The sequence below is a fragment of the Caballeronia sp. LjRoot29 genome (assembly GCF_964252755.1).
In the GTDB taxonomy this organism is placed as follows: domain Bacteria; phylum Pseudomonadota; class Gammaproteobacteria; order Burkholderiales; family Burkholderiaceae; genus Caballeronia.
The window spans coordinates 1-57,671 of sequence record NZ_CAXUPU020000025.1; the positions used below are offsets into that span (position 1 = coordinate 1).

44 protein-coding genes and 1 riboswitch (1 of these 45 running past the window's edge) are annotated in these 57,671 nt (G+C 58.5%); of the genes, 28 read left to right on the forward strand and 16 right to left on the reverse strand.

Annotated features, from left to right (window positions below):
* Nucleotides 1-41: 41 nt before the first annotated feature.
* The 3 genes from ACSQ83_RS23890 to imuA are packed head-to-tail and all read right to left on the reverse strand — an operon-like array spanning nt 42 to nt 5,340.
* On the reverse strand, nt 42-3,203 hold the full coding sequence (locus ACSQ83_RS23890) for an error-prone DNA polymerase (RefSeq protein ID WP_436229840.1): 3,162 nt from the start codon (nt 3,201-3,203) through the stop codon (nt 42-44).
* Nucleotides 3,204-3,209: 6 nt separating this feature from the next.
* Nucleotides 3,210-4,703: a DNA polymerase Y family protein gene (locus tag ACSQ83_RS23895; RefSeq protein WP_414954677.1), complete on the reverse strand. Its 1,494-nt coding sequence runs from the start codon at nt 4,701-4,703 to the stop codon at nt 3,210-3,212.
* Nucleotides 4,633-5,340: a translesion DNA synthesis-associated protein ImuA gene (imuA, locus tag ACSQ83_RS23900; RefSeq protein ID WP_414954676.1), complete on the reverse strand. Its 708-nt coding sequence runs from the start codon at nt 5,338-5,340 to the stop codon at nt 4,633-4,635. The genes ACSQ83_RS23895 and imuA overlap by 71 nt, the downstream gene beginning before the upstream one ends.
* 152 nt (nt 5,341-5,492) lie before the next feature.
* On the opposite strand from imuA, the gene ACSQ83_RS23905 reads away from it, so the two are divergent.
* The 10 genes from ACSQ83_RS23905 to ACSQ83_RS23950 all read left to right on the forward strand — a co-directional run bounded on the left by ACSQ83_RS23905 (nt 5,493) and on the right by ACSQ83_RS23950 (nt 15,080).
* Entirely contained in the window at nt 5,493-6,410 is a 918-nt protein-coding gene (locus tag ACSQ83_RS23905) for a DUF72 domain-containing protein (RefSeq protein ID WP_436229841.1), read from the forward strand.
* Between the two features lie 899 nt (nt 6,411-7,309).
* Nucleotides 7,310-7,681, forward strand: coding sequence for a translation initiation factor Sui1 (locus ACSQ83_RS23910; RefSeq protein WP_414954674.1), 372 nt, complete (start codon nt 7,310-7,312; stop codon nt 7,679-7,681).
* Between the two features lie 156 nt (nt 7,682-7,837).
* Complete coding sequence (locus ACSQ83_RS23915) at nt 7,838-8,782, forward strand: alpha/beta fold hydrolase (protein WP_436229842.1); 945 nt, start codon at nt 7,838-7,840, stop codon at nt 8,780-8,782.
* Between the two features lie 18 nt (nt 8,783-8,800).
* Nucleotides 8,801-9,811 (forward strand): alpha/beta fold hydrolase, encoded by a 1,011-nt coding sequence (locus ACSQ83_RS23920; RefSeq protein WP_436229843.1) that lies wholly within the window; start codon nt 8,801-8,803, stop codon nt 9,809-9,811.
* A gap of 151 nt (nt 9,812-9,962) precedes the next feature.
* A complete protein-coding gene (locus ACSQ83_RS23925; RefSeq protein WP_414954671.1) occupies nt 9,963-10,172 on the forward strand; it encodes a DUF2945 domain-containing protein in 210 nt (69 codons plus the stop codon).
* A 72-nt stretch (nt 10,173-10,244) separates the two neighbouring features.
* Nucleotides 10,245-11,009, forward strand: a complete 765-nt coding sequence (locus ACSQ83_RS23930; RefSeq protein WP_436229844.1) for an SDR family NAD(P)-dependent oxidoreductase — start codon at nt 10,245-10,247, stop codon at nt 11,007-11,009.
* A gap of 596 nt (nt 11,010-11,605) precedes the next feature.
* Nucleotides 11,606-11,956, forward strand: coding sequence for a DUF4148 domain-containing protein (locus ACSQ83_RS23935; protein WP_436229845.1), 351 nt, complete (start codon nt 11,606-11,608; stop codon nt 11,954-11,956).
* Between the two features lie 200 nt (nt 11,957-12,156).
* Nucleotides 12,157-12,882: an alpha/beta hydrolase gene (locus tag ACSQ83_RS23940; protein ID WP_436229898.1), complete on the forward strand. Its 726-nt coding sequence runs from the start codon at nt 12,157-12,159 to the stop codon at nt 12,880-12,882.
* Nucleotides 12,883-12,993: 111 nt separating this feature from the next.
* The gene (locus tag ACSQ83_RS23945; RefSeq protein WP_414954668.1) at nt 12,994-13,671 is read left to right on the forward strand and encodes a heavy metal response regulator transcription factor; all 678 of its coding nucleotides are present in this window, start codon (nt 12,994-12,996) and stop codon (nt 13,669-13,671) included.
* Entirely contained in the window at nt 13,671-15,080 is a 1,410-nt protein-coding gene (locus ACSQ83_RS23950; RefSeq protein ID WP_436229846.1) for a heavy metal sensor histidine kinase, read from the forward strand. Before ACSQ83_RS23945 ends, ACSQ83_RS23950 begins: the two co-directional genes overlap by 1 nt.
* A gap of 154 nt (nt 15,081-15,234) precedes the next feature.
* On the opposite strand, the gene ACSQ83_RS23955 is transcribed toward ACSQ83_RS23950, so the two are convergent.
* A complete protein-coding gene (locus tag ACSQ83_RS23955; protein WP_414954666.1) occupies nt 15,235-16,149 on the reverse strand; it encodes a LysR family transcriptional regulator in 915 nt (304 codons plus the stop codon).
* A 104-nt stretch (nt 16,150-16,253) separates the two neighbouring features.
* Here ACSQ83_RS23955 and metE (ACSQ83_RS23960) point away from each other — a divergent pair, with 104 nt between their 5' ends.
* The 3 genes from metE (ACSQ83_RS23960) to ACSQ83_RS23970 all read left to right on the forward strand — a co-directional run bounded on the left by metE (ACSQ83_RS23960) (nt 16,254) and on the right by ACSQ83_RS23970 (nt 22,066).
* Nucleotides 16,254-18,533: a 5-methyltetrahydropteroyltriglutamate--homocysteine S-methyltransferase gene (gene metE, locus ACSQ83_RS23960; RefSeq protein WP_436229847.1), complete on the forward strand. Its 2,280-nt coding sequence runs from the start codon at nt 16,254-16,256 to the stop codon at nt 18,531-18,533.
* A gap of 191 nt (nt 18,534-18,724) precedes the next feature.
* The gene (locus tag ACSQ83_RS23965; protein ID WP_436229848.1) at nt 18,725-20,008 is read left to right on the forward strand and encodes a cystathionine gamma-synthase family protein; all 1,284 of its coding nucleotides are present in this window, start codon (nt 18,725-18,727) and stop codon (nt 20,006-20,008) included.
* Between the two features lie 1,086 nt (nt 20,009-21,094).
* Entirely contained in the window at nt 21,095-22,066 is a 972-nt protein-coding gene (locus ACSQ83_RS23970; protein WP_414954663.1) for a LysR family transcriptional regulator, read from the forward strand.
* A 2-nt stretch (nt 22,067-22,068) separates the two neighbouring features.
* On the opposite strand, the gene ACSQ83_RS23975 is transcribed toward ACSQ83_RS23970, so the two are convergent.
* From ACSQ83_RS23975 to ACSQ83_RS23990, 4 genes are read right to left on the reverse strand one after another with little or no spacing between them, the layout of a single operon-like run.
* Complete coding sequence (locus tag ACSQ83_RS23975) at nt 22,069-23,547, reverse strand: M81 family metallopeptidase (protein WP_436229849.1); 1,479 nt, start codon at nt 23,545-23,547, stop codon at nt 22,069-22,071.
* Nucleotides 23,548-23,573: 26 nt separating this feature from the next.
* Complete coding sequence (locus ACSQ83_RS23980) at nt 23,574-24,746, reverse strand: iron-containing alcohol dehydrogenase (RefSeq protein WP_414954661.1); 1,173 nt, start codon at nt 24,744-24,746, stop codon at nt 23,574-23,576.
* 23 nt (nt 24,747-24,769) lie between these two features.
* Nucleotides 24,770-26,161 carry an aldehyde dehydrogenase family protein gene (locus ACSQ83_RS23985; RefSeq protein WP_436229850.1) on the reverse strand — a complete coding sequence of 464 codons (1,392 nt, stop codon included), beginning with the start codon at nt 26,159-26,161 and terminating at the stop codon, nt 24,770-24,772.
* A gap of 21 nt (nt 26,162-26,182) precedes the next feature.
* Nucleotides 26,183-27,580, reverse strand: a complete 1,398-nt coding sequence (locus ACSQ83_RS23990; RefSeq protein WP_436229851.1) for a glutamine synthetase family protein — start codon at nt 27,578-27,580, stop codon at nt 26,183-26,185.
* A gap of 344 nt (nt 27,581-27,924) precedes the next feature.
* On the opposite strand from ACSQ83_RS23990, the gene ACSQ83_RS23995 reads away from it, so the two are divergent.
* The 5 genes from ACSQ83_RS23995 to ACSQ83_RS24015 all read left to right on the forward strand — a co-directional run bounded on the left by ACSQ83_RS23995 (nt 27,925) and on the right by ACSQ83_RS24015 (nt 36,633).
* Nucleotides 27,925-28,980, forward strand: coding sequence for a HoxN/HupN/NixA family nickel/cobalt transporter (locus tag ACSQ83_RS23995; protein ID WP_436229852.1), 1,056 nt, complete (start codon nt 27,925-27,927; stop codon nt 28,978-28,980).
* Nucleotides 28,981-29,120: 140 nt separating this feature from the next.
* Nucleotides 29,121-31,415, forward strand: coding sequence for a 5-methyltetrahydropteroyltriglutamate--homocysteine S-methyltransferase (gene metE, locus ACSQ83_RS24000; protein WP_436229853.1), 2,295 nt, complete (start codon nt 29,121-29,123; stop codon nt 31,413-31,415).
* A gap of 174 nt (nt 31,416-31,589) precedes the next feature.
* Nucleotides 31,590-31,994 (forward strand): FKBP-type peptidyl-prolyl cis-trans isomerase, encoded by a 405-nt coding sequence (locus ACSQ83_RS24005; protein ID WP_414954656.1) that lies wholly within the window; start codon nt 31,590-31,592, stop codon nt 31,992-31,994.
* A 731-nt stretch (nt 31,995-32,725) separates the two neighbouring features.
* Complete coding sequence (locus ACSQ83_RS24010) at nt 32,726-33,520, forward strand: substrate-binding periplasmic protein (protein WP_414954655.1); 795 nt, start codon at nt 32,726-32,728, stop codon at nt 33,518-33,520.
* Nucleotides 33,517-36,633, forward strand: coding sequence for a bifunctional diguanylate cyclase/phosphodiesterase (locus ACSQ83_RS24015; protein ID WP_436229854.1), 3,117 nt, complete (start codon nt 33,517-33,519; stop codon nt 36,631-36,633). Before ACSQ83_RS24010 ends, ACSQ83_RS24015 begins: the two co-directional genes overlap by 4 nt.
* Before the next feature lie 25 nt (nt 36,634-36,658).
* Here ACSQ83_RS24015 and ACSQ83_RS24020 read toward each other — a convergent pair whose 3' ends face one another.
* Nucleotides 36,659-37,510 (reverse strand): LysR substrate-binding domain-containing protein, encoded by an 852-nt coding sequence (locus ACSQ83_RS24020; RefSeq protein ID WP_436229855.1) that lies wholly within the window; start codon nt 37,508-37,510, stop codon nt 36,659-36,661.
* Between the two features lie 127 nt (nt 37,511-37,637).
* On the opposite strand from ACSQ83_RS24020, the gene ACSQ83_RS24025 reads away from it, so the two are divergent.
* The gene (locus ACSQ83_RS24025) at nt 37,638-38,855 is read left to right on the forward strand and encodes an aminotransferase class I/II-fold pyridoxal phosphate-dependent enzyme (protein ID WP_414954652.1); all 1,218 of its coding nucleotides are present in this window, start codon (nt 37,638-37,640) and stop codon (nt 38,853-38,855) included.
* Between the two features lie 13 nt (nt 38,856-38,868).
* On the opposite strand, the gene ACSQ83_RS24030 is transcribed toward ACSQ83_RS24025, so the two are convergent.
* Entirely contained in the window at nt 38,869-40,155 is a 1,287-nt protein-coding gene (locus ACSQ83_RS24030; protein ID WP_436229856.1) for an MFS transporter, read from the reverse strand.
* A gap of 110 nt (nt 40,156-40,265) precedes the next feature.
* On the opposite strand from ACSQ83_RS24030, the gene ACSQ83_RS24035 reads away from it, so the two are divergent.
* The gene (locus tag ACSQ83_RS24035; RefSeq protein WP_436229857.1) at nt 40,266-41,159 is read left to right on the forward strand and encodes a LysR substrate-binding domain-containing protein; all 894 of its coding nucleotides are present in this window, start codon (nt 40,266-40,268) and stop codon (nt 41,157-41,159) included.
* Nucleotides 41,160-42,157: 998 nt separating this feature from the next.
* On the opposite strand, the gene ACSQ83_RS24040 is transcribed toward ACSQ83_RS24035, so the two are convergent.
* The 6 genes from ACSQ83_RS24040 to ACSQ83_RS24065 form a co-directional block, all read right to left on the reverse strand.
* The gene (locus ACSQ83_RS24040; RefSeq protein ID WP_436229858.1) at nt 42,158-43,375 is read right to left on the reverse strand and encodes a D-amino acid dehydrogenase; all 1,218 of its coding nucleotides are present in this window, start codon (nt 43,373-43,375) and stop codon (nt 42,158-42,160) included.
* 144 nt (nt 43,376-43,519) lie between these two features.
* A riboswitch (glycine riboswitch) is annotated at nt 43,520-43,616 on the reverse strand.
* 101 nt (nt 43,617-43,717) lie between these two features.
* The gene (locus ACSQ83_RS24045; RefSeq protein WP_436229859.1) at nt 43,718-44,023 is read right to left on the reverse strand and encodes a hypothetical protein; all 306 of its coding nucleotides are present in this window, start codon (nt 44,021-44,023) and stop codon (nt 43,718-43,720) included.
* A gap of 48 nt (nt 44,024-44,071) precedes the next feature.
* A complete protein-coding gene (locus ACSQ83_RS24050) occupies nt 44,072-44,383 on the reverse strand; it encodes a hypothetical protein (protein ID WP_436229860.1) in 312 nt (103 codons plus the stop codon).
* A gap of 549 nt (nt 44,384-44,932) precedes the next feature.
* Nucleotides 44,933-46,126 (reverse strand): mechanosensitive ion channel family protein, encoded by a 1,194-nt coding sequence (locus ACSQ83_RS24055; RefSeq protein ID WP_436229861.1) that lies wholly within the window; start codon nt 46,124-46,126, stop codon nt 44,933-44,935.
* Between the two features lie 257 nt (nt 46,127-46,383).
* Entirely contained in the window at nt 46,384-47,724 is a 1,341-nt protein-coding gene (locus ACSQ83_RS24060) for an APC family permease (RefSeq protein WP_414968321.1), read from the reverse strand.
* Nucleotides 47,725-47,819: 95 nt separating this feature from the next.
* The gene (locus ACSQ83_RS24065) at nt 47,820-48,665 is read right to left on the reverse strand and encodes a carbon-nitrogen hydrolase family protein (RefSeq protein ID WP_436229862.1); all 846 of its coding nucleotides are present in this window, start codon (nt 48,663-48,665) and stop codon (nt 47,820-47,822) included.
* A gap of 130 nt (nt 48,666-48,795) precedes the next feature.
* Between ACSQ83_RS24065 and ACSQ83_RS24070 the strand changes: the two genes are divergently transcribed.
* From ACSQ83_RS24070 to ACSQ83_RS24105, 8 genes are all read left to right on the forward strand, one after another.
* On the forward strand, nt 48,796-49,659 hold the full coding sequence (locus ACSQ83_RS24070) for a response regulator transcription factor (RefSeq protein WP_436229863.1): 864 nt from the start codon (nt 48,796-48,798) through the stop codon (nt 49,657-49,659).
* A gap of 153 nt (nt 49,660-49,812) precedes the next feature.
* On the forward strand, nt 49,813-50,082 hold the full coding sequence (locus tag ACSQ83_RS24075) for a hypothetical protein (protein WP_414954886.1): 270 nt from the start codon (nt 49,813-49,815) through the stop codon (nt 50,080-50,082).
* A gap of 106 nt (nt 50,083-50,188) precedes the next feature.
* Entirely contained in the window at nt 50,189-52,321 is a 2,133-nt protein-coding gene (locus ACSQ83_RS24080; RefSeq protein WP_436229864.1) for a phosphocholine-specific phospholipase C, read from the forward strand.
* A gap of 322 nt (nt 52,322-52,643) precedes the next feature.
* Nucleotides 52,644-53,879 carry a threonine--tRNA ligase gene (gene thrS / locus ACSQ83_RS24085; protein ID WP_436229865.1) on the forward strand — a complete coding sequence of 412 codons (1,236 nt, stop codon included), beginning with the start codon at nt 52,644-52,646 and terminating at the stop codon, nt 53,877-53,879.
* A 298-nt stretch (nt 53,880-54,177) separates the two neighbouring features.
* Nucleotides 54,178-54,909 carry a GntR family transcriptional regulator gene (locus ACSQ83_RS24090; protein WP_414954883.1) on the forward strand — a complete coding sequence of 244 codons (732 nt, stop codon included), beginning with the start codon at nt 54,178-54,180 and terminating at the stop codon, nt 54,907-54,909.
* On the forward strand, nt 54,909-55,946 hold the full coding sequence (locus ACSQ83_RS24095; RefSeq protein ID WP_414954882.1) for an ADP-ribosylglycohydrolase family protein: 1,038 nt from the start codon (nt 54,909-54,911) through the stop codon (nt 55,944-55,946). Before ACSQ83_RS24090 ends, ACSQ83_RS24095 begins: the two co-directional genes overlap by 1 nt.
* A 74-nt stretch (nt 55,947-56,020) precedes the next feature.
* A complete protein-coding gene (locus tag ACSQ83_RS24100; protein WP_414954881.1) occupies nt 56,021-57,460 on the forward strand; it encodes a purine-cytosine permease family protein in 1,440 nt (479 codons plus the stop codon).
* Nucleotides 57,457-57,671, forward strand: partial view of a PfkB family carbohydrate kinase gene (locus ACSQ83_RS24105; protein ID WP_436229866.1) — the 5' end (the start) only. 733 nt of this gene lie beyond the right edge of the window; 215 of the gene's 948 nt are visible here — the first part of the coding sequence; it begins with the start codon at nt 57,457-57,459; the stop codon falls past the right edge of the window. The genes ACSQ83_RS24100 and ACSQ83_RS24105 overlap by 4 nt, the downstream gene beginning before the upstream one ends.

A 57,671-nucleotide genomic window follows, 5' to 3' on the forward strand; every position in this document is an offset into this window, starting at 1 on the left:
CAATTTAAATGGAGTGCTGATAATAAAAAATGACAAAAATATCAGTGAAAGTCGCGGCTAACACTCGTCAATCCACCCAGCAGATGCGACATATCCACCAACCGTTGTGCAACAAGATGTCGAACCTCGCCCTCGCATTGCCACGTACCATACACGGCCAGCAACGTCGAACCGAGCGCCTCGCGCCGCTGCTTCTCGAGCAGACTAGGCCACACAATAACGTTCACATTACCGGTCTCATCTTCAATCGTAACGAACATCACGCCCTTCGCGGTTCCAGGCCGTTGACGCACCGTCACGAGTCCGCACCCGCGTGCTAATTGCCCATTCCTGTAATCACGCAACGTAGCCGCCGACATCAACCGAAGCTCAAGCAACGCCGGCCGCAATAGTTCAAGCGGATGACGCCCGAGAGACAGACCCGTAGCCTTGTAGTCGCTGACAATATCGTCGGCTTCCGAAGGCGCGCCGAGCAGCGGCGTGACATCTTCCACGCGTGCATCGTTGAGCAGGTCCTTGTCGGGCACCGCGGCCACGGACTGCCATAACGCTTCCCTCCGATTCCCGGCGAGCGAAGTCAACGCGTTGGCCGCAGCCAGCGCCTGCAAGTCATGCCGGTCAAGTTGCGCCCGTTGCGCGAGGTCCCCCACGCTCTCGAACTGACGCACACAACGCGCCGTTTCAATCCGCTCAGCCGCACCATCACGCATCCCGCGAAGCAGCGATAACCCCAGCCGCACTGCAGGCCTGCTGTCATCGCCACGGCATTCATCTGGATACTCAAGCACCGAATCCCAACCGCTCACTGTCACGTCGGCGGGAAACACAACTACGCCATGCCGCTTGGCGTCCTGCACGAGTTGCGAAGGGGAGTAGAAACCCATCGGTTGCGAGTTCAGCATGGCGGCGAGAAATGCTGCTGGTTCGTGTCGCTTCAACCAACTGCTGACATACACAAGCAACGCAAAACTCGCCGCATGGCTTTCAGGAAAACCATATTCACCAAAGCCCTTGATCTGCTCAAAAATAGCTTCTGCGAATTCCTTTTTATAACCGCGCTCGACCATGCCGTTCACAATCCGGTCATAATATTTTTCCAGACCTCCTTTGCGTTTCCATGCTGCCATTGCCCGCCGCAATGCATCGGCTTCACCAGCCGTGAACCCCGCTGCGATCATCGCGATCTGCATGACCTGTTCCTGAAATATCGGCACACCCAAGGTTCTTTCGAGCGCGACCTTTAACCCCTCGCTAGGATAATTAACTTCCTCCAACCCCTGACGCCGCCGCAAATACGGATGCACGGCACCACCCTGAATTGGACCGGGCCGTACGATCGCCACCTCGATCACCAGATCGTAAAACTCCTGCGGCCGCAGTCGCGGCAACATCGACATTTGCGCACGCGACTCAATCTGAAACACGCCAATAGTGTCCGCCTGCGAGATCATGTCGTAAGTCGGTTTATCGTCGGGCGGAATGTCCTGCATCTCGAAGCGCTCGCCGCGTTTCTCCGAGACAATATCGAGCGTGCGTCGAATGGCCGAGAGCATGCCGAGCGCGAGTACATCGACTTTTAAAAGCCCCAGCGCTTCCAGATCGTCCTTGTCCCACTGAATCACGCTGCGATCCACCATAGCCGCGTTTTCGATGGGAACCAGTCGCGTCAGTTTCTCCCGGCTGATCACAAAACCACCTGAATGCTGCGATAAATGCCGTGGGAAATTCAGTAACTGCGCGGCCAGCGAAGCCCACGATTGAATCAACGTATTCTCCGGATCAAGCCCGGATTCTGTGAAGCGTTGCAGCAGGTCATGACTGGTATCGAACCACTGATGCGACTTCGCGACGCGATCCACAATCTGCGGATCAACGCCTAGCGCCTTACCCGTTTCACGCAATGCGCCGCGCGGCCGATACGTGGACACCGCCGCCGCAATCGCCGTCCGATCACGCCCATATTTACGATAGATGTACTGGATGACTTCCTCACGCCGCTGATGCTCGAAGTCGACATCAATATCCGGCGGTTCACCGCGTTCTTTACTGATAAACCGCTCGAACAACATATTGCTGCGGGCCGGGTCCACTTCAGTCACACCGAGGCAATAACACACAGCGGAATTCGCTGCGGAACCACGCCCTTGGCAAAGGATATTTTCAGCGCGCGCAAAGCGGACGAGGTCATAGACGGTGAGAAAATACGCCTCGTATTTCATATGCTCGATCAACTCGAGTTCATGTTCTATCTGCGCTTGAACCTTGTGTGGAACGCCGAGCGGAAAACGCCGATTCGCGCCAATATAGGTTTCCTGCCGCAAATACGCGGCGTGGGTATAACCGGCCGGCACAATCTCGTCGGGATAGTCGTAACGCAAATCATCGAGTGAAAACGTGCAGTGCTTGAGCACGTTGAGCGTTTCGCCAAGCGTGTATTCCGGATAGAGATTCGCGAGCCGCAACCTGGAGCGCAAATGCTGTTCGGCGTTCGGCGCGAGATCGTAACCACATTCGGACACCGGCTTGCCAATGCGAATGGCCGTCATGGTGTCCTGCAACGGTTTGCGCGAACGCACGTGCATGACCACGTTGCCGGTTGCCACCACGGGCACCTTATGAAACGCAGCCACGTGCTCGACAATCCCCCGGTGGATGTCATCGAGTGCGCGCTGATGCAGCGTCAATCCAACCCACGCGCGTTGAGGAAACGTCGTGTCGAGCCATTCTATCTGGGCATCGAGCGCGGCCTGCTTCGCGGGGAAATCGGGCACCAGGATCGCGAGGCAATCGGGCATGCCGCGCAGATGCGCGAAGTCTTTATCGGGCCGTGCCAGATCGTTAGGCGTGAGCAAGTACGCGCCTTTTTTCGAGCGCATGCGGGCAATGGTGATGAGCTCGGACAAATTGCCGTACCCATTGCGGTTCGTTGCCAGCAAAATGAGCCCGAAGGCGGGCGAAAGATCCGCGTTGACGAGCTTGAAATACGAGCCAATCATCAGCGGAAAATTCAGGGTCTTCGCCTCCACATGTGCGCGCACGACACCGGCGAGCGAGCATTCATCGGTGATTGCCAGACCGGCATAACCGAGTTGCGCCGCGCGCGCGACCAGCTCCTCTCCACGCGATGCCCCGTGCAGGAACGTGAAATTGGAAAACGCGAAAAGCTCCGCATACGCGGGCAGCATGGAGAAGGTGGTATCCACGGCGCATCATCCAAACAGGCCGTGGAGAAACCAGCGCGGATCTTCGGCGTCAGCACTGCCAGGCCGCTCGCGATAAATCCAGTAGCAACTTTGATCGCTGGCTTGCGCGACGAAATAATCGCGGCTCATCAAATTACTGTCGAACCATCCCGCTTCGATGCGTTCCGCCGGCGACACCAGTTTCAGCGACGACCCATAAAACGGCCGATGATTTTTCATCATCAATTGCAGGGGCTTTTCAAGCAGCCAAGCTGGACGCGGCAGATCGGACGGCACGGCTTCCAGCTTTTGAGGACGGGTGGTATCGGCGACGGAGATCCATCGATTAGCCTGTTCAGGCCGGTAATCCGATGAAGGCGCCGCACGCAGTACGTTGTCGGCGCCCAGCCGCGCAACCAGCAATTCCAGCAAACGGTTGTGGTCTTCAGGCGAGCCGCCGGGTTCGGGAAAAAGCGTCTCGGTAGGCGGCTCGGCGGGCTGTATTTTTGCGGCGCTCAGACGCAGCGCGATCACCGGCGCCACGAGTTCCGTGCGGCCAAGCCGCTCCTTGAACAAGCGCACCAGATGTTCTTCGTGCCAGGTGGGTTCGGCGAGCGCGATCTGGATAACGGTGGGGTCGATAGCATCGCGGCCGCGCTCGTGTTCCAGCGTGAGCGTGGCGTGCGTGAGCGCCAGTTGCTGCGCGCTAAGCCAGCCGCACAATTGCACGATCAACCGGCGCGCGGAAAACAGCATGGCTTCGGCGTGCTCAATGCGATCGGGCAACTCGATGCGCGCGCTGAAAGCCGGCGGCACAGCCAGCCATTCGTATAGCTCGGGCGCGAGTCCATAAGCGCGATCGAGCGAATCCAGCAGCGCGACGCCGCAACGCTTTTTAAGCCCTGCACGCGGCAGGCGGCGGATGTCATTCAGTGTCTTGCAACCCAGCCCGTTGAACCAGTCCGCGAACGCACGCACTTCCGGCGCGGCCTGGAACGGCAGCGTTCCGAGCTTGCGTTCAAGCGACGCCATTTTCAGCACGCGCCGCTTGCCGAGATTCGCGTTCCGGGTGCTTTTGGCCAGCAGCCACGCGCCCTGGCCGGTCGGCGCCGTGCTAAGGCGTGCCGTCACGCCGATGGCATCGACAATGTCTCGTATCTGATGACATAGCCGCACGATGCCGCCGAAGAGCCGCAGGCTCGCCGTGACGTCGATAACAATGGTTTCCTCATCGCAAAGCGCGACCATGGGTGAGAATTTCATCGACGAAAAAGCTACCTCGCGCATCAAGTCATTTTCTTTACTCAGCTCGCGCTCGAACATGAGGGTGTCGGGCGAGAGCGTGAGGACGCCGCCGCGTTTCATGCCTACGCACACGCCGGCCTCGCGAGCGCCTTGGTCTCCGATAAAGACCGTGTCTCGGTCGAGGACGACGCAACCATGTTCGGGCCTACGCGACCAGCGTGGACGGAACACTTCCAGCGACAACCGGGGTAGATGTATGCCGACGTACACGGGCATGGGGACTCATTAGAACGGGAGAGGGTTGCAGGGTGACGGACAGCCTTTCGGCGCGGATCGGGCCTTTGCGCTTGATGATGTCGACAGCAATACCGTCGCCGGCCGGCCGCACGCACAGCCTCAGCGTGGCCGGTGACGAGTCCGCCGCGCTCGCGAGCGGCCGCACCATCAGGAATAGCGTTTCAGAGGATTGCGCGGCCATGTGGAGGCGCCGCAGCGACTCCGTGCGCGCGTATTGCTGCCAGAAGATGAGCGCGCCGCAGCTGCCGGTCTTGAGGATTTGCTCGGCTGACCACAATGCGTCAGCCAGTTTCGATGCACGCACCTGGAGCAGCTTTTCGAGCGGCACACCCAGGTATGCAAAAGCGAGAGAATTTGGACTATGAGGCGGTTGCACCAAGGCGATAGGGCGGCGGCTCACTGCGGCGAGCGCCGGGCGTAACAGCCTGACTTCGCCCACGCCCGGCTGCTGCACCAGCAACTCGATCAGGGTGCCCAGCGGCCAGCCGCCGCCCGGCAGCTCGGCCGACAGCATGGCGTAGCCCGTGTCGACCGTTTGCCCATGCGAGCGCGCGAGCTGCGACCCGCGCCACAAGGCGGGGTGGATGTCTTCGACGTTCTGGAGCAAGGCTGACATGGCAAATTTACCTGTATGGATGTACAGTACTTTACCTTGAATTCGGTCGAGCCTGAACTGCCCCTTTTAAAAGGCAGGGAGAAAAACGGGGAGGGAAATATGACCTGTGAATGTGGCAAAAGATGCGGCAAAAATGGTAGGGAGAATGCACGGTGACCATCATGGTTGGCACGGCTTCGTGGACGGACCCCACGCTGATCAAGTGCAAGCGTTTTTATCCGCCCGGCTGTTCGAGCGCGGAGGCGCGGTTGCGTTATTACGCGTCCGTTTTCCCTTTGGTGGAGGTCGATTCCAGCTATTACGCCATGCCGAACGCCGCGAATTCGGTGTTGTGGGCTGAGCGGACACCGCCGGAGTTCGTGTTCAACATCAAGGCGTTCCGCTTGTTCACGGGGCATCAGACCGCACGCGACATGTTTCCGCCGGACATGCAGCCGCACCTGCCGCAGAACGGCAAGACGAGCCTGTATTACAAGGATTTGCCGGGCGAGTTGCAGCAGGAATTATGGTGCCGGTACTTTGAAGCCGTTGAGCCGCTTCGTGCGGCCGGTAAGCTCGGCGCCGTGCATTTTCAGTTCGCGCCGTGGGTGATCTGCAATCCCCATGGCATCAGGCATGTCGAGCACTGCTCGGACGTCATGAGCGCAATGGACGGCTACACCATGGCAGTTGAGTTTCGCAACCAGACTTGGTTCGACGCAAAACGCCGCGATTCCACATTGGCTATGGAACGTGAGCGCGGGCTGGTGAATGTGGTGGTGGATGAACCGCAAGGGTCGAGTAACAGCATCCCTGCTATTTGGGAAACAACGCATCCGCGGCTGGCGTTGATTCGCATGCACGGACGCAATCAGGATACGTGGAATATCAAGGGCGCGGTTGCATCATCGTCGAGATTTAACTATGAGTACAACGACGATGAACTTGATTCGCTCGCTAGTCACATTATCGAAATTTCGAAGGCGGTTGAATTGACGCATGTGGTTTTTAATACAAACTATGAAGACCAGGGGCAGAAGAATGCGCTGAAGTTGATGGGCATTTTAGGGGCGAACGCAATATCGGTCTGATCGTTTCGTTCGCACTTTGGGGTTGAAGGGGGGAGGGTTAGCGGTCGGGGTCTATGCCGGGTTGCTGCTCTCCAGGTCTTCGCGCGTTTTATGTTGGCTGATTTCTTTATCACTATTAGCCACTGCGCGTGGCAGCGCGTCATTTCTTTGTCCAAAGCGACAAAGAAACGAAGCAAAGAAAGCGCTTTCACCTCTCTACTCTAAGTGTCCACAGCGTGCAGTTCCATTTCATGGGTGCCCCAAAAGCACGGTGCTCGCAAGAGCTTAGGATGTGTGAACCCCTCCTTCTCGCGAATCCTGACAGTAAAACGCTTCGCCCCGTACGCTCTCGGGCAAGCACCAATGACTGAACCCGCCTAAGGAGCACCCCGCGCTATCCGCTGAAAACCTTCCACCGAATTTGTACGCATGCAGAACCATTTTTTAAACCACCCAGAAATGGATCTGCAGAATGCATAAAGCCTGACCCGGCAAATAACAATGCAAACTCATAGCTAACCCGCGAAGCGCCACGGCGGCAAATACGCGTGAGGCCGTGTGGGTCCGTGGAACACGGGTGCTAGCCCGAGAGCGTACGGGGCGAAGCGTGTTAATGTCAGGATTCGCGAGAAGGAGGGTTTCACACATCGGTGGCTCTGGCGAGCACCGTGCTTTTCGGGTACCAATGAAATAAAACTGCACGCTGTGGACACTTAATTTTTAGAGAGTTGAAAGCGTTTTCTTTGCTTCGTTTCTTTGTCGCTTTGGACAAAGAAATGACGTGCCGCCACGCACAGTGGCTAATAGTGATAAAGAGAAAACTCGACTCACGCAGACCACTAACACCGAAAGCACCAACCCGGCATTGACCCCGACCGCTAACCCCAGAACCCGTGCAACCCACCACTAACCAACCCACGATGAAGACCAGTGAAAAAAGCAGAGCAAATGGTGGTCTTGTCTATTCCACCGATGCCGGACGAATGTGCCCTGAATGCAGACAGCCACTCGCGGAATGTGCCTGCAAGAAGGCCAAGACACAACCGGCCGGTGATGGCGTGGTGCGAGTGTCTCGCGAGACCAAAGGCCGGGGCGGGAAAAGCGTGACAATCGTTAAAGGCCTGACCCTCGATCCAATCGCGTTGGCGTCGCTAGGCAAACAGTTACGCACAGCCTGCGGTTCCGGCGGAACGGTGAAAGACGGCGTAATCGAAGTGCAGGGCGACCATTGCGAGCGGGTTATCGAAGCGCTCAAGAAAAATGGCCACAACGCGAAGCGAGCCGGGGGATAAACGCTTCAATCATCGTAAGCTTAGCGGAAGAGCACATTAAGCCAGTGAGCAGAGAAACAGCTACATCAACCGTTCGCATGGTCACTCGAATTGCGACGAATCGCCTGAGGCGGTTGACCGAAGGCGCAAATTTCTAAAAGCGGTGGGAGCTTCGCTATGAAAGAATACGACATCAGCACCAATGGCATCTCCATGCACGTGACTGAGCAAGGAGACGGACCAGCGGTCCTTTTTTGCCACGGGTTTCCGGATACGTCCTATACGTGGCGTCGACAAATGGAAGCGGTGTCGTCGGCCGGATACCGCGCCATTGCTCCGGACATGCGCGGCTATGGCCGCAGCTCGGCGCCAGCAGACGCCGCCTTATACACGCCGCTGCACACGGCGGGCGACCTGATTGGACTGCTCGATACGCTAAAGATATCCAGCGCTATTTTAGTGGGCCATGACTGGGGCGCGACTCATGCATGGAATGCCGCGATGATGCGTCCCGACCGTTTCAAGGCGGTGTTCTGCCTGAGCGTACCCTACGTTCCACGCGGGGACGTGAGTGTCTTTGAACGCATGCGGAAGGCTGGTCATCAAAACGATTTCTACATGTTCGAACAGATCCGGCCAGACGCCGATAAAATTTGGGCCGACGCCTCAGTGACCATTCCAGGCATTCTGTATTGGGCATCAGGTTCCGCTCCGGAAAACACGCGATGGAGTCCTATGGATCCCGGACGAAGCCTTCATCGCGCGGCTCCCGGACCCTCGCCCTCCTGGGCGAAACCCGATTACATGGCTCATAACATCGCGGAATTCCAGCGCACCGGTTTTCACGGCGCCCTGAACTACTATCGTGCCGCCGAACCGTATTTCTATTTGTCTGCGCCATGGAAGGGCGCGAAGATCACCCAGCCTTCTTTTTTCATTTGGGGAAAAGCGGATGGATTGAAAGAGCTTTATCCTCTTTCGATCGACCAGATGCGCGCGGGTCTTCCCGGTCTCGCAGGGGGCCTTGAACTCGATAATGTGGGCCACTGGGTACAACACGAAGCCCCTGACGTGGTCAACGACCAACTCGTGCAGTTCTTACGCACTGTAACCACGGCCTGACACGGCCCGATTCCCACCATGACCAAGCTGACCTCGCGCATCTTTAGCTCACCCCGTCACACGACACGTTACTGGGAGTGCGGGCCAGACAACGCCCCGCTGATGATCTTCGTCCATGGCTGGCCCGAAATTGGCCTCATGTGGCGCGCGCAGATCGAAGCATTCGCAGCCGAAGGATGGCGTTGCGTCGCGCCAGACATGCGCGGCTACGGCGGTTCATCGGTGCCGGCTTCGTCCGGCGACTATGTCTTGAGCGAGATCGTTCACGACATGGTGGAGCTTCACGATCATCTGGGAGCGCGCCCTGCAATCTGGGTTGGACACGACTGGGGAAGTCCGGTAGCCGCTGCGCTGGCCGCGCACCACGGGCACCGGAGTCGCGGCGTGGTGCTGGTCTCGTTGCCTTACTTCCCCGAAGGCTTTGCGCTGCCAAATCTCGTGCGCCTGATCGACCGTCAGTTGTATCCATCCGATGAATATCCGGATGGGCAGTGGGACTACTACCGCTTCTATCTAACGCACTTTGAACAGACGGTTAGCGACTTCGAGGCAGATATCCCGGCCGCGCTCGCGTCACTCTATCGCCCGGGAAACCCCGCATCGGGTGGCCTGGTTTCTCCGTCCGCCTTGATCACAAGAAACGGCGGCCGTTATGGCGCGGCACATCGCGCCCCGCCGACGCAGCCTGACCCGGCACTATGGCCGCTCGCGGACTTCGATGCCTTGACCGAGGCGTTCCACGTCACGGGTTTTCGCCCGGCCAATACCTGGTACCTGAACGATGCCGCCAACATCGCCTACGCTCACGCCGCACCGGATGGCGGCCGGTTGCACCAGCCTGTGCTGCTCGTGAACGGCGATTGGGACATCATCTGCGACATCAACCGCGGCCGCCTCGGAGAACCCATGCGCGGCGCTTGCCAGGACCTCTCCATAGCGAACCTGCCTGCGGGCCATTGGCTTCCACTCGAGCGCAAGAGCGAACTTGTTCAAGCAATCCGGTCGTGGCTGGAGGCAAAAGGGCTGTAGAGCGTCGGCCTGTTGTTGCCTTGGTTAATATCGTTGAGAGGTGAATCCGTGCGGAGGTCGAACGCTGACCTTCGGACGGAGAAAAGCGGGAACTGAAATTGCAGCACGCTGACCATGTTCTTGAAACCGCCGCATTTTTCAGGAGTTCGACATGGCTACGGTATCTAAAGGCGACAAAGTGAAGTGGGAAACATCGCAAGGCCCTACCGAAGGTACGGTCACGCGAAAAGTGACCGGTACCGCAAAGGTGGGCGGCCACGTTGCGAAGGCGTCTCCTCGCGATCCGCAATACGAAGTCAAAAGCGCAAAGAGCGGCAAAGCGGCGATTCACAAAGCCAGCGCGCTGAAAAAAGTACGCTGAGCATGTCAGCGTCCCTTAGCGCTGCAGCAGGGCAAGATGAAGGACTCGACACCAGGAGATATTTTGAATCAGATGCTCAAGATGTTTGATCTGTCAGGCAAGCGCGCGCTCGTGACCGGATCGAGTAGCGGGATTGGCTTTGCGCTCGCGCGCGGACTCGCGGGCGCCGGCGCGAAGGTTATTCTGAACGGCCGCAATGAGGCGCGACTCGCAGAAGCGGTGGCAAGTTTGCGTGGTGAAGGAATGACCGTTGACGCACTCAGTTTCGACGTGACGTCCCCATCGGCCGTGTCAGCGGCGATCGAAAAAATTGAACGTGAGGACGGCCCAATCGACATTCTCGTCAATAACGCCGGCATGCAGCGTCGTGCGCCTCTCGAGCAGTTTTCTCACGAGCAGTGGCAAGAGTTGATGAGGACAAACGTGGACAGCGTGTTCCTGGTGGGGCAGGCGGTCGCGCGTTTCATGATCACGCGGGGCGCCGGCAAGATCGTCAATATTTGCTCGGTTCAAAGTGAACTCGGACGACCCGACATCGCGGCATACACTGCGACGAAGGGCGCCGTGAAAATGTTGACCAAGGGTATGGCGATCGATTGGGGCAAGCACGGCATCCAGGTGAACGGGCTCGGACCGGGCTACTTCAAGACAGAATTGACTGAAGCGCTCGTGAATAACGAAACCTTTAGCGCATGGCTCATCGGGCGTACGCCGTCGCGGCGTTGGGGCGATATCGAAGATCTCGTGGGCGCGGCAATATTCCTCACGAGTTCGGCCTCGAACTTTGTCAATGGACACATTCTTTATGTCGATGGCGGCGTGACGGCAACGCTTTAAGCCAGTTCATTTACTAAAGAAAACAAAAAGCGCGCTGTGGTCACAGCGCGCTTTTTTTGGGTCCCGTGCGAACAGGAACGCTTGTGGAACGGTTCAATCATCCGCCGCTTGCGACCGGCTGAAAGTCCGCTCACGCGCCGGGCGGGAGCCCTCAAGCTACGGATCCCAATCTGCCTGCTTCTGCCCAAGATAACAATTTGGTAATGCTGACGTCAGTATTGGGCAAAGCTTGAAAGCCCATACTGTTTGCAAGTCACCGCGATATCAAGTGCTCACGGATAGAAGTTGATGGCAAAGCTTACTCTTATGTAAGCAAGATTCAACGCCGTTAGCGGTGGCTTACGAAGGTCTGTCAGTAGCAAGCCGCAAGAATTTTTGGTCGATCGTGGAATAACCGCAATGCCGCCGTGTTTGCCACTACATGAACACGGCAGATTAGATTCAACTAAGTAAGGATGCCGAAACGAAGACAAAGCCACTGAACCGCAGCGTCAAGGCTCGTCATCGCACTTCGGCAGATACAGCGTCATCCGTTTTCTGGGCATTTGCCCGCTACTTAATCACATTCAATCGCACTCATTTAAGGAATGGTCATCATGAAAAAAGCTCTTGTTTGCCTCGCTCTTGCCGCTGGCGCATTGTCCGCTCCGGTCCTCAGCTTCGCACAATCGAATGCTCCTGTGACGCGCGCTGAAGTTCGTGCAGACCTGGTGCGTGTTGAACAGGCGGGCTACAACCCGTCGCGCGGTGGCGACGTCGATTACCCGGCCGACATCCAGGCTGCTGAAGCAAAGGTCGCGGCGCAAACCGGCCAGCAACAGGCGACGCAATCCTATGGCGGCGTGGCCGAGAACGGCACTTCGTCGTCAGGCGCCCCGATGCACACGGCCATGCACTCGACCTGCGTTGGTCCGGTCAGCTTCTGCAACATCTACGCGGGCAGCTAAGTGGCGCGGTTCAGGACCTGCGCAAGTCATGCGAATGACACGGACTTGCGCAGGACCTGATTTCGCCCGCAACTTGTCGTGCAATTCGATCCCTTCTCTCTACATAACTTTTAACGGAGTCTCTCGTGAAACTTTTGCCTTTGGTCGCCTCGGCCTCGGCCTTGTCATTGTCTGCTTGCCTCTTTGCCTCGACCGGCGCAATGGCGCAGGATGCTCAGCCCAAGAACGCCCCGGTCAAGAACATTGTCCTGGTCCATGGCGCGTGGGTAGACGGCTCAGGCTGGAAACCGGTCTACAACATCCTGACCAAGGACGGTTATCACGTCACCATGGTGCAGGAACCGTTGAGCTCGCTCGAAGACGACGTCGCGACAACCAAGCGCGTTCTCGATCTGCAGGACGGTCCCACTATTCTTGTAGCTCACAGCTATGGCGGTTCCATCATCACTGAAGCAGGCGTGCATCCGAAGGTTGTCGGGCTGGTGTATGTGGCGGCGCACGCACCGGCAGTCGGCGAGGATGAGAGCGATCTTGGCAAGGGCATGCCCAGCTTTACGTCGAAGCAGGCGGGCGCAATCAAGAAAACCGACGACGGTTACACGTATCTGAATCCGGCAGATTTCCCGAAGGACTTCGCAGCTGATTTACCGCTCAAGCAAGCTCAATTCGAAGCGCAGTCGCAGATACTGACGGCGGCCAAGGTTTTCTCTACGCCCATGACCGTTGCCGCTTGGACCACCAAGCCTAGCTGGGGCATCGTCGCCGGAGCCGACAAGATCATCAACCCGGATCTCGAACGTTGGTACTACGCCCGTGCGCATAGCCACACGACCGTGATCCCGGGTGCAAGTCACTCGGTTTATGAGTCGCGTCCAAAGGAAGTGGCCGCCGTGATCGAAGATGCGGCCACGCATGCTCAGCAGTAAAGCGCTAGTGATCGCGTAGGCGAGGCCCGGGGTTATTTTCCGTCGATCGTTATCAAACGGGGTGGCGTACTATTCTTTCGGTTAAATAAAATGTTGCAGCGAGGCGTCGATATGAGGGTTCTGGTCATTGAGGATGAGCAAAAAGCGCTCGCCTACATCAAGAAGGGTCTTGAAGAGGCCGGCTTTCTTGTCGATGTGGCGGCTGACGGCGCGGAAGGCCTGATCCTGGCGCGAGAGGATACGTATGACGTCATCGTGCTGGACGTGATGTTGCCGACCATGGACGGCTGGAGTGTCCTGAAGAACCTTCGAACCTTGAAAGCGACGCCTGTCCTGTTTCTGACCGCTCGTGACGACGTAATCGATCGCGTGCATGGGCTTGAACTAGGCGCCGATGATTACCTGGTCAAGCCGTTTGCATTTGTCGAACTGCTCGCGCGAGTCCGTACATTGGCGCGTAGAGGACCGCCACGGGAGCACGATTTGCTGACGCTCGCGGATCTGGAAATCGATGTGACCCGCCGCAAGGTTCGCCGTGCAGGCAAGCGGATAGAGCTGACTCCGCGCGAGTTCGCGCTGCTGCAATTGCTGGCGCGCAAGCAGGGCGAGGTGATGAGCCGAACGCAGATTGCATCGTATGTCTGGGACATGAATTTCGATAGCGACACCAATGTGGTCGAAGTCGCCATTCGCCGGCTGCGAGCAAAAATTGACGATGACTTCGACGTCAAGCTCATCAAGACAGTACGCGGCGTGGGCTACGTCATCGACACGAAAGAGGACGACTGATGCGCTCCCGGTCGCTGACGGCCACACTGGCACTGGCCTTTGCAGGCACCACGCTGGCCGTGTTCGCCCTGGTTGGAACCTACGTGTATGTGGCGCTGGCGCACGAGATCAGCACGCAAGACGATCAAGATATTGTGCTGGCGGCGCGGCACATGCGTCGCCTGACGGAGGAGTTGGCCAATGTGAATGACCTGTCGCAGCATCAGGAACGGCTGGTAAGTCAGGTGTTGGGCAACGAAGCTTTGTCGGCGGAAGTAATCGATTCGTCCGGTCAGGTTCTGCTGGAACATAACTTGTCCAATGCTGCGCTCAGCATCGTCTGGCCCGCGGCCAAGCTCGATGCCTCCGCGAGAATAACGCCGGGAGCAATCACCGCCTTGACCGCTAGCGACGGCACGCCGTTTCGGCGAATTGCCACCGAGGCAAAACTAGCCGATGGATCGAACGTGAAGATCGTCCTGATGCGCAACGTGGCCGACCGGCGACTTTTGCTACGGAAGTATCGCGATCGACTTTCCCTGGCAAGCGGCGCGGGTGCATTGCTGGCATTCCTGATGAGCTTCCTGCTGGTTCGTCAGTCACTCAAGCCCTTGCATGATATCGCGCATAGCGCGGCGGGCTTTACGACTGACAATCTTAGTGCGCGAATTGTGGTGCGCAAAGTGCCAAGAGAACTGGAGGCGCTGATTGCCTCGCTTAATCGCATGTTTTCCGGTTTCGAAGAGGGTTTCAACCGGCTCTCCCGATTTACAGCAGACCTGGCCCATGACATGCGCACGCCCTTGGCCAACCTGCGTGGCTCGACCGAGGTCGCGCTTGCCCGGCCACGTTCCAGTGAGGAATATCAGACGCTGTTGGCATCGAATCTAGAAGAGTGCGACCGCCTTTCAAGGATGATCGAAAATGTCCTCTTTCTCGCCCGTGCGGAGCATCCTCATTTCTCCCGGCACTTGTATGAGTTTGAGGTCGACGAAGAGCTTCTCAGGATAGCTGATTATTTTGAGGGAATTGCGGAAGACGCTGGCGTTCGAATTCGCGTGACGGGGCATGCGCGGTTGAAGGCGGATCTCGAACTTTTCCGGCGCGCCGTCAGCAACCTGCTTGCAAATGCGGTGCGCTTTACGCCGCGTGACGGCGAGATTATGTTGTCCGTTGCCGAACGCGACGGCGCGGTGCGCGTAGAAGTGATGAACGAAGGCGTTCCACTGGACGAGAGCCTGCTTGAGCGTGTCTTCGACCGGTTTTATCGCGCGGATCCGTCGAGGACGAGCGGTGCGTCGGCGAGCGGATCGACGGGTCTGGGGCTAGCGATAGTGCGCACGATCATGGAGTTGCACGGCGGCAAGGTGCATGCGGAAAGCGAACCGCAGGGAACGCGATTCGTCCTGATTTTCCCGTTGATCAAATGAGTTTTTGACTTGCGCCGCGATCCGCGAAAACCGTGCGCACAAGCCATTATCTCTATTGCCCCAGCCGCGTTCACGTTCCGCGCAAGCTGCGAGCGTTCGTGGATTTCATGCAGGATCGATTGAATCGATAAGGCGCTACGGCGTTTAATATGAACTACGTCTGCTCTATTTCCACCGCCGCGTTCCAGTCGGAGCCGCGCGCAAGCTCAACAAAGGCGCTCAGATAATCGGTGGTCGTATCCGTGTCACGTACGCCCAGAAAGATCTGCTTGGCGATACCTTGCTTGCCCAGCCGGACCGCACTCACCGCGACCTTTTCCGCATACTCTTCAACGAGCCAGCGAGGCAATGCCGCGACGCCCCGGCCGCTCGCGACCATCTGCAACATGATGTCGGTGGTTTCTATGACCTTGTGCCGCTTCGGCATGACGTTCGCGGGCATGAGGAACTGGTTGTAGATATCGAGCCGATCGATCTCGACCGGATATGTAATCAGGACTTCGTCGGCGAGTTCATCGGGCAAGATGAAAGACTTCTGCGCTAGCCGATGCTGCCGGCCCACCACCAGCACCTGCTCATAATCAAACACCGGTTCGAAGCGCAAGCCGGGTTTTCTCAGCGGGTCCGGCGTGACCAATATGTCGATGTCATAGCCGAATAGCGCGCCAATGCCGCCGAACTGGAACTTCTGTTTGACATCGACATCCACGTCGGGCCAGCGCGCGAGATAGGGCGACACCACCTTGAGCAGCCACTGGTAGCAAGGATGGCATTCCATGCCAATCCTCAGCGTTCCACGCTGTCCCAGCGCAAATTGCCGCATGCGCTCTTCCGCATGTTCCATCTGCGGCAGCACGCGGTTGGCGAGCGCCAGCAGATACTGCCCCGCCTGGGTCAGGCGCAAATTGCGCCCGTCACGGCTCCACACGGCGGTCCCGAGTTGCTGTTCCATCTTCTTGACGGTATGGCTCAGCGCGGACTGCGTCAGACACAGCACGTTCGCGGCGGCAGTCAGCGAACCGTGACGGTCCACTTCCCGAATAATGGCCAGATGAGTTCGTTCAAGCATGCGGCGTCCATGAAAGGAACTAATCGATCAATGAGAAAAGACCATTATATTTCATAGGCCACGCAACCTATGATCGAGCCGTTCATTTCAGGAGCGGCACAGCAATGGTCACGACGCACAATTTGGGTTTCCCCCGCATCGGCGCAAAACGCGAACTGAAGTTCGCGCAGGAAAGTTATTGGAAAGGCCAGTCGTCACGTGACGAATTGACCGGCTTGGGCGCGCAGTTGCGCGAGCGGCATTGGGAAAACCAGGCCGGTCTCGACCATGTGCCCGTCGGCGATTTCTCGTTCTACGACCAAGTGCTTGATACGAGCTTCACACTTGGCAACATCCCGGAACGCGTTCGCGGTTTTGACGGTGATCCGCTCGACAACTACTTCCGCGTTGCACGTGGCCGTTCCGCGCATGAGTCGGCATGCAGTTGCGGCGTGCAAGCTGGTGAGATGACGAAATGGTTCGATACTAACTATCACTACATCGTGCCGGAATTCAGGGCATCGACGGAGTTTTCACTCGACGCATCGCGTCTGCTTGATCAGTTGGCGCAAGCTCGTAAGCTCGGTGTGAAGGCCAAGCCGGTGATCATTGGCCCGGTGACGTATTTGTGGCTCGGCAAGGCAAAAGATGATTCGGACAAGCTCGCATTGTTGCCGCGTCTGCTGCCGGTCTATGCAGCGTTGCTCGAACAACTCGCGGCGCAAGGTGTGGAGTGGGTGCAGATCGACGAGCCGGCTCTCGTCACGGAACTCGACGCAACATGGCAGCAAGCGTTCATCACCGCGTACGACGCATTGAAAGGTTCGAGGGTCAAGCTTCTGCTAACGACCTACTTCGGACAGCTACAGAACAACCTGGAAATTGTGCGCAAGCTGCCGGTTCAAGGTTTGCATATCGATGCAATCAACGCACGTGCCGAAGTCGATAAGGTGCTCGCGCAATTGCCTTCGGACAAGGTGTTGTCGCTGGGTGTTATCAACGGCCGGAACATTTGGAGGAGCGATCTGAGCGCGGTGCTGGATTGGGTAGAACCGATTCATAAGGAATTGCAGGACCGTTTGTGGATTGCGCCGTCGTGCTCGTTGCTCCACGTTCCGGTTGATCTGACGAGCGAGCAAAAGCTAGATAAAGAAATTCAATCGTGGCTCGCATTTGCGTTGCAAAAGCTCGACGAACTAAAGGTGCTGGCCCAAGCGCTAAACGGCGGACGTCAATCGGTGCAAGCGGCGCTTGCTGAGAACGGGGCCGCGATTCAGGACCGCCGTTCGTCGCCGCGCGTGCACAACCCGGCTGTCAAGGCAGCGGTTGCGAAAATTGATGCAGCACTGGGCCGTCGTACAAGCGCTTACCCGCAACGCGCCACGAAGCAGTCGGCGTTGTTGAAGCTGCCGGCGTATCCGACAACGACGATTGGCTCGTTCCCGCAGACGGCTGAGATTCGCCAGGCTCGCAGCCAGTTCAAAAGCGGCGAACTGGATGACGCCGGTTACAAGGCCGTCATGCACAGCGAGATCACGCGCAGCGTGCGTGAACAGGAAGCGTTGGGACTCGATGTGCTCGTTCATGGCGAAGCCGAGCGCAATGACATGGTCGAGTACTTCGGCGAGCAGCTCGATGGCTACGCATTCAGTCAGTTTGGCTGGGTGCAGTCCTACGGTTCGCGCTGTGTGAAGCCGCCTATTCTGTTCGGCGACATCAGCCGTCCGAAGGCGATGACCGTGGAATGGATCAAGTACGCTCAATCGCAAACCGCCAAGCCGATGAAGGGCATGCTGACCGGGCCGGTGACTATCCTGAACTGGTCGTTCGTGCGCGACGACCAGCCGCGTTCGGTGTCGTGCCATCAGTTGGCGCTGGCTATTCGCGAAGAAGTGCTTGATCTGGAAAAGGCCGGCGTGCGCGTGATTCAGATCGACGAAGCAGCGTTGCGTGAAGGCTTGCCGTTGCGCAAGTCGCAATGGAACGAATACTTGCAGTGGGCTGTTGAATCGTTCCGCATCACGGCGAATGGCGTGCAGGATGAAACGCAGATCCATACGCATATGTGCTATTCGGAGTTCAACGACATCATTGCGTCGATTGCCGATATGGATGCCGACGTGATTACGATCGAGACATCGCGTTCCGACATGGAGCTGCTCGATGCCTTCGATAACTTCAACTACCCTAACGAGATTGGACCGGGCGTGTACGACATCCACTCGCCGAATATTCCTAGCCAGGAGCACATTGTTCAATTGATGCGTAAAGCGGCGGAGCGGATTCCGGCGGAGCGATTGTGGGTCAATCCGGATTGCGGGTTGAAGACGCGACAATGGGATGAAGTGATCCCCGCGCTCAAGAACATGGTCGCCGCCGCTAAGACGTTGCGCGCGGGTGTGTGATTAATACGCCTCTTAGAAGCATGAATGTGACGACGGCCGCCTTCGGGCGGCCGTTTTTTTCAGGCGGCGCGCGCTTTGCTTGTACCAGCTAACGACTACCTTGGAGTAGCATGGTCTCGCCTTGCCGCGGGCCAACACGCCAGAACCGCGTGCAACGTTCGACTGCCGGTAAAACCTCATTCGGAGCAACCATGGCCTATCGCAACTACCATAAGCGCAAGATTGGCGACCGCGAATTGCATCCCCAGACACAGATGATGTCCTACGGCTACGATCCTTTCCTCTCGGAAGGATCGGTCAAGCCGCCCGTGTTCCTGACATCGACGTTTGCCTTTCGTACAGCAGAAGATGGCGCCGATTTCTTCGATATGGTCTCAGGCCGCAAACCTTCACCGGAGGGCGAAAGTGCGGGACTGGTTTATAGCCGTTTCAATCATCCGAACCTGGAGATCGTGGAGGATCGGCTCGCGCTTCTGGACGACTCTGAATCGGCCGTTGTGACATCGAGCGGCATGTCTGCCATTGCAGCGGTGTTGCTGGCGTTCCTGCGGCCGGGAGATTGCGTCGTGCAATCCGCGCCGCTGTATGGCGGGACGGAAACGCTGATCGCAAAGTTTCTGCCGGAGTGGGGCATCACATCGCAAGTCATCGACGATGGTCTTTCACCTAAGGCTATTCGCGATGCGCTCGAAGCCGCCGCGCAAAAAGGCAAGGTGCGGATGTGCTACATCGAGACGCCGGCTAATCCAACGAATGCGTTGTTTGATCTTGAAGGGCTGCGCCAGGAGATTGGTGCGTTCGAGACGCGGCATGGTTATCGTCCGCTATCGGTGTGCGACAACACGCTGCTTGGGCCGTTGTATCAGAAGCCGGTTAAGCAAGGTATCGATCTCTGCGTGTATTCCCTGACGAAATACGTTGGCGGACATAGTGATCTGGTTGCGGGTGGCGTGACAGGCAGCCGTAGCCTTGTTACCAAGGTGCGTTCAATCCGGAGTGCGCTTGGCTCGCAACTCGATCCGCATTCATCGTGGATGATTACACGCTCGATGGAAACATTGGTCTTGCGCATGGAGCAGGCTGCCCGAAGCGGCACTGCCGTTGCGCAATGGCTGGCGAGCAATCCGCATCGGCCGGTGAAGGTTCTGCATCCTGAACTGAACGATGACCCTGTGTATCAGGCTGTGTATCGGCGTCAATGTACTGGACCGGGGTCTACGTTCGCGTTTGGACTCGATGGCGGACGCGAACAGGCTTTCAGGTTGATCAATGGTCTGGAGTTGTTCAAGTCGGCGGTTAGTCTGGGTGGGACGGAATCGTTGATTTGTCATCCGGCATCGACGACGCATTCGGGCGTACCTGTTGAGGCTCGCGCAGCGGCGGGGGTATCGGAGGGGTTGATTCGCGTGTCGGTCGGGCTCGAACATCCGGATGATCTGATTGCCGATTTGTCGGATGCGCTGGCGCATTGTTGAGGGGATATCGTTCGCACTGTTCGGGGGGGCGGGGGTAGGTTCTTGCGTTAACGGTCGGGTTCAATGCCGGGTTGCTGCTTTCCAGGTCTTCGCGCGTTTAGTGTTAGCTGATTTCTTTACCACTATTAGCCACTGCGCGTGGCGGCGCGTCATTTCTTTGTCCAAAGCGACAAAGAAACGAAGCAAAGAAAACGCTTTCACCGCTCTACCCTAAGTGTCCACAGCGTGCAGTTTCTATTCATGGGTGCCCCAAAAGCACGGTGCTCGCCAGAGCCACGGATGTGTGAAACCCTCCTTCTCGCGAATCCTGACAGTAAAACGCTTCGCCCCGTACGCTCTCGGGCAAGCACCAGTGCCCCACAAACCCGCACGGCCTCACGCACTCTTATGGGTGCGGTTCTTCGCGGGTTAGCTGCTCGGTTTGCGCTGCTATTTTTGAGGGTTAGGCCCCACGCACTCTGCCGCTCCGTTTATCAGCGGGTTTTCAAAATGGTTCGGTATGCATAAAAATTTGGAAGTTGGTTCTCCGCGGATAGCGCGGGGTGCTCCTTGGGCAGGTTCAGTCGCTAGTGCTTGCCCGAGAGCGTACGGGGCGAAGCGTTTTACTGTCAGGATTCGCGAGAAGGAGGGGTTCACACATCCGTGGCTCTGGCGAGCACCGTGCTTTTGGGGTACCAATGAATAAAAACCGCACGCTGTGGACACTTAATTTTTAGAGAGTTGAAAGCGTTTTCTTTGCTTCGTTTCTTTGTCGCTTTGGACAAAGAAATGACGCGCCGCCACGCGCAGTGGCTAATAGAGCGAAAAAGATCAGCCAACACTAAACTTGCGAAGACCTAAAAAGCAGCAACCCGGCATAGACCTCGACCGCTAACGCAAGAACCCGCACAACCCAACACTAACCCCGACCACTAACGCCAGAACCCACCCCCCGGCATACCCCCACGCCCCATCCCCTCAAACCCCGAGTGCGAACGAAAACCAATAGCGGTTACACTACCTCGACAAACGGCGCGAGCCACCAAAACACGGCGCGAGCCACAAATCCCCGCCCAATTCCCGCTGCGGCTCCCCCCGCCCAGTCCTATGCAAAATGGCATTTCTTTCGATCTGAAGGCGCTTGAAGTCTTCGTGCTTGTCGTCGAATCCGGCGGCATGACGGCGGCCGGCCAACGCCTGAGCATCACGCAATCGTCAGTCTCTCAAACGCTGTCGAATCTCGAACAAACACTCAATCTGCAATTATTGGATCGCTCGCAGCGGCCGCCGATGCTGACACCCGTCGGACGCCAGTTCTACAACCGCGCCTGTACGCTGCTCGATGACGCCAGGCATTTGAGCCAGGAGTTTCGCAAGCCGCTCGGTGAACCGCTCAAGCATATTCGGATTGCACTGGTGGATTCCATGGCGACCAGCATTGGCGCCGACCTGCTGGTTGCAATACGGCAGCGCACCGCGAACTGGTCGATGGTGACCGGGCAATCGCATCAACATGCCGAAGCGTTGTTGTCCCGACGAGTGGACATCATCATCTCCGATGACGTCGTGGCAAAAAATCCTTTGCTATACCGCCAGCGTATCTTGCGCGAACCCTTTGTGCTGGTTTTACCCGGCGACGTCAAAGGACCCGTTCCCTCTTTGCGCAACCTGCTGGTCAGAGGCGACTTCATTCGCTATAGCAATACAACCGTCATTGGCCGCAGCATCGAAACCCAGTTGGAGAAGTGGGGAATTCAACCGCCGCTGCGACTGCAACTCGACAATACATTCGCCATCATGTCCCTCGTGATGGCCAACGCAGGCTGGACCATCACCACGCCGCTATGCCTGTTGCAGTCGGGGCTGACGCTGGACAATAAATTTTCCCAAGCATTTCGCTTGTCCCCGATTCCCGGCGAAGAGTTCTTTCGAGAACTGACCATGGTCGCCCGTCAGGACGATCTCGGCTTGCTGCCGCAGCAACTCGCGCAGGACAGCGTGGAGTTGCTGAAGAAGCGCTTCCTGCCGGTCATCGAGGCGAATGCGCCATGGGTGTTGCCATCTATTATGCTGGGCTAACTTCAAAGCAGCGTGACGCCCGCCCTCAGTTTTTCATAACGCAGTTGGCGCAAATCCGCGACATTGATACCGGGTGCCGCCACCACCAAAATCTCGTCTGCCAACGATGCAAAGTCGGCTCGGAAATGTACCGAACTCTTTAGAACCAGCGTGCGGTATTCGGCTGGATCGGCGCCGACATGGCGGAACATCGCTTGATCAGCCGCTTGCTGTTTTTTGCTCGACACCACGATTTCAATCCCACGCGGGCCGCCGCAGCGCACCCGGGCCATCGCCCCCAGATCCATGTGGCAGCCGTGGTAGAAGGGCCCTGTGCCGGTGAAGCGGCCGCTTCCCAGCGCCAGAACTTCGAACGGCGCCTGCACCGGCCCCGCGCCCAAACCGTCAGCCGCGCCGAGCGGGGCATAGATAACGGCGCCAATTCTCGCGTTCGTTGCTGCTTCGACAAATGCCGCATCGCACACGACCCCGGCGCACACCCGTTGCGCTTTTTGCTGCAGCAGTTCGTGCAGGATATCGGTGGTGTCGCCGTTGCCGCCGCCGCCCGGATTATCCTGGGTATCGGCGAGGATGACTGTGCCGCCGTCTGATTGCATCGCTCGCTCAAGCGCGTGCGCGACCGCCTCGGCCGGCGCGTAGAGACGCCCGCCGAAGTCAGCCCGTCTGTCTAGAACAGCCTGCGTCAAAGACTCAACTGCAGAGGCCACCGCAATCTGATTTGCGCCGTAAGCAATGACGCTGGGACCGCTATGGTGGATATCGGCAAGCGGAAAACCCGGCACGAAATCGGCGGCAAAAACCCGGTCCGACGCGAGCGATTCACCAAGCGCCACCAAACCACGCATCGGTTCGCTCAAGGTGCTTTGCCAAGGCATCGGAATCAGAAAAGGTATCTGACGATAGCCCTTGTGCAACACCTCGCCTGCCAGCAACCGGTCGAGCAGCACATGCGCACGCTGCCCGGTCTGCGCCATGTCGACATGCGGATAGCTGCGATACGTCACCAAACCGCTCGCATGGTCGATCATGGCCGGCGTGATATTGGCGTGAAAATCGAGCGCCGCGACTATCGGCATCGTGCTGCCGACGCGTTGACGAAGGCGTCGCAGCAACTCTCCTTCACCGTCTTCCAGATGCTCGCTGACCATCGCGCCATGCAGGTCGAGAAACAGCGCGTCCAGCGGGCCTGCATCGCGGATCATCCGGTCAAGCATGAAGGCAATTGCTTCGAATGCATCCTGCGTTACCGGACCGCTAGGATTGGCCGACGCCCACAATAACGGCACCAGTTGATGCGATGTGCGCGCAGCTTGAATGAAGCCATCTATTGCCAGATTGACGCCCGCGACCGCGCCGAACATCTCTTCGCCAACGAGCAAGCCCGGCCACGCGTCCGCTTCGACGAAAGTAGCAAAACTCGCCCGGCTGGCAGCAAAGGTATTCGTCTCATGTAGAAAGCCAGCGATCCCGATTCTTGCCACACCATCCCCTCAAATCAACATGGGCTTTACAACAAGCCCTCGACGGCCGTTACGAAAATGCAGCTGTACTCGGCGCTGCTAAACGGAATCGGGTTGGTTCCGGCGGATCCATCCACCACGGCCATTTCGCCGACCTTTGCGGCATCGTTGCCATTGATACCGATCTCGTTCAGCGTATGAGGAATGCCGAGCGTGTCGCGCATCATCAGGACCCAGTCGAGGAACGATGTGAACGACGGCTGCGCCAGTTCCAGATAACGCGCCAGCAGTTCGATCCGGTCCGAGATGACCGATTCGTTGGCCTTGAGCACATACGGCATCAGGATGGCGTTGAGCATGCCGTGGTGGGCGTCATACAGCGCGCCCAAGGGATGCGCCAGCGCATGCATCGCGCCCAGGCCGCGCTGAAATGCGGTGGCGCCCATGCTCGATGCCACCAGCATCTGCAGGCGTGCATCGAGGTCCTGGCCGTCCTTGACGGCACGCGGCAGATACTGCTTGATCAGGCGAATGCCTTCGACCGCGATGCCCGTCGCCATCGGATGATAGAAGGGCGAACAATAAGCTTCGAGGTTATGCGAGAGGGCATCCATGCCGGTTGCTGCTGTCAGCCTCGCCGGCAAGCCGACCGTCAACTCGGGGTCGAGAATGACAACCGAGGGCAGCATGTTTGCATGGAAAATGATGCGTTTAACATGAGCGTGATCGTCGGTGATCACTGACGCGCGCCCGACCTCCGAGCCCGTCCCGGCCGTAGTGGGTACGGCAACAACGGGCGCCATGCCGGCCACATTGACGCGCAGATAGTTGTCGCCAACATCTTCGAAATCCCACAACGGACGATCCTGCCCGACCATCAGCGCCACGGCCTTGGCTGCGTCAAGCGCTGAGCCGCCACCGAAGGCAATCACGCCATCGTGGCCGCCGGCTTTGAATATGGCGACGCCATCGTCGACATTCTTGCCGGTCGGATTGCCCTTGATCTCGTGAAATAGCCCGCTCTCCAGTCCGGCGGACCGGCAGTGATCGAGGACGCCGCTGATCAGTGGCAATGCGGCCAGACCCGGGTCGGTAATCAATAGCGGCCGGCGCATGCCGAGGCTTTGACACCATTGCGGCAATTCGCGGATCCGGCCTGCGCCGACCTTGACTGCGGTCGGGTAATTCCAGTTTGCGGAGGGAAGTGACGGCTGTGACATACGAAATTCCTTCGATGATCCGTTCAAAGACGGGTTTTCAGATGAAAAGATTTGGCTCGCGTCAGGTGCTCGTATCCGATTGCCGACAAGGTCACACCTCGGCCGGTATTCTTCACGCCGGTCCAGGCGAGCGCAGGGTCGAGATAGTCGCAGCGGTTCATAAAGAACGTGCCGGTTTCCACACGGCGTCCGATCGATAACGCAGTTTCTTCGTCGCTCGTAAATACACTCGCCGTCAAACCGTAGGGGCTGTCGTTCATCAGCTCGATGGCTTGCTCATCTCCGGTCACCGGCATGATGCCGACCACTGGACCGAAACACTCATCGTTCATCAGCGTCATGCCGTGATCGACGTCCACGAACAGGCCCGGCGCCACATAGGGCGTGCCGGCGCGCGACATGTCGAAGCGAGTTTCATCGATCAGATTTTTTGCGCCTTTGGCGAGCGCCTCGGCAATGACGGTCCGCACTCCATCGGCGGCTGCGGTACGGACTACCGGCCCCAACGTGGTTTGCGCATCAAGCGGATTGCCCAGCACATACTGATTCGTCAGCGCCACCGCGCGCTCGATAAAATCCTTGTACAGAGGCTGCGCCACATAGATTCTCTGGATGCCGCAGCATGACTGCCCTGAGTTGAAGAAGGCGCCATCGACCAGTGTCTCCACGGCGTAGTCGAGATTGGCATCGCTTCGTACGTAGGCCGGATCGTTGCCGCCCAATTCCAGCCCAACGCCGATAAACCGCCCGGCCGCCGATTCCTCGACAATGCGTCCGCCGCCCACCGAACCGGTGAAACAGACAAAGCCGATCTCGCTCGCGCGTATCAATCGGCGCACACGTTCATGATCCGCATGCAGATACTGGAACACGCCCTCGGGCCATCCGGCCTGGACAAAAGCCTGATGAATGAGCTCGGCACACAAGGGTGTCTGGTCGGAGTGTTTGAGAATAACGGCATTGCCTGCGAGCAATGCCGGGACAATGCTGTTGACTGCCGTCAGCAACGGGTAATTCCATGGCGCGATAGTGAGCACAACGCCAACCGGTTCACGCGATATAAACCGCGTAAAGCCTTCCTGTGGCGCCACTTGCACGAGCTTCAACGCATCTTCGGCAATCGCCATCATGTGGCGTGCCCGTGAGGCAAAGCCGTCCACTTCGCCGGCGGTATAGCGCAACGGGCGCCCCATCTGACGCGTAATTGCCTCGCCAACTGCCGCCTTGTTTTCGACGAAGAGTTCAACGGCCCGGCCAACCAGTGCCAGCCGCTCCGACAGCGGTCGTGCAGCCCACGCCTTCTGCGCAGTTTTCGCGTGCTGTAGTGTTTGCTGGATCTGCGATTCGCTCGCATAAGGCCGGCGCACGAATTCGCTGCCGTCAATCGGGCTAATGGTAATCAGGTCTTCTTTCATAGTGGGCTCGGATGTTTTGACTTAGATAATCTCGAAGTAGCGGGCGAGTTCCCAATCGGTGACATGGCGGCGGAACTGCCGCTCTTCCCATTCGCGGGTCGCGACATAATGTTCGACGAACGCCTCGCCAAACAAGGTCTTCGCGGCTTCCGAATGGCGCAGCCGCTGCGCGGACTCCCACAGGGTGCAAGGCAATTTCAGATGAGCGGGGAATTCCTGCGTATAGGCGTTTCCCTCGACAATCTGCCCCGGATCCAGGCCTTGTTCAATGCCATGCAAGCCGGCGCCCAGCGCGGCTGCCAACGCAATGTAGGGATTTGCATCGGCCGAACCAATGCGGACTTCAACACGCTGGGATTTTTCCGAACCCGGGATCAGGCGCAAGGCCGTCGTTCGATTTTCGACGCCCCATGTTGCATCCAGCGGCGCCCAATAGCCCGGCACCAGACGTGAATAGCTATTGACGGTCTGCGCGAACATCGACATAAATTCCGGCAGATAGCGTTGCACCCCCGCCATGAAACTGGCTTGCTTGGCGCTCATGTTGTAGGGACGGCTTTCGTCGTAAAACGCCGACTTGCCGGTGCTCGCCTCACGCAACGACAAGTGGATATGACCGCTCTGTCCCGGGTGGTCATGCGACCATTTCGCCATGAAGGTCGCCATCAGATTATTTTTCTGAGCCAGCGCCTTGGTAAAGGTCTTGAACAATATGGCCTTGTCGCCCATCGCCGCCGCGCCGTCAACCGCGAGCGCAGCCTCCAGCACGCCGGGACCGGTTTCGGTATGCAAGCCCTCGATCGGCATGTCCATCTGCTCGCACATATCTAGCAATTGCCGATAGAAATCGCCTTCGACGGTACTGCGCAGCACCGAGTAGCCGAAATTGCCCGGCGTCCAGTTCTTCAAGTCGCGATAGTTTTTTTCGCGCACCGAATGCGGCGTTTCTTCGAACATGAAGAATTCATATTCAAGCGCGGCGGAGACATCGAATCCCATGTCGCTTGCGCGCTTCAATACGCGCTGCAATAAACCTCGCGGGCAAATTGCTTCGGCATCCCCAACAAATTCAGCGAGGAAGAACAGCATGTCTTCGCCGTCGCCCTGTTCCAGCGGCAACCGGCGGCAGCTCTCCGGCACGATGCGCACCATGGCGTCCGGATAGGCCGTGTGCCAGCCGGTGTATTTCGTGTTGTCGTACATTTGGTCGTCGGCGTCCCAGCCCAGTACGACATTGCAGAAGGCGAATCCCGAACGCAGCGCCCCGAGGAATTTGTCCTTGCGCAGATATTTTCCGCGCAAGATGCCGTCGATATCGGACAGGCCCACTTTGATATGCGTCAGCCTGCTTGCCTCCACCAGACGAATCGCATCTTCCACCGTCTTGATTGCCCGTTCGGGCTTCGCTTGCGCATCCATATTCAGTCTCCGTGTTATCGCTCTTTTTTCGGCTGATTCATCTTAGGAACGAGAAAATTGCAGATCAACAACAATCGGTATTGGTTATGGTGCTGATCGGCTGGGGTAATACTCGGCGACTTGTGGCTTAGCCTGCTACCGGTGCGAACCCGCCCAATCACCGCTCGCTCAGCGCCACTTTAGGGCATCCCGTAGGGCGTCCCTGCGCCGCCGGTCGCCCCGCCAATCGCGGCTAAAGACCTTTCGTCAACCCAACGGCCAAGGCATCCTTGCCATTGGCACAACTCTTGTGTATGAAGTTAAAAACTACTTCAAGCGGGACGCGCATTCCCAAAGGGTTTCCATTGATTACTCGACTGGTACAGATCTTCAACGACTCGGGCGCCAAGGTACGGAGCAAGCTTTTCGGCATTTACGGCTTACTGATTGCGATCAATGTCCTCGCCTGGGTTTGGGCGCTCGTGGCGTTCCGCCATCATCCGGTGCTCCTTGGAACTGCCTTGCTGGCCTACGGATTCGGACTGCGTCATGCGGTGGATGCCGACCACATTGCAGCTATTGACAATGTCACCCGCAAGCTCATGCAGGAGAAAAAACGGCCGGTTACGGTCGGCTTCTTCTTTTCCCTTGGGCACTCGACCGTCGTCGTGCTCGCGTCTGTCGGGGTGGCTGTTGCAACGTCGGCCATGCAAGGGCGATTCGATCATTACAAGGAAATTGGCGGAGTGGTCGGCACGTTGGTGTCGGCGTTATTCCTGTTTGCGATCGCGCTGATGAACTTGATTATCCTCAGGTCGATCTATAAAGCGTGGCGCAACATCCGGAATGGCGGCGCTTATGTCGATGACGATTTCGATCTGCTTCTGGCTGATCGCGGATTTCTGGCCCGCCTCTTTCGCCCGCTGTTTCGCATGATCACGCGAAGCTGGCAAATGTATCCGCTAGGTTTCCTGTTCGGTCTTGGATTCGATACCGCGACCGAAATTGGCTTGCTCGGCATAGCGGCTACCCAGGCGTCGCAAGGGCTGTCTCCCTGGGCGATCATGGTGTTCCCGGTACTGTTCAGCGCCGGCATGTCTTTGATCGACACGCTGGACGGTCACCTGATGCTCGGTGCCTACGGATGGGCCTACCTTAAGCCGATCCGGAAGATCTACTACAACATGACCATCACGCTGGTGTCCGTGATCGTGGCTATTGTGATTGGCGGAATAGAAGTGCTTGGGCTGCTTGCAGATCAGTTGAAGCTGCAAGGTCCGGTATGGGATGCAATAGGGACCCTGAACGATAATTTCGGCACGCTGGGCTTTGTCATCATCGGCATTTTCGTCTTTAGCTGGATCGTGTCGGTCGTGATCTATCGCGCCAAGCGTTTTGATGAGCTGGAGGTTAGCCGCTAGACCCATACGCTAGCCGGCGTTGTCGCGAAGATGCGCAAGTTGTCCACACATGAATGAAACTAATAGGACGATGAAAACATGTCCCTTGTTGAATAACACGGCGGCATTCAGACTGTGGGCCACTCGGTTAAGGACGCATTATGGCTCGCACTCATCTACACGGTTTTCCGCGCATCGGCGCGCAACGCGAACTCAAGTTCGCGCAAGAGGCTTTCTGGCGCGGGGAGTGCGACGAAGCTCATGTGCGTAACGTCGCAGCGGTTTTGCGTGCGCGCCATTGGGCGTTGCAACGCTCGGCCAAGCTGGATTTTGTAGCAGTTGGCGATTTCGCCTACTACGACCAGATGCTGAACGTGACTGCGTTACTGGGCGCATTGCCGGAGCGGTTCAAATTTGGCCCGTCGGCGCTCTCGCTCGCCCAATATTATGAACTGGCGCGAGGCAACCAGGCGCAGCCCGCCATGGAGATGACCAAGTGGTTCGACACCAACTATCATTACCTTGTGCCGGAGCTGAGCCCGGACACCACATTTAATGGCGGCGTGGATTGGTTCTTCGATGAAATCGATGAAGCACTAGCACTGGATCATTCGATCAAGCCGGTGCTTATCGGCCCGATTACGTACCTATGGCTATCCAAGAGTCCCGTTCCCGCCTTTGACCGGCTTTCACTTCTGCCGAAGCTCGTGATTCGCTATATGCGCATTCTCGACCAGTTGAAAGAACGCGGGATTGAATGGTGTCAACTGGACGAACCGGCACTGTGCCTGGATCTGGATGATGAATGGCTCGAGGCGTTTCATGCGGCCTACGATGTGCTTGGCGCGTCAGGCAGCAAGGTCATGCTGGGCACGTATTTCGACACAACCGCTCAGCACGCGCCGCTTGTCGCGACACTTCCTGTGCAGGGTGTTCATATCGACCTGATCAGGGCGCCTGAACAACTGGACGCATGGCGCGCGGCACTGCCAGAGGACAAAGTGCTCTCGGTGGGTGTGATCGATGGCCGGAATATCTGGCGGGCGGACCTGAGTAAAATTGTCGACTCGCTTCGGAGTTTAAGTGTGGAACGTTCGGATAACTTATGGATTTCACCGTCCTGTTCGTTGCTGCATGTACCGGTCACGCTTGCCTCTGAGAAGAAGCTCGATAACCGTTTGACGTCGTGGCTTGCCTTCGCGACTGAGAAGCTTGATGAAGTTGCTGCTATTGCGCTCGCGTTAAAAAATCCAACGGAGGCCGAATCTGCACTCGCCGCGTCGAACACAGCGCTCGATACGCGACGCAATTCGGACGCGGTCATCAATACCCTTGTGCAGCGAAGAACTGCTGCCATCACTCAAGCGATGGCGAGCCGTAAAAGTCCTTATGCCATCCGCAAGCGAGTGCAGCGGCATACGCTCAGGCTTCCGCTCCTGCCGACCACGACCATTGGTTCGTTCCCCCAGACAACCGCGATCCGGCAAGCTCGCGCAGCGTACCGGCGCGGAGAACTGGGCGCACTGGATTACCTGGAACGCATGCGCGCGGAGATAACGACCGCCGTGCGCAAGCAGGAAGAACTCGGGCTCGACGTCCTCGTGCATGGCGAAGCGGAACGCAGCGACATGGTCGAGTTTTTCGCGGAGAAGCTATGGGGATGTGCGCTGACGGAGCACGGCTGGGTTCAGAACTACGGCTCGCGCTGCGTCAAGCCGCCGGTTATCTACGGCGATATCTATCGTCCGGAGCCCATGACGGTGGACAACATGTGCCATGCGCAATCGCTGACCGACCGCGTGATGAAGGGCATTCTTACGGGCCCGGTGACCATGCTCCAGTGGTCTTTTGTCCGTGACGATCAACCCCGCGAAACAACGGCGCTGCAGCTTGCGTTGGCTATCCGCGACGAGGTAATGGACCTTGAAAAGGCGGGTATCCGCATCATCCAGATCGATGAACCGGCGTTCCGCGAAGGCTTGCCATTACGTCAGGCCGAGTGGCCCGCTTACCTTGACTGGGCAACCCGCGCTTTCAAGATCGCCGCTAGCGGCGTCTCCGATGCAACGCAGATTCACACCCACATGTGCTATTCCGAGTTCAATGACATCCTGCCTTCCATCGCAGCGCTGGATGCCGACGTGATCACGATCGAGACATCGCGCTCATCAATGGAACTGCTGGACGGCTTCGGTGCGTTCGCTTATCCGAACGGAATCGGGCCAGGCGTGTATGACTCACACGCAGCGCGGGTGCCGAGCGTGGAAACAATGCAGCGCCTGCTTGAGCGTGCATGCGAGGTCGTTCCTGCGGAGCATCTGTGGGTCAACCCTGACTGCGGCTTGAAAACGCGCGCTTGGCCGGAGACAGAAGCGGCATTGACCAACATGATCCTGGCGGCCCGCGCCGTGCGAGAGGCGTTGACTGCGAAAAGCAGGGAAATAGCGGAGGTCTGAGCGGCTTGACGCCCGCAAGCGGCAGACGCCCAAGTCCACCCGAGCTTACCCGTAAAGAACCGCTTCGAAGCGAGGTTCTGCCATGCCGTGGCTCGTCCGTGCTACTGTATTTGGCTTGGCTTCGTTGATTTTGTACTTTACTCACCACGCCCTTTCGGGACGCTCTGGACGCTTATGAAAAAAGTATCGCTGCTGCTTACTCTTGCTGTTATTGCTTCGTCATCGGTTTATGCCGCCACGGGTGCGACCGAAACGCTACCCTCCGGCGTCACCGTAACGCAGATCAAGGAAGGTACCGGCGCTCAGCCTACCGCCGCCGACACCGTGACCGTCAACTATCGCGGCACCCTCGCGAACGGCACCGAATTCGACTCCTCGTATAAACGTGGGCAGCCGGCATCGTTCCCCCTCGGTCAGGTCGTCCCGTGCTGGACGCAAGGCCTTCAGAAAATGAAAGTGGGCGGCAAGGCCAAGCTCGTCTGCCCGCCGGCAACAGCCTACGGCGAACGCGGCGTAGGCCCGATCCCACCGAACAGCACGCTGACGTTTGAAGTCGAGTTGTTGAAAATCGGCAACTAAAGCCTGTACGACGCGCATTCGCTTCAATGCAATCAGGCGAACCCGCGTACCCCGTGCTATTGCGATATCTTTTGCTTTTTCGCAATAGCACGGCTGCGTAACATCCGTGTAATGCCGTCAAATAGATCCATGGATGAAGCGAGCGCTTAATCTCACTCCAATGGAAAACCCTCCCTGCATACTGCTATACGCACCCTATAAGCGTGCTATACGCGTCCTATATGTTTTCCGTCAAGACGGCCGATTCCGAATCAGCGGATTGACGGGCGCAAAGTAAATTCATTGGCGGGGACAGCACACACAAACCTGTCACTTACACGAAGTAAGATACGCGCTGGGCCGCTCAGTGCGGCCTTGGAGCAGCAACGGCCAGCGGTCAGAGCCGGACTCCGCTAATCCGGAATCCGCTGCCAGAATTGCCGGTCTGATACAAATCAACGGGTAGGTCGCGGTTCGCAAACGATTCCCTTCAGTTGCAGTTTTAATAAGCGTCCGGTAACATTAATTCGCCGGTGGAACTGATTTTTTACTAAACCGGTTCCCTGCCGGGACTGCCTGGATAAGCAATTTTCTGTCGTTTTTTTAAGTGACGGATAGGGCAAGCAAAGGCGCCGCGCAAAAGTCTCCCTGCATAACCCGTTGTCGAAGGGCCAAAATCACTAAACAGGCCGTCGAGACCGGTGTTAATAAAAAGAGGGCTGTATCTTAGTCACTTCCACCATGGCGACGCTGTGATCCGACACACCCTGGGCGGCTTGCTACTGGTGATCTTGTGCCTCGGCCGTGCGGTCGCGGCAGGTCCCGCTTGCACACGGCCCTTGACGCTTGCGCTGCACGATCACGGCCTGCTTTATTCGGCCGATACCGACACCGGTATCGATAAAGACTTCGCCGATGAACTGATCCGCCGCAGCGGCTGCCAGATTAAGGTCAGCCTCATGTCGCGTGCGCGCATCTGGCAATTGATCGAATCCGGTGCGCTCGATTTCAGCTTGTCCGGCATCACCAACGCCGAGCGCGATCGCTTTGCGTCGTTCGCCTGGTACTTCAGCGACAAATACTATTTGCTGGTGCGCAAGGACGCAGGCATGCATCAGCTGGCCGATTTCGAGCGCAGCGACCAGTTTCAACTGGGCGTAATCCGCAGCTTCCGCTACAGCGATTCCGCCAACAAGCTGGTCGACACCCTCGCGGCCCAGAACCGTGTCAGCCAGGCCGGCGGGCTGGCGCCGCTCTACGAGGCGCTGATCCACCAGCGTATCCAGGGCATGATCATGGAGCCCTTCGATTACCCCGCGCTGGACGAAAAGAAGATCCGCGATGTCACCACGATCATCGAATTCAACGATCCCGCCATTCCGCATGGCCTGATCATGTCGAAGAAAGCGCTGTCGCCCGCCGAGCAGGACAAGTGGCGCGCGCTGGTGAACGAGATGCGCGCGGACGGAACCGTGCTGCGAATTTTCGAGAAGTATTTCAAACCCGATCTGGCTAAATCCATGGTCGATTTCCAGGCACCCCCGTGACCTGGGCTCGCCTGGTGTTGCTGCCCCTGCTGATCTTGTCCGCCGGGCTCGGCGTCACATGGATCGTGTGGGATCACGAGCGGCAAGCTTCCCAACACGAGTTACTCTCCCAGTTCGATTTTTCACTGGGCGACGTGGTCAGCCGCGTCGAACAGCGTATGTCGACTTACGAGCAGATGCTGCGCGGTGTGCAGGGCCTGTTCGCCGCCACCGGCACGATGGACCGCGACAAATTCCGCGACTACGTCAGCGCGCTCAATCTCGATGCCAATTTTTCCGGCATCCAGACTATTGGGGTGATCGACTGGGTGCCGGGGGCGCGCAAGGACGCTCATGTTGCCGCGATGCGCCAGCTGGGTTTTGCCGGCTATACCATCCAGCCGCGGGGACCGCGTGAGAACTACGCGCCGATCATCCAGCGCGAACCGTCTGCGTCCAGCGTCCGCGCCCCGCTCGGCGTGGATTCCTGGGCCGATCCTGTGCGGCGGGAGGCCATGGAGCGGGCCCGCGATTCCGGCATGGTGGCGGCTTCCGGGAAAGTCCGCCTGGGCGTGGACGTCGGACCGGATGCAAAACCCGCTTTCATCCTGTACTTGCCGATCTACACCCGGGGCCAGCCGCACGACAGCGTCGCCGAGCGTCGGGCGCATCTGGCCGGCTGGGTGTATGCATCGTTTCGCATGCACGACGTCATCGCAAGCTTGTACGGCGATACCATGCCCGGCCTCGCGTTAGCCATCTACGACGGCGTCGAGCCGTCCACCGGGGCCTTGCTGTATCGCTCCCGTTCCGCCGAAGAGCAGCATCAGCCGCCGCTCATTTCAGCCAGCGAATACCTGGTGGTGGGCGGGCATAACTGGACGCTCTCGATGCGGACCCTCGACGACTTCAAGGGCCGCTTCGGACGTAACGCCGAAGTACTGATCGCCGTCGCCGGCACGGGTCTGAGCCTGCTGCTCGCGCTCCTCGCGTGGTTGATGGCCACCGGCCGCGGCCGTGCGATGCGGTTGGCCTCCAAGATGACCCGCGAGTTGCGCGAGAGCCAAGAGAAGTTCCGGGCCATCGCGGATTGCACGGTGAACTGGGAAGTCTGGTGGGGAACGGATGGCAAGCCGCGCTGGATCAATCCATCGGTTAAGGACTACACCGGCTATACCGTCGAAGAATGCATGGCCATGCCCGATCTCGCCGGCACGCTGATCCATCCCGACGACATGCCCCGCGTCGCCCCCGAATTCCTGAGGGGACTCCAGGGCTCTCGCGGCGACGACCTCGAATTCCGCTGCGTTCGCAAGGATGGAACGCTGGTCTGGCTGTCCGTTTCCTGGGTTCCAATCACCGACGCCAGAGGTGTCTTGACGGGGTTCCGGACCAGCGGACGCGACATCACCGACCGCAAGCAAGTCGAAGCCGAATTGCGCATTGCGGCAGTCGCCTTCGACTCGCTCGAAGCCATGATGGTCACCGATGCCAACAACACCATCTTGCGGGTCAATTCGGCGTTCACCGAATGCACCGGTTACACGGCTGACGAGGCGGTGGGTCAGACACCTCGACTGCTTCGCTCGCATCATCACGACGCTGCTTTTTTCAGGGAGATGTGGGAGACGATTCACCACATCGGGGGCTGGCAGGGCGAGATCTGGGGGCGTCGCAAGAATGGTGAGGTCTATCCGAAATGGCTGACGATTTCGGCGGTGACGGGCGAGGGCGGCGTCGTCAGTCACTACGTGGGCACGCATCACGATATTACCGAACGCAAGATCGCGGAAGAGCGCATCAAGGAGCTGGCTTTCTTCGATGCCCTCACGCGTTTGCCCAATCGCACGTTACTGCTGGATCGCCTGACGCAAGCCATCACGCTGAGCGCACGAAGTGGGGCGTGCGGGGCGTTGCTGTTCATCGACCTGGATCACTTCAAGACGCTCAACGACACCCTGGGCCACGACAAAGGTGACCTGCTGTTGCAACAAGTGGCGCAGCGCCTGGCCGCCAGCGTACGCGAGGGCGATACCGTCGCGCGAGTAGGCGGCGATGAATTCGTGGTGGTGCTCGGAAGCCTCCATGAAACCTGGCAGGAAGCGGCCAGCCAGACAGAGGGCATGGGCGAAATCATCCTTGATGTCCTGGGCAAGTCGTACCAGCTTGATGATGTCGATTACCGCAGTACAGCCAGCATTGGTGCAACCGTGTTCCGGGGCCACCAGACATCGATCGACGAGCTTCTGAAGCAGGCCGACCTCGCCATGTACAAGTCGAAGGAACTGGGGCGCAACGCGCTGTGTTTCTTCGACCCGGCCATGCAGACCGTGGTAGTGGAACGGGCAGCGCTCGAGGCGGGTTTGCGCAAGGCCATAGAGGGCAATCAGTTCGTGCTGCATTACCAGGCGCAGGTGCTCGATGGCGAAGGGGTTGTTGGAGCCGAGGCCCTCGTGCGCTGGCAGCATCCCGAACGCGGCATGGTGCCGCCAGCCAATTTCATTCACCTCGCCGAAGAGACCGGGATGATCCTGGCGTTGGGCAACTGGGTGCTCGAAACCGCGTGTACGCAACTGGCGTTGTGGGCCATGCGGCCCGACATGTCCCACTTGACGATTGCTGTCAATGTCAGCGCGCAGCAGTTCCGCGAGCCTGATTTCGTGGCCAAGGTGTTGAACGTCATCCGCCGGACGGGCGCCAACCCAAACCGGCTGAAGCTGGAACTGACCGAGAGCGTGCTGGTGGACAACGTGCAGGACATCATCGAAAAGATGCACGCACTCAAGGCCCGGGGCGTGGTTTTTTCACTCGATGATTTCGGCATCGGCTATTCGTCGCTTTCGTATTTGAAGCGCTTGCCGCTGGATCAATTGAAGATCGATCAGTCATTCGTGCGCGACGTGCTTATCGATCCAAACGATGCGGCGATTGCCAGGACGATTGTCGCGCTGGCGCAAAGCCTGGGCTTGGGGGTTATCGCCGAGGGCGTGGAGACCGAAGAGCAACGCGACTTCCTGGCCGGCGCCGGCTGTCATGCTTACCAAGGGTTCTATTTTTGCCGGCCCCTGCCCGTTGAAGGATTTGAAGAGTTTGCGTGCAGGGGATGGACGAAGCCGAAAGCGGTGCGTGCATAACTCGGCTTAACCCGGCGGCGTGAATTCAGATTCGCAAGTCGGTCAGGATCTGTTCCGCTAAAAAATCACAGGGCGGCCGGTTCGATCCCGCGCTGCGCGCGAGCACGATTTCCAGGTCGGGCAGGGCGGGCAAGCCGTCAGCGCTGCCGAGTTGGAGAAATCGTTCCGGAATGCTGCATCGGGACAACGGGGCAATCGCAAGCCCCGCTTCGACCATGCTGAAAAGGCCCATCAAACTGGGGCTTTCATAAGACGTGCGATAGCTGATCTTCGCCCGTTCCAGCGCGTGGATCGCCTTGGACCGCGCAACGCTGCCCGGTGCGAAGACGGCGATAGGCAACGGCCGTTCTTTCCATACTTCGTTGCCGACCGCGCAACCGGCCCAGACCATGGGTTCTAGACGGATGAAATCACCGCTCAATCCCTTCATCCGCGTCATGCAGGCAAGATCGATCTTGCCTTCCTTGATGAGCGGCGCCAGCGCATTGCTCGGCATGCCGATTACCTGGATCTCGACCTTGGGGTAAGTCGCGGAAAATTTTCTCAGCACCGAGGGCAGGAGAGACGACGCGTAGTCGTCCGGCACTCCAATGGCCACTCGCCCCCTGACGTCCGGGCGGACGATGGAGGCCCAGGCTTCATCGCGCAAGGCAAGCAACCGGCGCGCATAGGCGAGCAGCACATGGCCGTCTTGCGTCAGCGTGAGGTTGCGCGGTTTGCGCAAGAGCAAGGACTTCCCCAGCGACGCCTCCAGCGCCTTGATCTGCATGCTGACGGCGGATTGCGAACGATGCACGAGTGTTGCGCCGCGCAGGAAGCTGCCTGTGTCGGCAACGGCAACGAACATGGAGAGCGCGTCGAGATCGAATGTTTTCATGGGTGTTGAAGGGGTGCTGAAGTCATCAGAAAAACTGAACGAAGTCTTCAATATAACTCGCTTTCCTGAATCCGGCAGGCCTTGCATACTGGGCGTCCCTCAACGTGAAAACGCCGGAAAAGAAACGATGTCGATGACCTACGATGACTTCAGGAAGCTCGGAATAAAGATCGATATGACGCGCGGAAAGCCGTCTTCGGAACAACTTGATCTCTCATCGGATGCCCTGGCCAACGCCCTGAAAGCGGGTGAGTTCATGTCGCGCGATGGCATCGATTGCCGCAACTATGGTCATGCGCTGGGTTTGCCCGAAGCACGTGAACTCGGCGCCGATCTGCTTGGGACTGCTGTGGAGCAGGTGGTGGCTGCGGGCAATTCAAGTCTTGAGTTGATGCACGATGCCATCGCGTTTGCCATCCTGCATGGCATGACTGACGGCAAGCCGTGGCGCAATGAGAGCGATATCGCGTTCCTTTGCCCCGTGCCGGGATACGACCGCCATTTCGCGATCTGCGCGGCGCTTGGCGTGCGCATGATCCCCGTGCCGCTGACCGGCAATGGCCCCGATATGGATTTTGTCGAAGCACAGGTCGCCGCCGATCCGTCCATCAAGGGCATCTGGTGCGTACCGCTCTATAGCAATCCAACCGGCGAAATCTACTCAGCCGAAACCATTCGCCGTCTCGCTTCGATGCCAACAGCCGCGCCCGATTTTCGCCTGTTCTGGGACGACGCGTATCGCTTCCATCATCTGACAGAGCAGAAGCACACCACGGTGAACATGATCGATGCCTGCGCGGCGGCGGGGCATCCGGATCGTGCGCTGGTGTTCGCGTCGCTGTCCAAGATCACGATCGCGGGCGCTGCGTTGGCGTTCGTTGCATCGTCGCGACGTAACATCGACTGGTGGCAGCGTTGTTCGTCTATCAGGACCATTGGTCCGGACAAGCTCAATCAGCTTCGGCACGTACGATTTTTGCGGGACCGGCAGACTTTGGAGAGTTTGATGGAGCGGCATCGGGCCCTGTTGCGACCCAAGTTCGACGCGATGACAACGACGTTCGCCGAGATCCTTGCCGATCTGCCGGACGTGTCCTGGACCGTGCCGCAAGGAGGCTATTTCATCAGCCTCTATAGCCCCGATGGCCTCGCGAAACGCACGGTCGCGCTGGCTGCCGACGCCGGTATTGCAATGACGCCGGCAGGCGCTGCGTTCCCTCATGGTCTCGATCCACGCGACCGGCATCTGCGCGTTGCACCGACCTTTCCCTCACTCGATGAAGTGAAGCGAGCGGCGCTAGGTATTGCATTGTCATTGCGCCGCGCGGTGGAAGAACAGCGGTGAGCTTGCTAAGCCATCACTGCGAGTTGGCGAGACCGCTTCTGCAAACCGGCGTATCCCTTCGTGTGCTCGGCACGAGGAATGACAATCCGATGAGGATGACCGACGCCCCCGATGCCAGCCCGTACACCGGCTGAAACGAACCGAACAGCGCCTTGCATAGTCCTCCCATGACGTTGCCCAACGCGCCGCCCACGCCGAACGCCGCCTCGCAGATTCCGCACACCAACGCTGCCAGCGCTGGGGCGCTCGTCTTACCGACATACGCATGCAGCAGACCGAAGATCGGGAAGAAAGAGAATCCGAATGCGACTGCCGCGACCATCAGGGCGTAACCGCCCGGACGCGACGTCGCGATCAGCGACGCGCACAAGAGCAGCACTCCCGCACTGACCAGTGCGGCACGCATGCCATCTCGCTGCGTGCGGCCATTTCGATCAGGACTGCCGTGCATATCGCCGATCATGCCGAGCACCAGGCCGCTCACCACGCCTACCAGCCCGACGAGCGCCCACGCGTGCGCGGTTACATCGAGACCCAGATGCAGGTCGTCGTGGGAATAAGCAGAGAAGTAGGTGATGAACGGGACACCGGCAAAACCGCATAACACTGCGATTCCGTACACCAGCAGGAATTTTTTAGCGAGCATGGGCCGCAGTCCCGGGCTTTTGAATTGGCGCGGCGGCGTGACGCGTGGCGGCGTTGCCGATGCCGGGCGAAACCGTTTAAACATGAGGACCATCACCGCGCTCAATACGGTGGACAACATGGCGGTCACGAGCCAGACAGACCGCCAGCCCCACGATGCAAGCAACGCCGGCACCATCAGCCCGTTCAGCAAGACCCCGAAGTTCGTGCCGCTGCCGATGACGCCGATGGCTTTCGCCCGATGGCGCTCATCGATCAACGGCGCGATCAGCGCCATCATCGGGACCCAAGTCGCGGCGGCGCACGCATTGAGCGTGACCAGGGCGAAGCCCATCATCCATGTGTTGTGGGCGAATGCGAGGCCGGTGAGGTCGAGCGCTGACAGCGCGGTTGCGACGAGCACGACCCGGGCCGCGCCAAAACGGGCGGCCGCGAGGCCTGATAACAGAGCCATTGCGACATTAGCCATTTGCCGTGCGGCCGTGATGTACCCGGCCTGTGCATAGTTAAAGCCGATGTCCTGCTTCATCTGCGGCAGGACGACGGGAAAGAGGTATACGCCGAACCCGTAAGTGGCAGCGATCACGCCGGTCAGCAGCAGCGTGACGGCCAGTTGATTGGCGAAGTCAGGCGAAACGCGAGGCGAAACATCCATGGCGGGATACCGAGAGAAGTCGTTGGATTTATTCTCGGCGTCCTTGCTTTATGATGGAAATGATTTAATTTACTATCATTGATTAAGCTTCGTCATCATTGAGTCTGACCATGAACCTCGATCTTGCCCTCCTGCGCGCGTTTGTTGCTGTCACCGAAGCCGGCGGTTTTACCAAGGCAGCGCGACGGCTGAACCTGACGCAATCTGCGATCAGTCACCAAATACGGCGCCTGGAAGACGAAGTGGGACGGCCGCTTTTATATCGAACCACGCGCAGTTTGACCCTGACTGAAGATGGCGACGATTTCCTGCGTTACGCAATGCAAATCCTGAATGCGATGGATGCGGTGACGCAGCGTTTTCAATCGTCACCGGCTTCGGGTGTTGTGCGTTTTGGAGCGCCGGATATCTTCATGGGTGAGCGGTTACCTGTTTTGCTGACGCAGTTTTCCCGGGCGTTTCCGAATGTGCGGCTGGATGTGAGCGTGGGCATGAGTCTTGATTCGCAGGCGATGGTTGCCGCGGAAGAGCTGGATTTGGCCGTGGTGCTGTGCGAGCAAGGTGACGCGGGTCAGGGCACTGAAGGAATGGTGTTGCGGCGCACGCGGTTTGTCTGGGCGGCGGCTGAGTCGTTTGAAGTGCGTGCGGGGGCGTCGCTGCCGCTCGCGTTTTTTCCGGCGCCGTGTGTGAATCGGCGAGTGGCGCTCGAGGCGCTTGATGGCTTGCCGGTGGATTGGCATGTTGCGTTTACATCGTCGAGTCAGTCGGGGATACGTGCTGCTGTGATGGCGGGGCTTGGGATTACGCCGTTGACTCGCGATGACCTGGAGCCGGGGATTGTGGTGGTCGATGGGCAGTTTGGGTTGCCGGCGTTGCCGGAGGCGGAGTTTAGGTTGCTGTGGGGGAAGGGGGAGCCGACGCTCGCCGCGCAGGAGTTTGGCAGGCTGGTGCTCGATGCGCCGGTCGAGCGGCCGTTACGGGCGAGTGCGGAGCAGTTTGCATGAAAGGGGGGCACGGGGAGGGGGTCGGGTTTGGCGGGTTCAGGGTTAGCGGTCGGGGTTAGTTGGGTTGCGCGGGTTTTGCGTTAGCGGTTCTGGGTCAATGCCGGGTTGCACGGGTTCTGCGTTAGCGGTCTGAGTCAATGCCGGGTTGCTGCTTTCACAGTTAGTGGTCTGCGAGAGTCGGATTTTCTCTTTATCACTATTAGCCACTGCGCGTGGCGGCGCGTCATTTCTTTGTCCAAAGCGACAAAGAAACGAAGCAAAGAAAACGCTTTCACCGCTCTACCCTAAGTGTCCACAGCGTGCAGTTCCATTTCATGGGTGCCCCAAAAGCACGGTGCTCGCCAGAGCCACGGATGTGTGAACCCCTCTTTCTCGCGAATCCTGACAGTAAAACGCTTCGCCCCGTACGCTCTCGGGCTAGCACTAGCGACTGAACCTGCCCAAGGAGTACCCCGCGCTATCCGCGGAAAACCAACCTCCAAATTTCGATGCATGCCGAACCATTTTTTAAACCACCGAGAAATGGATCTGCAGAATGCGTGAGGCCTAACCCGGCAAATAGCAATGCAAACTGATAGCTAACTCGCGAAGTACCACTGCGGCAAATACGCGTGAGGCCGTGCGGGTTTCCTTGGCACGGGTGCTAGCCCGAGAGCGTATGGGGCGAAGCGTTTTACTGTCAGGATTCGCGAGAAAGAGGGGTTCAAACATCCTCCGCTCTTGCGAGCACCGTGCTTTTGGGGCACCCATGAATCAAAACTGCACGCTGTGGACACTTAGGGTAGAGCGGTGAAAGCGTTTTCTTTGCTTCGTTTCTTTGTCGCTTTGGACAAAGAAATGACGCGCCGCCACGCGCAGTGGCTAATAGTGATAAAGAAAACATCCAACATAAAACGCGCGAAGACCTGAAAAGCAGCAACCCGGCAATCAACCCGACCGCTAAGGCCAGAACCTAGCAACCCCACCCCCGTCCACCGGCGCGAGCGAAAACCCACGCCCTATATCTGCTCAGCAATGCTATACGCAGTCGCCGCCGACAGTGTCCATCCCAAGTGCCCATGCCCGGTGTTGTAGAACACCCCCCGCCGCTTACCGCGTCCGACCTTCGGCAACATGCTCGGCAGCATGGGCCTTAACCCCGCCCAAGGAATCACCCGCGATGTCGCCACGCCGGGGAAATAACGCCGCGTCCAATCCACGAGCGGTGCAACCCGGTCCGATCGAATATCGCGATTAAAGCCATTGATTTCAGCCGTACCTGCAACGCGAAAACGGTCAGCGCCAAGCCGGCTAGTGACAATCTTCGCGCTCTCGTCGAGCAGGCTGACCCACGGCGCACCCTCGCGGCTCGCGGCGTCATCGAGGCACACGGTGATCGAATAACCCTTCACCGGATAGATATTCACGTTGTCGCCAAGCATCGATGCAATCTGCCGGCTTGCCACGCCGGCGCACACCACGACGCGATCGAATTCATACCGCTGCTCATCACCCGCGATGCCGCCCTCCAGCACCCGCAATGCGAACGGACTATCGCCACGCTGTACGATATCCGCGATCTGCGCGTCGTAATGAAAGCGCACGCCACGCCGCTCGCAGGCTTCAGCCAGACCGCGCGTGAACTTGTGGATGTCGCCCGTCGAGTCGGACGGCGTGAAAAATCCACCGTGAAAATCGCCCTGCAACGTACACTCGATCGCGCGCATTTCGTCGTTCGTGACCGCGTGCCGATCAAGCCCGCCAGTCTGCAAAAGCTGGTTCACCTTCGCGGCGGTATCGAAGTCCTTCTTGTGCTGGTACATATGCAGGATGCCGCGTTGCTCGAGATCGAAGTCGATCCCTTCACGCTTAGCAATCCCAAACAGATGCTCGCGCGCGGCAATGGCAAGCCGCACTGTCTCAACAGTATTGGCCCGGTAGTTCGGGATCTGCCGCAGGAATTCGCCCATCCACGAATACTTGTGCCAACTCGGCGCGGGGTTGAGCAACAGCGGTGCGTCGCGCGTAAACATCCAGCGCAGGCCCTTGAGCACGGTGGCCACGCTGTTCCAGACCTCGGCGTTGCTGGCGGAAAGCTGGCCGCCGTTGGCGAACGATGTTTCCATCGCGGCGTATCGGTGACGCTCGAAAACGGTGACGTCGTGGCCGCGTTCGGAAAGGGCGTAAGCAGTCGTGACGCCGGTAATACCGGCGCCAATGATGGCGATTCGTGACATGACAAAGTCCAGATGAAAGTTGGGCATCGCCGGCGCTGCCGGCGTCTATGCCCCATCTGTCCGTGTACCTGAGAGTTTCAGTCGTGGCGTTGCACGCACGACATCCCCGTCGGTGGACGCATTAAAGCGTCGCTCTCCAGATGTTCCTGCTGCGCGGTCCTTTGGCCTGAGAGTTTCCGGGGCGGTTGCTCCGTCGGCGCCGTCACCATGTTGCCGTGACAGTCTCTCCCGCGCTAGCGATTAGAACCCCGCCAAGATACCGTCTAAAAATAAGATAGGCAAGGGGCATTGGGGCATTGCGAAAAGCAGCCGCCTCTCGCAGAGTGCAGCCTTGCTACTAACCTACCAGCGCACTAGCCACTTGATACCGCCCGCAGCGCGGCCGAAAATCGCTAGAGCGATGAGCAGTAATAGCGGACCGAAAAATAGCAGCAGCGACATGGGCCACGACCATTGGAAGCCGTAGTGTGCTCCGAGAATCCCAAGCGGAACCGTGATAGGTGTGATCCGAAGTCCAAAGACGAAGATGGCGCCGATCAGCGCACATACCCAGTTCGGCCAGCCAAGCCAATATTCGAGGCCCGCGAATAGGGCTGCGCTCTGCAATAGGCTGTAGACGATCTGTAGAAGAAAAAACAGGATGGTCACGTCGATCCCCGATGCGCTGCTCGTGCGGTGCGAGCGAATAAGCTATTTCTAATTCGATGCCGCCTTGGTTCGAATGGCACTGGGCTCGCCCGCCTGAACGAACATGCCATCCATCAAGTCTTGAACGACGCCATCCGCATTCGGGAACTGATGCAGCACCGAGTTTTTCCAGTGGCCAGAAGCGATCAATCCGCCGCTTGGTGCCTTGTAAAAGCGTATATCCATCGATCTCAGATACATGACGATGTCCCAAAACCAGCTATCGGTATAGGAGACGTTCATGTCGGCCTTGTCGCACGCCGGAGCGATCGAAACGGATACGCCGTGATTTTCGAGGTTGCGTTGAACGGCCGCATCCATGTCCGCCGACCTGCCTCCATGCGCTGTGAAACAAGCTGTCGTCATGGGCGATAACTTCGCTTGAGGCCCCGGGACGACGCTCTGTGTGGTCGAACAACCGGACAGCACGGCAAGCGCTGCGCTCGCGACCAGCAGGGAAAGACCTCTCATGATTTTCCTTTTTATTCTTTTCGATGGTGTACGCGTTATCGGCAGTGCATCGAATACCTTGAGCGAGCACTCGCGGGCAACCTTGCGATCGGAATCATTGCGGGAATTTCTTCAGCTGGTTTGGAAGTCAAGGCCTGGCGATCCTCGCGAATCCACCTCAACAAACACCGCGGTCGGCACCTGCATTTTGCCTAAGCTTTCATTTAATACAATTATTTCTTTTTGCTTTCATTTCGCTATAAGATGCGACTCTCGTTATCGATTTTGGAGGTCGCATGAATCCTTTCGCGAAGGCAGTAGCCACGCTGGCCGCCTGCATTGGCGCATTTACCGTCGTGGTCTGTATTGTCGAGGGGCTAGCCGGATAACGCAGCGCGACCGGGCTTTCACCCGGCGCCGCTAGCGCATTTGCCAGACGCGCAAGTTGAATAGCGGCAAGATGCCGTAGACATGGTCGAACATGTCCGACTGGATTTGTTCGTACGATTCCCAACTCGTCTCGTCGATGAACAAGAACACTTCCAGCGGCAAACCATGTTCCGTGGATTGCAATTGGCGAACGACCAGCGGCATGTCTTTTCGGATCGCCGGGTAATGGCGAAAGTAGTCGGTCAGGTACCGTCGAAACATGCCGAGGTTGGTCAGGCGATGCCCATCCTCGGGCACGGTGAACGGTACCCGAAAGGCGGCGCTCGCCGTTAGCCTGGCGAGCAATTCATCGTCGCAAAACCGGATGCTCTCCATGTCGAGGTTAATGGCATGCTTGACCCGCCGTCCGCCGGATTCAACCATGCCGCGCCAGTTCTTGACGCTATTGGTCAGCAACACATAGCTTGGCAGCATGACAATGGAGTTATCGAAGTTCTGGACCTTGATCGTATTCAGCGCAATGTCGATGACCGTTCCGTCAGCCACGAATCCGGGTACTTCGATCCAGTCGCCCACACGCAGCATGTCGTACGCGGCCAGTTGAATACTGGCGACAAAACCCAGCAGCGAATCGCGAAAGATAATGATCAGCAGCGCCGTCATTGCGCTCACGCCAGTGAGGAAGTTGGCCGGCGAGCGATGCAATAACAATGACACAGCGGCAATCAGCGCAAGCACGTACAGGAAGATGGCGGCTATCTGAAGAAAGCTTTTGATCGGTCTCTGGGTTGCAAAGGGAAAATGACTATAGCGATCTTCAATGCTTTCCATGAACGCGAACGCAGCCCGCAAGACGGTCACGACCATGAAGCATGCGGACAGCGTCTCCACTGGACCACCCAGTGCGGAAATAACCGGGAACGTCACGCCAGTGAGCAGCGGGGCTGAAAGATAAATGATGATCGCAGGCACCAGTGGCGCCAGCCGGTCGAACACCTTGCGGCGCTCGGCGGCACGCAGCCACTTGCGGCGCTCGCCACGTGCCAGGTAGCCAACAAGCCGGAGCAAGATAAAGCGGGTGATGTAGTAGCAGAGCATGCTGGACAATGCGATCGCCAAAAGCAATGCGATGACCAGAACGATCGCCACGGGCAAGCTGTCGGTGTGGACAAAAAACTCACGCCCATTTGGCCCATTCACTACGTGGAACATGTCGTTGAACATTGATCCTCTCAGTGCTGACCAGCTTGCTTCCCTAGGGACGATCCGGGAGTGCGTTCTTAACCACTTGCGGATCTTTCTAAGCGGTGCTGCAGTGCGAGCCAAACCAGCCGTCATGGCTTGAGCGTGTCAACGGCATTGTAACGGCGCCCTGATCTTTTTTGTGAGGCTAGATGTGGGTCCAGCTTATCTCCAGGTTGCGGTTGCTTGAAGTGAGCTTGACTGCAGCGCGCCTGAAAGCGCACTGCATCGCCCTCGCTTTAAACGGCCACTTCCGGCGGCGGCTGGCGGAACAAGCGCGTGATCCAGCACAGGTACACGAGCCCGATCACGAACCAGACTGCACCCAGCACAAGTGCGGTCTTCTCCAGGCTCGCCAGCAGCCAGATATCCGCGACTGCGCCAATCAACGGAAACACCAATCCGCCGATCACGCCAATCCTCTTGTCGCCATGATCGCCTGACAAATATATCCTGACCACGCAAAGATTGACGGCGGTGAACGCAAGGAAAGCGCCGAAGTTGATGAACGACGTTGACGTTGCCACGTCCAGCTTAAGCGCGATCAATCCCACAATCCCTGCGATCGCGATGTTGATCGCCGGCGTCTTGAACTTCGGATGGATGAAACCAAACACGCGCTTAGGCAGGATTTCATCGCGTCCCATGGCATACAGCAAACGTCCGACGCTAGCTTGCGCCGAGATGCCCGATGCAAACTGCGCGAGGATCAGGCCGGCCAGAAAGACCGTCACGAAGATATCACCGCCAATCATCTTGGCGACTTCGAACGCGGCCGAATCGGTGTCCTTGAATTCCACGCCGGGGTGCGCAAGTTGCATCGTGTAAGCGGCCAGAACGAAAATAGCGCCGCCGATCAACGCGATCCACAAGATGGCGCGCGGCATGTTCTTCTTCGGGTCGATGGTCTCTTCCGTGAGCGTGGACACCGCATCGAAACCGAGGTACGAATAAGCGGCAATGGCGGCGCCGGCCATGGTCGAAGCGAATGGCACATGTCCCTTGAAGAACGGTTCTGCCAACGCGATTCCGCCGGGACCGGCCGCCGCCGATGCGTAATGCCAGCAGAGCACGACAAACAAACCGACGATCGCCAGTTGCACGATCATCAGCACAATGTTGAAGCGCGCGGCCAGTTCAATGCCGACTATGTTCAACGCGCTCGTCAGGACAATGAACGCGACGATCCAGATCCAGGTGGGCACGGTTGGGAACGCAGCATTCAGATAAGCCGCACCGATCAGCCAGATCACCATAGGCAGGAAGAAATAGTCGAGCAGCGTTGCCCAGCCGACCAGGAAGCCCAGATGCGCATTGAAGGTCTTGCGCGTGTAGGTGTAGGCGGAGCCGGCGACGGGGTAAAGCCGCGCGAGCTTGCCGTAGCTCAGCGCCGTGAAGGCAATAGCAACGAGAGCAAGCAAGTAGGCAAGCGCAGCGGTGTCGTCACTGGCTTTGGCGAGCACGCCATAGGTGCCATAAACGATCAGCGGCGCCATATAAGCCAGGCCGAACAATAATACTGACGGCAAGCCGAGTGTACGTTTCAGATGCGACTGCGCGGCTACGGACGAGTCTTGCATGATATCTCCGGGACTTTCGACAGGCGTGGGCGGGCGCGTCCGGAGCGCGGGCTCCGGACGATTCATGTGCTACGGAACTGCTGAAACTTCAGTCTTCAGTCGATAGAACGACGACGTTCTTCAATCACCAGCGCACGCGATCCATCGGCGTTGTCGATTGGCGTGAGGCCGAGCGGCACGCGTGCATCGTTCAAGTAACGATAGTGCTCACGGCTGGCCTCCAGCCGCTTGAAGTCGATATCAACGCGCAGCAGCGTTTCTTGCGCACCCGCCGCAGCTACAATTTCTCCGCACGGATCAACCAGCGCGGATTCGCCGGGGAAGGTGAGGTTGTCGTCGCCTGAGCCGCAGCGGTTCACCATGAGCGCGAACATCTGGTTCTCCATTGCGCGTGCGGTAATGGCACGCCGATGCACGGGGCCGAACGGATCCATGTTGCCGTTGGTGACGATCAGCAGGTCGGCGTCGAGCGCGGCGATTGCCCGGGCGGTCTCGGGGAACTCGATGTCGTAGCAGATCAGCAGGCCGACCGTGAGGCCGTTCCACAAGCAGGTTTCGAAGCGATCGCCCGGCGTGAACACGCCCACGTCCGACGCCCACAGGTGCGTCTTCCTGTAACGCAGCGCGATCTCGCCTGTGTCATCGATCAATACGGTCGTGTTGTAGAATCGCGCGCCTTCGCGTTCAGCGAGTCCCACCGCGACCGATACGCCGGCGCGCCGCGCGGCGTCGCGTACGCTGGTGAGTGCGGGTCCATCGATTGATTGCGCGACATCCGCGACGTCTTCTCGCGTCGGAAAACCGGACAGGGTTGCTTCGGGGAACACGATCAGCTTCGTGCCCCCGGCGACATTGGCGCGGCCGATTGTTTCGATGACCTTGGCGGTGTTGTGCCCGACGTCGCCGTCGACCAGCGCGAGTTGTGCGAGTTCTGCCTGCATTAAATCCGTCTCCTTCCAGATACCTTTCAGTGCCATTATTTGGGTGGCCTACGTTTTCGTCCGGACTATTGTCGAGGCATTATTTTTGTCCAGGAATTACCCACCAGGGTTACCCTTACCGGAGGAGACGATGGAGTTTCAATGGCATGATCTCGCGTTCCATAGAGAGATCGGTTCAGCCATCGACGCACTCGACGGGCCGCATTTCTGGGCTCGCCTCACGCGAGTGCTCGAGCGGCATATCACCTTCGACAGTTGGGTCGCACTGCGTTTCGCGCGCAATGGACCGCCGCTGGTTTGCGCTGAACAGGCGCTGCCCGACGGCAAGGTCGACCTGTTGTTCCAGGACTATCTGGCAGCACTTTACCAACTCGATCCATTTTATCTGGCGGCTTTCGAACAGCGTGTCTCGGGGTTTTATACGCTAGCGGATGTTGCACCCGATAACTTCAAAATGACGGAGTACTACCAACGTTACTTCAAGAAGAACATTGTTGGCGACGAAGTGCATTTCAACGTGGTGATCGACACCAATTACACCATGGGATTTTCGCTGGGCAATATGCGTCGTTACGACGAGCGAGATGTAGCGTTGCTGACGTTGTTCTCGCCCTGGGTTCTTGCGTTGATGCAGCAGCGCTTGCGATACGAAAATTTCGGTGGAGCGTCGGAGACGCACGAGTCTGCGGAAGGCGGACAGCATGATCTGCCTTCACGCTTCGGTATCCTGACTGAAAAAAGCGGGCGCGGTGCATTGACGGCGCGCGAGATTGAGGTCGCCATGCTGTCGCTGAGCGGGTTTTCATCGCGTGCGATTGCGGAGAAGCTGACCATCTCGTTCGAGACGGTCCGAGCGCACAAGAAGCATATTTATTCGAAGCTCGGCATTGGCTCGCAATCGGAGTTGTTTGCACTGTTTTACGAACCGGGCTCGCATTCATTCGCCGAAGGACCGGAAGGCGATGTGACAATGCCTGCGGGAAATAGAACGTAATAATAAGGTAAGTGAATCGATAGATTTCACGCCTCGCGAAACCTCTCCGACCCTTACCGGATATTTCACAAAACTTTCTTCATTCCTCTGCAGACTGGCGTCCGCGATCAAACGAAAACGTTTGCGCGGTCCCCCGGAACAGGCAGAGACATCATGAGACCAACCGCGACATTGGCATTGACGGCACTGGCGACACTGGTGCTCGCTGCCTGCGGACCCGACGATCAGGCGAGCGTCGGCGCTGCACAACAAGCCTCGGCTAACGCGTCGTTACCGGCCAGCGCCGTCGAGCCGCTCGTGCTGTCAACACCGTCCGATGACCCGGCGGCGAGCAGTCCCATTGCGGCCGCTCAGGCAAGCCTCGCGGCGGACGCACAACAGGTAGCACCTGTTCTTCACTCCGCGCCCGACTCGTCCCAGTGACGCGAAAAGCCACCGCTTTCAAGTGAAAAAGAATCCCCATCCTGATCGAGTCCTTCGATCGGGACGGCATTGCCGCACCTATCATGACGCCACGAGGTGAATCAAAATGACGTTGAATAGCCGCCGCCGTTTCTTGCAGACTGTTGCCACTTCAGCCGGTGCCGCCGCCGCGCTGACAGTGTTCCCCGAATCCATTCGCAAGGCGCTCGCCATTCCGGCGTCAGGGCGCACTGGAACGATCAATGACGTTGAACACATTGTGGTGTTCATGCAGGAGAACCGTTCCTTCGATCACTACTTCGGCCACTTGCGTGGTGTACGCGGGTACAACGACCGCTTCCCGATCCCGTTGCCGAGCGGCCAGCCGGTATGGTTCCAGCCGTCGAAGGAAGATGCGACGAAACCGGTGCTGCCGTTTCATCTGAATACCCTGACGACCAGCGCGCAGTGCGTAGGCGACCTGGACCACAATTGGTACCCGACTCACTACGCGATCAATAATGGCCGTTACGACCAATGGCCCGCGTACAAGACGGATATGACGATGGGTTATCACTTGCGCAGCGACATTCCGTTTCACTACGCGCTTGCCGATGCCTTCACCGTCTGCGATTCCTACTTCTGTTCGCTGCCTGGCCCGACGCATCCGAACCGCGCGTATCTGATGACGGGCATGGTCGATCCGACCGGCACGAAAGGCGGCCCGCTGCTCGACAACAACGACTACGTGGACGGCGACGGTCCGCCGAAATATCAGTTGCTCTCGTGGACGACGTATCCGGAACGTCTGGAAGCGGCCGGTATCTCGTGGCAGATCTACCAGCAAGGCCTGACCGGCGACGATCCGCTGAACGGCAACTACGGCACCAACATCCTGCAGAATTTCACGAACATCATCAATGCACCGCAAGGCTCTTCGCTGCAGTTGCGCGCGAACGCCGTGCGTACGATCGATGACCTGAAGGCCGACGTGCTGGCGAATAAATTGCCGCAAGTATCGTGGTTGTGTCCGCCCGCGGCGTACTCTGAACATCCGAAATACACGCCGGCTTACGGGGCGGAATACACGTCGACAATCCTCGATGCGCTGACCGCTAATCCGGAAGTCTGGAGCAAGACGGTGCTGTTCATCATGTACGACGAGAACGATGGTTTCTTCGATCACCTCGTGCCGCCGCAGCCGCCCATGTCGCGGGCGCAGGGGTTGTCGACGGTGAGTACCGAGGGCGAACTCCACACGGTCGTCAATCCGGGACGCGGCGGCAGTTATACCGCCGATGGCCTGCCTTACGGCCTCGGCCCGCGTGTGCCCATGACGGTGGTTTCACCGTGGACCAAGGGCGGTTTTGTTTGTTCGCAAGTGTTCGATCACACGTCGGTGATTCGCTTTATCGAAACGCGCTTTGGGGTGATGGAGCCGAACATTACGCAGTGGCGTCGTGCGGTATGCGGTGACCTGACAACGGCCTTCGATTTCCGCACGCCCGATGCACAGATGCCGTCGCTGCCCGACACCAGCAACTACAAGACCATCGCGGACAATCAGTGCGCCACGCAACCGGCGCCGACAGTGCCGGCCGTGCCCGGCGTGATCGATCCGCAGGAACCGGGTACGCGCTTCGCCCGCGCGTTGCCTTATGAGTTGTATGTGCAAAGCAGTCTCGATTCAGGCAACAAGACATTTACGCTTCACTTCGCCAATACCGGCGCGCAGGGCGCGCACTTCTACGTCTACTCGACGAACCGTACCGATGGTCCGTGGCGCTATACGGTTGAAGCGGGCAAGACCTTGCGCGACAGCTTCGACATCAACAGGACGGCCGGCATCTATGCGTTCACGGTCTACGGTCCGAACGGATTCGTGCGCGAGTTTGCCGGTTCGTTGACGCCGCCGGGAACCGGCAGTGTGTCGAATCCGCCGGCCGCCCCCGAATTGGCGGTGCAATACGATGTCGCGAATGGCAACGTGTCCCTGCAATTCACGAATCGCGGCCGTGGCATTGCGCACTTATCGGTTGCCGATAACGCGTACGGCGCGCATTCGCGTTCGGTGGTGGTGCCGTCGCTGGGGACCATGGCGGCGTCGTGGGTTCTGTCCGCGAGTCATCACTGGTACGACCTGAGCGTTACCAGCAACGACGATCCTACGTTCTTGCGCCGTCTTGCAGGTCACGTCGAAAACGGCCGCCCGAGTATCAGCGATCCGGCTGCGGTTGCTCCAGTGACGGTGCTGGCTTGATGTAGCCCGCGCGAACCCGGTACGTGTCGTTCACAACGTCCGGGTTCGCATCGTCTTGCGAATTCTTGCGAATGACGGTTCTTCAATAACGGTGTTGACGTCGGCCCCCAAAGCCATTTATTGTTAGCACCATGAACTCGCATCTTTTCATCCTCACGACCGCGACTACCACGACCACCTTCTCAGGCGGGTCGTCTGGAGCGCGTGCGCGATAAAGCATCGAGGTGCGTTTTTCAGAAGGCCCCGCCGGAAACGGACGGGGCCTTTTGCGTTGTGCAGCGCTCCCTGTCCGTGATGGCCCTTGAAATTAACGGAGAGCGTTATGGACGATATCGATCATCGGCAGTTGGGTTATCAACTGGATCTGTTTCATCAGCAGGACGAAGGACCCGGAATGGTATTCTGGCATCCGCGTGGCTGGGAGCTTTATCGCGTGGTGGAGGAGTACATCCGGCGTCGAATGCGGGGCGCGGGATTTCGCGAAGTGCGTACGCCGCAATTGCTGGCGCGTTCGCTTTGGGAGCGCAGCGGGCATTGGGATAAATTTCAGGCCGCCATGTATTCGGTGAATGACCGGCATGACGAAGCTCTCAACGAAGCCGGCGACAGCCGGCCGTATTGCCTGAAACCCATGAGCTGTCCTTGTCATGTGCAGATTTTCAATCAGCGAATTCGTTCTTATCGGGACCTGCCGATCCGGTACAGCGAGTTTGGTGCCTGCCATCGTGATGAGCCTTCGGGATCGCTCGAGGGGTTAAAACGCACGCGCGCTTTCACGCAAGACGATGCCCATGTCTTCTGCATGGAAGACCAGGTGGAAACCGAGGTAGGGCGGTTTTGTGACTTGCTTCGTGGGGTCTACGCCGACCTTGGTTTCTCGACGTTTCGCGTGCAACTGGCTACGCGTCCGGATCAGCGAGCAGGCGATGACGCCGTCTGGGATCGCGCGGAAGAGGCGCTCGCAAAGGCGGCGGCCTCGGCCGGCCTGACGTTCGATGTGCATCCGGGAGAAGGTGCTTTCTATGGCCCGAAACTCGAATTCCATCTTATGGATAGCCGCAACCGTAGTTGGCAGTGCGGAACGATCCAGCTTGATTTCATCTTGCCGGATCGCCTCGATGCAAGCTTCGTCTCGTTCGAGAATCAACACCTTCGCCCGGTGATGATTCATCACGCGGTCCTGGGCAGCATGGAGCGGTTTATCGCGATGCTGCTTGAGCATCATGAGGGTTGGCTGCCCATGTGGCTTGCGCCCGATCAGGTGACGGTAGCAACCGTCTCGAATGCCAGCGCGGCCTATGGACAACGCGTGATGGACTTGCTCGATGAAGCGAACATAAGGGCGGTGTTCGACGACAGGCCTGAACGGCTTGAACGGAAGATCGTCGATGCGCGCGAACAGCGGATCCCCGTGTTTATCACGGTGGGTGCGCGCGACCAGCGCGACGAGACGGTGTCGCTGCGGCTTCGGGATGGAACGCAAAACACCTTCCCGATACAAGCAGGCATCGAACATTTACGTGAGATGTTGCGGACGCCTGCCAAAGCCGGGTCGTAAAAAACGAAAGAGCCGCGGTTGGCTCTTTCTTCTGTCGCGCTCGCCTTGACCCACCCCCCAAGGGTTTCCCCTCATCAATTCCCGCTTGACCATCGCAATATGACGTCTTAAATTCTGTACATGTTCCTACATGTACCTTTTTAGGGATCGTGAAAGGAACAGGTAGTTAGCAGCAATGTTGCATGAACCTTGAAGCTTTCAATCAGGTTTCGTGCACCGCTTTTAAGCAAAACATGTGCATACTTGTGCTTTTATAGAGACTGGACCTTCCAATCCTTATAGGCACAGGAGTCACACCATGGTTAAACGGGCAGGAAAAACCGCAGAGGTCGGGCGTTCGAAGGCACATATGGTTGCCGCTACGATCGAGCAGGAAATCCTCACCGGGCGTTTGCCGTTCGGGCAGCAACTGGAAAGCGAGAACGAGCTGGTCGAGCGTTTTGCAGTGAGTCGTAACACGGTTCGCAAGGGGCTCGACCTGCTGACCAGCGGCGGTTTAATTACGCGTAAGGGTGGTATCGGTTCGTTTGTGACGTTCAACGGTCAGGCGCTTGACGGGACGCTCGGCTGGACTACCGCGATAGAAAAAGCGGGCGGTGCGCAGACCCGTTTGCTGCAGATTGCGCTGGTTGAAGACGAGCCGCTTGCGCAAGAGTTGAAGCTTGAGCGCACGACCTTTGTAGCGATTGACCGGATGCGTGTGATTGGTGTTGACGCTGAGGCGCAGTGCATTTCGCTCGAACGCAGCCGTTTGCCGTTCAACGACGACCTCGCCGCGTTGCCGCTGGAAGGGCTGGTGGGCGGCTCGTTGAACCGGACGCTGATCGAGCATGGCATGGTGCCGCATCACGGCGAGCAGTGGGCAGAAGTGGTTGGACTTGAAGCGGCCGATGCACGCCTGCTCAAGCGTCGTACGGGTACCTCATTCCTGCGTTCGCGGCGCGTCACGCGGGACCGGGATGAACGGATTATTGAATATGTCGTGAGCTTGCTGGACCCGGCTTTTTTCGCACTACACCTGGAATTCTGATGTCTTCGTCTTTGCTTTTGAATCACGCCACGTTGGCGGATCGCGCACGCGGCGCCTTCTATGGTCTCGCACTCGGCGACGCGTTCGGCATGCCGACCCAGTCGCTGAGCCGCGAGCGGATCGTCGAGCAGTTTGGACGTATCGACAAGCTGGAAGATGCGTTTCCGGATCAACCGATCGCACCGGGTCTTCGGGCCGGTTCCATCACCGATGACACGGAACAAGCGGTCCTCGTCGCGCATTTGCTGGCGGACGGCAACGGCAAGATTGAACCGATGGCGTTCGCGCATGCGTTGATCGAGTGGGAAGCGTCGATGAAGGCGCGTGGTTCGCTCGACTTGCTCGGGCCATCGACGAAACAGGCCATCGTACGCATTGCCGCCGGCGAAGATCCGCTGCGCACGGGCCGGTTCGGAACGACCAACGGCGCGGCCATGCGCGTGACGCCAGTCGGGATCGCGTTTGACTTGTGTCACCAGGAGCGGTTTATCGATGCCGTCGTGCAGTCGTGCGTGGTGACGCATAACACCACGCTCGGCATTTCGAGCGCGGCGGCCGTGGCGGCAGCGGTATCGGCCGGACTGAACGGCGCGACCCTGGCTGAAGCGCTGGAAGCGGGTATTTCGATGGCCGAGGGCGCCGAGACTCGCGGCTTCTGGGTTGCAGGCGGGCGCATTGCGCCGCGTATTCGCCATGCACGCGAGCTGATGCGCAACTGCGCCGGGCACGAGGTGGCGGACACGATCTATGACGTGATTGGTACGTCGGTGGCATCGCAGGAATCGGTCGTGGCGACCTTCGCGCTGGCCTTCGATCTGGATGCACGCGAGGGCACGATCGAAGCCGCCCTGGGGGCTGCCGCGAGCCTGGGTGGCGACACCGACACCATTGCCGCCATGCTCGGCGCGATCCTCGGCGCGTGCGCGGGTTACGACGCGCTGCCGGCCGGTCCTGTCGAGACTATTCGACGCGTGAGTTCGCTGAATCTCGAACCGCTTGTCGATCGTTTGCTTGGACTGCGCGCCGCAGCTTCCTGACGCGCTTGACGTAATTTTCGCCGCACTTTCGCTGCATTTTCCGCTGTCCCCTTTAATCTGGAGATCAGACTCAGATGGCTTCGTCACGCACGTCAAACAGCGCTCGCCGAGTCGAGACGCGTGGTATTGAACCTGTACCGGAAGCCGAATGTCACGGGCATCCGCTGCAGCTTTTCTGGGTCTGGTTCGCCGCTAACATCAGCATCCTTGGACTGCCGCTTGGCGCGACGCTGGTTGCGTTCCAGCATCTTGCGATCTGGCAGGCGGCGCTGGTCGCGGTGATCGGCGCGGCGGGATCGTTCGCGATCGTCGGCGTGATCTCGATTGCCGGACGTCGCGGACATGCACCGAGTCTCACGCTGTCGCGTGCAATCTTCGGCGTGCGCGGCAACATTGGGCCGACCATCGTCTCGCTGTTGTCGCGGCTCGGCTGGGAGACGGTCAACACGACGACCGCCGCGTACGTGTTGCTGTCGCTTGCAACCATTGTGTTCGGCACGCCTGCGGAAGCCAAGAATGCGCCGGTGCTGACGCTCGTGTTCATCGCTGTGTTCGTGGTGCTGACGTTGATCGTGTCGGGACTCGGTCACGCTACGTTGCTCGTGATCCAGAAATGGTCGACGTACGTCTTCGGCGTGCTCAACCTGTTGGTGGCAGGCTTTCTCGTGACGGCGATCGACTGGCATGCGGTTTTCAATGCGGCGCCTGCGCCGTTGAGCGCCGTCATTATCGGCATTGGCACGATTGCAGCGGGTACCGGGATTGGCTGGGCGAACGCCGGCGCCGATATGTCGCGCTATCAGGCGCCGACGGTCAAGGGTCCGGCGCTGGTGGCATCGGCTGCATTCGGCGCGGGCATTCCGTTGATTCTTCTCGTCACGCTGGGCGCGTTGCTCTCGGTGGGCAACGATCATCTTGCGTCGGCTACGGACCCTATCGCCGCGATTCGCGAAATGTTGCCTACATGGATGGCTATTCCGTATCTCATCACTGCATTCGGTGGTTTGCTTTTGTCCAATTACTTGTCCGTGTATTCGGCTGGCTTGACGACACTCACGCTTGGCCTGAAGGTGAAACGCGTGCAGGCGGTGGTGGTCGACGTTGTCGTGATCTTCACGGGCTCGATCTATTTCATGCTGGTTGCCGGTAGCTTTTATGGTCCGTTCATCGGCTTCATTTCGTTGCTGGCGGTGCCTATTACGGCGTGGGTCGGGATCTTCGTGGTGGATCTGATTCATCGCCAGGAATACTCTCCCACTGACTTGCTCGATGTCTCCCCGCGCAGCGCGTACTGGTACAAAGGCGGCATTGAATGGCGTGCGTTCAGCGCCTGGGCGTTGGCGATCGTGCTTGGTTTTTGCTTCCTTTCCACGGGTGCTATCCACGGCATATTTGCGGACTCGTGGTTTGGACGTAATGGCCTTGGATGGATCGTGACATTCGTGGTGGCCGCCGGCGTATACGCTCTACTGGGCGGGGCACGCGGCGCGACCAAAGGTTGGAAGACAGCATGACGCAAGCAGATTCAAAGCAGGCATCGCGATTGATCCATACGGGACAGGTGATTGTCGATCTGGTCATGCAGATCGATACGCTGCCCGCGCCCGGTGGCGACGTGCTCGCGCATAACGCGAGCTTCGAAGTAGGCGGCGGTTTCAACGTGATGGCTGCAGCGCGGCGCAGCGGCATGCGCGTGGCGTATCCCGGCGGTCATGGGCATGGGCG

What these genes read in the sequence shown, in the direction of transcription:
- ACSQ83_RS23935 (WP_436229845.1), top strand. Translation starts at nt 11,606, where the DNA reads ATGAAAAAAGCTCTTGTTTGCCTCGCTCTTGCCGCTGGCGCATTGTCC.
- ACSQ83_RS24090 (WP_414954883.1), top strand. Translation starts at nt 54,178, where the DNA reads ATGGTTAAACGGGCAGGAAAAACCGCAGAGGTCGGGCGTTCGAAGGCA.
- ACSQ83_RS23955 (WP_414954666.1), bottom strand. Translation starts at nt 16,149, where the DNA reads ATGCTTGAACGAACTCATCTGGCCATTATTCGGGAAGTGGACCGTCAC.
- ACSQ83_RS23965 (WP_436229848.1), top strand. Translation starts at nt 18,725, where the DNA reads ATGGCCTATCGCAACTACCATAAGCGCAAGATTGGCGACCGCGAATTG.
- ACSQ83_RS24005 (WP_414954656.1), top strand. Translation starts at nt 31,590, where the DNA reads ATGAAAAAAGTATCGCTGCTGCTTACTCTTGCTGTTATTGCTTCGTCA.
- ACSQ83_RS23895 (WP_414954677.1), bottom strand. Translation starts at nt 4,703, where the DNA reads ATGCCCGTGTACGTCGGCATACATCTACCCCGGTTGTCGCTGGAAGTG.
- ACSQ83_RS23985 (WP_436229850.1), bottom strand. Translation starts at nt 26,161, where the DNA reads ATGAAAGAAGACCTGATTACCATTAGCCCGATTGACGGCAGCGAATTC.
- ACSQ83_RS23970 (WP_414954663.1), top strand. Translation starts at nt 21,095, where the DNA reads ATGCAAAATGGCATTTCTTTCGATCTGAAGGCGCTTGAAGTCTTCGTG.
- ACSQ83_RS24030 (WP_436229856.1), bottom strand. Translation starts at nt 40,155, where the DNA reads ATGGATGTTTCGCCTCGCGTTTCGCCTGACTTCGCCAATCAACTGGCC.
- ACSQ83_RS24055 (WP_436229861.1), bottom strand. Translation starts at nt 46,126, where the DNA reads ATGTTCAACGACATGTTCCACGTAGTGAATGGGCCAAATGGGCGTGAG.
- ACSQ83_RS23915 (WP_436229842.1), top strand. Translation starts at nt 7,838, where the DNA reads ATGAAAGAATACGACATCAGCACCAATGGCATCTCCATGCACGTGACT.
- metE (WP_436229853.1), top strand. Translation starts at nt 29,121, where the DNA reads ATGGCTCGCACTCATCTACACGGTTTTCCGCGCATCGGCGCGCAACGC.
- ACSQ83_RS24040 (WP_436229858.1), bottom strand. Translation starts at nt 43,375, where the DNA reads ATGTCACGAATCGCCATCATTGGCGCCGGTATTACCGGCGTCACGACT.
- ACSQ83_RS24035 (WP_436229857.1), top strand. Translation starts at nt 40,266, where the DNA reads ATGAACCTCGATCTTGCCCTCCTGCGCGCGTTTGTTGCTGTCACCGAA.
- ACSQ83_RS23925 (WP_414954671.1), top strand. Translation starts at nt 9,963, where the DNA reads ATGGCTACGGTATCTAAAGGCGACAAAGTGAAGTGGGAAACATCGCAA.
- ACSQ83_RS23990 (WP_436229851.1), bottom strand. Translation starts at nt 27,580, where the DNA reads ATGGATGCGCAAGCGAAGCCCGAACGGGCAATCAAGACGGTGGAAGAT.
- ACSQ83_RS23940 (WP_436229898.1), top strand. Translation starts at nt 12,157, where the DNA reads ATGGCGCAGGATGCTCAGCCCAAGAACGCCCCGGTCAAGAACATTGTC.
- ACSQ83_RS24025 (WP_414954652.1), top strand. Translation starts at nt 37,638, where the DNA reads ATGTCGATGACCTACGATGACTTCAGGAAGCTCGGAATAAAGATCGAT.
- ACSQ83_RS24095 (WP_414954882.1), top strand. Translation starts at nt 54,909, where the DNA reads ATGTCTTCGTCTTTGCTTTTGAATCACGCCACGTTGGCGGATCGCGCA.
- ACSQ83_RS24075 (WP_414954886.1), top strand. Translation starts at nt 49,813, where the DNA reads ATGAGACCAACCGCGACATTGGCATTGACGGCACTGGCGACACTGGTG.
- ACSQ83_RS23945 (WP_414954668.1), top strand. Translation starts at nt 12,994, where the DNA reads ATGAGGGTTCTGGTCATTGAGGATGAGCAAAAAGCGCTCGCCTACATC.
- metE (WP_436229847.1), top strand. Translation starts at nt 16,254, where the DNA reads ATGGTCACGACGCACAATTTGGGTTTCCCCCGCATCGGCGCAAAACGC.
- ACSQ83_RS23980 (WP_414954661.1), bottom strand. Translation starts at nt 24,746, where the DNA reads ATGTCACAGCCGTCACTTCCCTCCGCAAACTGGAATTACCCGACCGCA.
- ACSQ83_RS24065 (WP_436229862.1), bottom strand. Translation starts at nt 48,665, where the DNA reads ATGCAGGCAGAACTCGCACAACTCGCGCTGGTCGACGGCGACGTCGGG.
- ACSQ83_RS23920 (WP_436229843.1), top strand. Translation starts at nt 8,801, where the DNA reads ATGACCAAGCTGACCTCGCGCATCTTTAGCTCACCCCGTCACACGACA.
- ACSQ83_RS23950 (WP_436229846.1), top strand. Translation starts at nt 13,671, where the DNA reads ATGCGCTCCCGGTCGCTGACGGCCACACTGGCACTGGCCTTTGCAGGC.
- imuA (WP_414954676.1), bottom strand. Translation starts at nt 5,340, where the DNA reads ATGTCAGCCTTGCTCCAGAACGTCGAAGACATCCACCCCGCCTTGTGG.
- ACSQ83_RS24080 (WP_436229864.1), top strand. Translation starts at nt 50,189, where the DNA reads ATGACGTTGAATAGCCGCCGCCGTTTCTTGCAGACTGTTGCCACTTCA.
- ACSQ83_RS23930 (WP_436229844.1), top strand. Translation starts at nt 10,245, where the DNA reads ATGCTCAAGATGTTTGATCTGTCAGGCAAGCGCGCGCTCGTGACCGGA.
- ACSQ83_RS24060 (WP_414968321.1), bottom strand. Translation starts at nt 47,724, where the DNA reads ATGCAAGACTCGTCCGTAGCCGCGCAGTCGCATCTGAAACGTACACTC.
- ACSQ83_RS24050 (WP_436229860.1), bottom strand. Translation starts at nt 44,383, where the DNA reads ATGGATGCGGCCGTTCAACGCAACCTCGAAAATCACGGCGTATCCGTT.
- ACSQ83_RS24020 (WP_436229855.1), bottom strand. Translation starts at nt 37,510, where the DNA reads ATGAAAACATTCGATCTCGACGCGCTCTCCATGTTCGTTGCCGTTGCC.
- ACSQ83_RS24100 (WP_414954881.1), top strand. Translation starts at nt 56,021, where the DNA reads ATGGCTTCGTCACGCACGTCAAACAGCGCTCGCCGAGTCGAGACGCGT.
- thrS (WP_436229865.1), top strand. Translation starts at nt 52,644, where the DNA reads ATGGACGATATCGATCATCGGCAGTTGGGTTATCAACTGGATCTGTTT.
- ACSQ83_RS23910 (WP_414954674.1), top strand. Translation starts at nt 7,310, where the DNA reads ATGAAGACCAGTGAAAAAAGCAGAGCAAATGGTGGTCTTGTCTATTCC.
- ACSQ83_RS24070 (WP_436229863.1), top strand. Translation starts at nt 48,796, where the DNA reads ATGGAGTTTCAATGGCATGATCTCGCGTTCCATAGAGAGATCGGTTCA.